Origin of the sequence: Sphingobacterium sp. UBA3519 (assembly GCF_002377215.1) — a bacterium.
GTDB lineage: Bacteria > Bacteroidota > Bacteroidia > Sphingobacteriales > Sphingobacteriaceae > Sphingobacterium > Sphingobacterium multivorum.
Genome location: NZ_DFPI01000006.1, coordinates 1 through 57,671, shown reverse-complemented (window position 1 = coordinate 57,671; position 57,671 = coordinate 1). Strand labels below are relative to the sequence as shown.

Annotated in this window: 50 protein-coding genes (1 of these 50 running past the window's edge); 25 read left to right on the top strand and 25 right to left on the bottom strand. The window is 39.2% G+C overall.

Going from position 1 to position 57,671, the window contains the following annotated elements; all coding sequences use genetic code 11:
* The 5 genes from B3297_RS02305 to B3297_RS02285 all read right to left on the bottom strand — a co-directional run.
* Positions 1 to 1,360, bottom strand: the 5' portion of a protein-coding gene (locus B3297_RS02305; RefSeq protein WP_201639512.1) for a RagB/SusD family nutrient uptake outer membrane protein. Its footprint begins 110 nt before the window's first position; only the first 1,360 of its 1,470 coding nucleotides appear in the window; the start codon lies at positions 1,358 to 1,360; its stop codon lies off the left edge, out of view.
* A 16-nt stretch (positions 1,361 to 1,376) separates the two neighbouring features.
* Entirely contained in the window at positions 1,377 to 2,438 is a 1,062-nt protein-coding gene (locus B3297_RS02300; protein ID WP_349678903.1) for a hypothetical protein, read from the bottom strand.
* Positions 2,439 to 2,633: 195 nt separating this feature from the next.
* Positions 2,634 to 4,583 carry a SusC/RagA family TonB-linked outer membrane protein gene (locus tag B3297_RS02295; RefSeq protein ID WP_286778372.1) on the bottom strand — a complete coding sequence of 650 codons (1,950 nt, stop codon included), beginning with the start codon at positions 4,581 to 4,583 and terminating at the stop codon, positions 2,634 to 2,636.
* 122 nt (positions 4,584 to 4,705) lie between these two features.
* Positions 4,706 to 5,761 (bottom strand): dipeptide epimerase, encoded by a 1,056-nt coding sequence (locus B3297_RS02290; protein ID WP_083296002.1) that lies wholly within the window; start codon positions 5,759 to 5,761, stop codon positions 4,706 to 4,708.
* 8 nt (positions 5,762 to 5,769) lie between these two features.
* Positions 5,770 to 6,996, bottom strand: a complete 1,227-nt coding sequence (locus B3297_RS02285; protein ID WP_070567230.1) for an NlpC/P60 family protein — start codon at positions 6,994 to 6,996, stop codon at positions 5,770 to 5,772.
* 420 nt (positions 6,997 to 7,416) lie between these two features.
* Between B3297_RS02285 and B3297_RS02280 the strand changes: the two genes are divergently transcribed.
* Entirely contained in the window at positions 7,417 to 8,448 is a 1,032-nt protein-coding gene (locus B3297_RS02280) for a N(4)-(beta-N-acetylglucosaminyl)-L-asparaginase (protein WP_070567228.1), read from the top strand.
* A gap of 151 nt (positions 8,449 to 8,599) precedes the next feature.
* Entirely contained in the window at positions 8,600 to 9,115 is a 516-nt protein-coding gene (msrA, locus tag B3297_RS02275; protein ID WP_070567226.1) for a peptide-methionine (S)-S-oxide reductase MsrA, read from the top strand.
* 96 nt (positions 9,116 to 9,211) lie between these two features.
* Here msrA and B3297_RS02270 read toward each other — a convergent pair whose 3' ends face one another.
* The 5 genes from B3297_RS02270 to B3297_RS02250 form a co-directional block, all read right to left on the bottom strand.
* The gene (locus tag B3297_RS02270) at positions 9,212 to 11,947 is read right to left on the bottom strand and encodes a DNA gyrase/topoisomerase IV subunit A (RefSeq protein WP_115047656.1); all 2,736 of its coding nucleotides are present in this window, start codon (positions 11,945 to 11,947) and stop codon (positions 9,212 to 9,214) included.
* Positions 11,948 to 12,090: 143 nt separating this feature from the next.
* The gene (locus B3297_RS02265) at positions 12,091 to 12,639 is read right to left on the bottom strand and encodes a GNAT family N-acetyltransferase (protein ID WP_112374220.1); all 549 of its coding nucleotides are present in this window, start codon (positions 12,637 to 12,639) and stop codon (positions 12,091 to 12,093) included.
* A 26-nt stretch (positions 12,640 to 12,665) separates the two neighbouring features.
* Positions 12,666 to 13,343 carry an ATP-binding cassette domain-containing protein gene (locus B3297_RS02260; protein ID WP_112374219.1) on the bottom strand — a complete coding sequence of 226 codons (678 nt, stop codon included), beginning with the start codon at positions 13,341 to 13,343 and terminating at the stop codon, positions 12,666 to 12,668.
* Positions 13,340 to 14,254, bottom strand: coding sequence for a hypothetical protein (locus B3297_RS02255; protein ID WP_112374218.1), 915 nt, complete (start codon positions 14,252 to 14,254; stop codon positions 13,340 to 13,342). Before B3297_RS02255 ends, B3297_RS02260 begins: the two co-directional genes overlap by 4 nt.
* A 108-nt stretch (positions 14,255 to 14,362) precedes the next feature.
* On the bottom strand, positions 14,363 to 15,538 hold the full coding sequence (locus tag B3297_RS02250) for an MFS transporter (protein WP_070567216.1): 1,176 nt from the start codon (positions 15,536 to 15,538) through the stop codon (positions 14,363 to 14,365).
* Between the two features lie 221 nt (positions 15,539 to 15,759).
* On the opposite strand from B3297_RS02250, the gene B3297_RS02245 reads away from it, so the two are divergent.
* On the top strand, positions 15,760 to 16,140 hold the full coding sequence (locus tag B3297_RS02245; protein ID WP_112374217.1) for a VOC family protein: 381 nt from the start codon (positions 15,760 to 15,762) through the stop codon (positions 16,138 to 16,140).
* Between the two features lie 25 nt (positions 16,141 to 16,165).
* Here B3297_RS02245 and B3297_RS02240 read toward each other — a convergent pair whose 3' ends face one another.
* Positions 16,166 to 16,915: a TrmH family RNA methyltransferase gene (locus B3297_RS02240; RefSeq protein ID WP_070567214.1), complete on the bottom strand. Its 750-nt coding sequence runs from the start codon at positions 16,913 to 16,915 to the stop codon at positions 16,166 to 16,168.
* A gap of 8 nt (positions 16,916 to 16,923) precedes the next feature.
* Between B3297_RS02240 and B3297_RS02235 the strand changes: the two genes are divergently transcribed.
* Complete coding sequence (locus tag B3297_RS02235) at positions 16,924 to 19,275, top strand: BamA/TamA family outer membrane protein (RefSeq protein ID WP_286778371.1); 2,352 nt, start codon at positions 16,924 to 16,926, stop codon at positions 19,273 to 19,275.
* Positions 19,276 to 19,344: 69 nt separating this feature from the next.
* Here the strand turns inward: B3297_RS02235 and B3297_RS02230 are convergent, their stop codons facing one another.
* A complete protein-coding gene (locus tag B3297_RS02230; RefSeq protein WP_075991705.1) occupies positions 19,345 to 19,872 on the bottom strand; it encodes a hypothetical protein in 528 nt (175 codons plus the stop codon).
* A 421-nt stretch (positions 19,873 to 20,293) separates the two neighbouring features.
* Positions 20,294 to 21,031 carry a hypothetical protein gene (locus B3297_RS02225; RefSeq protein WP_286778370.1) on the bottom strand — a complete coding sequence of 246 codons (738 nt, stop codon included), beginning with the start codon at positions 21,029 to 21,031 and terminating at the stop codon, positions 20,294 to 20,296.
* 134 nt (positions 21,032 to 21,165) lie between these two features.
* On the opposite strand from B3297_RS02225, the gene B3297_RS02220 reads away from it, so the two are divergent.
* Positions 21,166 to 22,529, top strand: a protein-coding gene (locus B3297_RS02220; protein ID WP_414711981.1) for an IS3 family transposase whose coding sequence is annotated in 2 segments (ribosomal slippage) — positions 21,166 to 21,487 and positions 21,487 to 22,529 — 1,365 coding nt in all. Because the reading frame shifts where the segments join, the coding sequence is not laid out codon by codon here.
* Between the two features lie 440 nt (positions 22,530 to 22,969).
* On the opposite strand, the gene B3297_RS02215 is transcribed toward B3297_RS02220, so the two are convergent.
* Together B3297_RS02215 and B3297_RS02210 are read right to left on the bottom strand one after the other, a co-directional pair.
* The gene (locus tag B3297_RS02215) at positions 22,970 to 23,530 is read right to left on the bottom strand and encodes a plasmid pRiA4b ORF-3 family protein (RefSeq protein ID WP_286778369.1); all 561 of its coding nucleotides are present in this window, start codon (positions 23,528 to 23,530) and stop codon (positions 22,970 to 22,972) included.
* A gap of 270 nt (positions 23,531 to 23,800) precedes the next feature.
* The gene (locus B3297_RS02210; RefSeq protein ID WP_286778368.1) at positions 23,801 to 24,346 is read right to left on the bottom strand and encodes a YcxB family protein; all 546 of its coding nucleotides are present in this window, start codon (positions 24,344 to 24,346) and stop codon (positions 23,801 to 23,803) included.
* Between the two features lie 86 nt (positions 24,347 to 24,432).
* Here B3297_RS02210 and B3297_RS02205 point away from each other — a divergent pair, with 86 nt between their 5' ends.
* Genes B3297_RS02205 through B3297_RS02195 form a run of 3 tightly spaced genes read left to right on the top strand, consistent with a single transcriptional unit; the run spans position 24,433 to position 26,396 of the window.
* On the top strand, positions 24,433 to 24,984 hold the full coding sequence (locus tag B3297_RS02205) for a DUF1016 N-terminal domain-containing protein (protein WP_286778367.1): 552 nt from the start codon (positions 24,433 to 24,435) through the stop codon (positions 24,982 to 24,984).
* A complete protein-coding gene (locus B3297_RS02200; RefSeq protein WP_286778366.1) occupies positions 24,959 to 25,471 on the top strand; it encodes a hypothetical protein in 513 nt (170 codons plus the stop codon). Before B3297_RS02205 ends, B3297_RS02200 begins: the two co-directional genes overlap by 26 nt.
* Positions 25,472 to 25,526: 55 nt before the next feature.
* Entirely contained in the window at positions 25,527 to 26,396 is an 870-nt protein-coding gene (locus tag B3297_RS02195) for a nucleotidyltransferase domain-containing protein (protein WP_286778365.1), read from the top strand.
* Here the strand turns inward: B3297_RS02195 and B3297_RS02190 are convergent, their stop codons facing one another.
* Positions 26,397 to 26,642 carry a helix-turn-helix domain-containing protein gene (locus B3297_RS02190; RefSeq protein ID WP_286778364.1) on the bottom strand — a complete coding sequence of 82 codons (246 nt, stop codon included), beginning with the start codon at positions 26,640 to 26,642 and terminating at the stop codon, positions 26,397 to 26,399. It abuts the gene before it with no gap.
* A 493-nt stretch (positions 26,643 to 27,135) separates the two neighbouring features.
* Between B3297_RS02190 and B3297_RS02185 the strand changes: the two genes are divergently transcribed.
* The 3 genes from B3297_RS02185 to B3297_RS02175 all read left to right on the top strand — a co-directional run bounded on the left by B3297_RS02185 (position 27,136) and on the right by B3297_RS02175 (position 33,461).
* Positions 27,136 to 28,806, top strand: coding sequence for a TlpA family protein disulfide reductase (locus B3297_RS02185; protein WP_286778363.1), 1,671 nt, complete (start codon positions 27,136 to 27,138; stop codon positions 28,804 to 28,806).
* Positions 28,807 to 28,879: 73 nt separating this feature from the next.
* A complete protein-coding gene (locus B3297_RS02180; RefSeq protein WP_286778362.1) occupies positions 28,880 to 32,098 on the top strand; it encodes a SusC/RagA family TonB-linked outer membrane protein in 3,219 nt (1,072 codons plus the stop codon).
* Positions 32,099 to 32,108: 10 nt separating this feature from the next.
* The gene (locus B3297_RS02175) at positions 32,109 to 33,461 is read left to right on the top strand and encodes a RagB/SusD family nutrient uptake outer membrane protein (protein ID WP_286778361.1); all 1,353 of its coding nucleotides are present in this window, start codon (positions 32,109 to 32,111) and stop codon (positions 33,459 to 33,461) included.
* 67 nt (positions 33,462 to 33,528) lie between these two features.
* On the opposite strand, the gene B3297_RS02170 is transcribed toward B3297_RS02175, so the two are convergent.
* Positions 33,529 to 33,900 carry a hypothetical protein gene (locus B3297_RS02170; protein ID WP_286778360.1) on the bottom strand — a complete coding sequence of 124 codons (372 nt, stop codon included), beginning with the start codon at positions 33,898 to 33,900 and terminating at the stop codon, positions 33,529 to 33,531.
* A gap of 154 nt (positions 33,901 to 34,054) precedes the next feature.
* Positions 34,055 to 34,648 (bottom strand): MauE/DoxX family redox-associated membrane protein, encoded by a 594-nt coding sequence (locus B3297_RS02165; RefSeq protein WP_286778359.1) that lies wholly within the window; start codon positions 34,646 to 34,648, stop codon positions 34,055 to 34,057.
* A gap of 258 nt (positions 34,649 to 34,906) precedes the next feature.
* Between B3297_RS02165 and B3297_RS02160 the strand changes: the two genes are divergently transcribed.
* The 4 genes from B3297_RS02160 to B3297_RS02145 all read left to right on the top strand — a co-directional run bounded on the left by B3297_RS02160 (position 34,907) and on the right by B3297_RS02145 (position 37,526).
* Positions 34,907 to 35,434 carry an RNA polymerase sigma factor gene (locus tag B3297_RS02160; protein WP_286778358.1) on the top strand — a complete coding sequence of 176 codons (528 nt, stop codon included), beginning with the start codon at positions 34,907 to 34,909 and terminating at the stop codon, positions 35,432 to 35,434.
* A 107-nt stretch (positions 35,435 to 35,541) separates the two neighbouring features.
* Positions 35,542 to 36,837 carry a FecR domain-containing protein gene (locus B3297_RS02155; RefSeq protein WP_286778357.1) on the top strand — a complete coding sequence of 432 codons (1,296 nt, stop codon included), beginning with the start codon at positions 35,542 to 35,544 and terminating at the stop codon, positions 36,835 to 36,837.
* A 37-nt stretch (positions 36,838 to 36,874) separates the two neighbouring features.
* Positions 36,875 to 37,183 carry a hypothetical protein gene (locus B3297_RS02150; RefSeq protein WP_286778356.1) on the top strand — a complete coding sequence of 103 codons (309 nt, stop codon included), beginning with the start codon at positions 36,875 to 36,877 and terminating at the stop codon, positions 37,181 to 37,183.
* Positions 37,184 to 37,265: 82 nt separating this feature from the next.
* Entirely contained in the window at positions 37,266 to 37,526 is a 261-nt protein-coding gene (locus B3297_RS02145; RefSeq protein WP_286778355.1) for a hypothetical protein, read from the top strand.
* A gap of 140 nt (positions 37,527 to 37,666) precedes the next feature.
* On the opposite strand, the gene B3297_RS02140 is transcribed toward B3297_RS02145, so the two are convergent.
* Entirely contained in the window at positions 37,667 to 38,080 is a 414-nt protein-coding gene (locus B3297_RS02140; RefSeq protein WP_286778354.1) for a hypothetical protein, read from the bottom strand.
* Positions 38,081 to 38,147: 67 nt separating this feature from the next.
* Positions 38,148 to 38,762 (bottom strand): sprT domain-containing protein, encoded by a 615-nt coding sequence (locus B3297_RS02135; RefSeq protein ID WP_286778353.1) that lies wholly within the window; start codon positions 38,760 to 38,762, stop codon positions 38,148 to 38,150.
* A 314-nt stretch (positions 38,763 to 39,076) separates the two neighbouring features.
* Here B3297_RS02135 and recN point away from each other — a divergent pair, with 314 nt between their 5' ends.
* Positions 39,077 to 40,738, top strand: a complete 1,662-nt coding sequence (recN, locus tag B3297_RS02130; RefSeq protein WP_286778352.1) for a DNA repair protein RecN — start codon at positions 39,077 to 39,079, stop codon at positions 40,736 to 40,738.
* A 190-nt stretch (positions 40,739 to 40,928) separates the two neighbouring features.
* On the opposite strand, the gene B3297_RS02125 is transcribed toward recN, so the two are convergent.
* The 3 genes from B3297_RS02125 to B3297_RS02115 form a co-directional block, all read right to left on the bottom strand.
* Complete coding sequence (locus B3297_RS02125; RefSeq protein ID WP_286778351.1) at positions 40,929 to 41,426, bottom strand: hypothetical protein; 498 nt, start codon at positions 41,424 to 41,426, stop codon at positions 40,929 to 40,931.
* Positions 41,427 to 41,445: 19 nt separating this feature from the next.
* Positions 41,446 to 41,895, bottom strand: a complete 450-nt coding sequence (locus tag B3297_RS02120) for a hypothetical protein (protein WP_286778350.1) — start codon at positions 41,893 to 41,895, stop codon at positions 41,446 to 41,448.
* 141 nt (positions 41,896 to 42,036) lie between these two features.
* On the bottom strand, positions 42,037 to 44,562 hold the full coding sequence (locus tag B3297_RS02115; protein WP_075991716.1) for an ATP-dependent Clp protease ATP-binding subunit: 2,526 nt from the start codon (positions 44,560 to 44,562) through the stop codon (positions 42,037 to 42,039).
* 185 nt (positions 44,563 to 44,747) lie between these two features.
* Between B3297_RS02115 and ettA the strand changes: the two genes are divergently transcribed.
* The 9 genes from ettA (at position 44,748) to uxuA (ending at position 55,553) form a co-directional block, all read left to right on the top strand.
* Entirely contained in the window at positions 44,748 to 46,430 is a 1,683-nt protein-coding gene (ettA, locus tag B3297_RS02110) for an energy-dependent translational throttle protein EttA (RefSeq protein WP_286778349.1), read from the top strand.
* Between the two features lie 9 nt (positions 46,431 to 46,439).
* Positions 46,440 to 47,624, top strand: coding sequence for a PAS domain-containing sensor histidine kinase (locus B3297_RS02105; RefSeq protein ID WP_088160732.1), 1,185 nt, complete (start codon positions 46,440 to 46,442; stop codon positions 47,622 to 47,624).
* Between the two features lie 42 nt (positions 47,625 to 47,666).
* Positions 47,667 to 48,734: a response regulator gene (locus tag B3297_RS02100; protein ID WP_088160733.1), complete on the top strand. Its 1,068-nt coding sequence runs from the start codon at positions 47,667 to 47,669 to the stop codon at positions 48,732 to 48,734.
* Between the two features lie 362 nt (positions 48,735 to 49,096).
* Positions 49,097 to 49,513, top strand: coding sequence for a lactate dehydrogenase (locus B3297_RS02095; protein ID WP_088160734.1), 417 nt, complete (start codon positions 49,097 to 49,099; stop codon positions 49,511 to 49,513).
* A gap of 1 nt (position 49,514) precedes the next feature.
* A complete protein-coding gene (hemN, locus tag B3297_RS02090; RefSeq protein ID WP_201303496.1) occupies positions 49,515 to 50,885 on the top strand; it encodes an oxygen-independent coproporphyrinogen III oxidase in 1,371 nt (456 codons plus the stop codon).
* A gap of 9 nt (positions 50,886 to 50,894) precedes the next feature.
* Complete coding sequence (locus tag B3297_RS02085) at positions 50,895 to 53,288, top strand: heavy metal translocating P-type ATPase (protein ID WP_286778348.1); 2,394 nt, start codon at positions 50,895 to 50,897, stop codon at positions 53,286 to 53,288.
* Positions 53,289 to 53,293: 5 nt separating this feature from the next.
* Entirely contained in the window at positions 53,294 to 53,482 is a 189-nt protein-coding gene (gene ccoS, locus B3297_RS02080) for a cbb3-type cytochrome oxidase assembly protein CcoS (protein ID WP_075991720.1), read from the top strand.
* Between the two features lie 79 nt (positions 53,483 to 53,561).
* Positions 53,562 to 54,380 carry an SDR family oxidoreductase gene (locus tag B3297_RS02075; protein WP_088160737.1) on the top strand — a complete coding sequence of 273 codons (819 nt, stop codon included), beginning with the start codon at positions 53,562 to 53,564 and terminating at the stop codon, positions 54,378 to 54,380.
* A 12-nt stretch (positions 54,381 to 54,392) separates the two neighbouring features.
* On the top strand, positions 54,393 to 55,553 hold the full coding sequence (gene uxuA, locus B3297_RS02070; RefSeq protein WP_286778347.1) for a mannonate dehydratase: 1,161 nt from the start codon (positions 54,393 to 54,395) through the stop codon (positions 55,551 to 55,553).
* A gap of 141 nt (positions 55,554 to 55,694) precedes the next feature.
* Here the strand turns inward: uxuA and B3297_RS02065 are convergent, their stop codons facing one another.
* Together B3297_RS02065 and B3297_RS02060 are read right to left on the bottom strand one after the other, a co-directional pair.
* Positions 55,695 to 56,717, bottom strand: a complete 1,023-nt coding sequence (locus B3297_RS02065) for a LacI family DNA-binding transcriptional regulator (RefSeq protein WP_286778346.1) — start codon at positions 56,715 to 56,717, stop codon at positions 55,695 to 55,697.
* A 715-nt stretch (positions 56,718 to 57,432) separates the two neighbouring features.
* Positions 57,433 to 57,671, bottom strand: a 239-nt coding sequence (locus B3297_RS02060; RefSeq protein ID WP_286778345.1) for a hypothetical protein, incomplete at its 5' end; no start/stop codon positions are given.

The window sequence follows — 57,671 nt, the reverse complement described above, 5'->3', positions numbered from 1 at the left end:
TTGTTGTGCTTATATTTCCTAAATCATCATCAAAAGTTATCGATTTGTTCCAGCGCATCATATCAAAGAAGCGATGACCTTCTCCAAGGAGCTCTTTGCTTCTCTCATCGGCAATCATATCTAAAGTAATCGTGCCTGAGGTCGCGACATCTAATTTTGGAGAACGTTGGCGTATTGCATTCAGGTAATTTGCTGCAAGGACCTTGTCAGGAGATGATTTTAGTAGAGCAGCTTCAGCAGCGATAAGATATACTTCGGACAAACGGATGACCTTAATATTGACAGCGGTACTATTTGCTGTTGAATTTTTATCACCGGCAAGCGTGGTGCTACCGCTATATTTATAAACCGCTCCTAAATGGGTGGTGCCGACTTCATCATACGCCATAACACCCCATCTGACATCTGTCTCGTCTTTCTTAAGTTTGGCCAAGAATGGATCTGCGGCTATAAAGTTTCCCAATATGGCTGTACTGCCATGTCCTTTTCTGCGGAACATCGCACCCAGTGAACTAGTCCCTGCATCAGCTTCATTCGGATAAACACCCAATTCTAGAATAGATTCAGTTCCAAACATACCTGTCCAGGATTTTACCCAATTTTCATTGCTATATAATGTGTAAACTTTGGAGTCTATTACTTCTTGAGCGGATTTTAGCGCGTTTTCATAATCGTTCATGTAAAGGTACACGCGAGCTTGAAGCGCTTTATTGGCGAAAAAGTTAAAATATCCATCCGATTTAGATTTTGGCAAAATGTTTTCCGCATCCTTTAGATCCTGTACAATTTGTTTGTAGTTTTCTTCGACAGAAATGCGTTTTTCCTGCGTACTATATTCGAGGACTTTTGTCACATTAGGAATACCAAGGGAAGATTTATCCATATTGTAGGGTTTTCCATATAGCCTCACAAGATCAAAATTGATGAGGGCTCTTGCGGTCAATGCTTGTCCTTTGTAGGTATTAAAATTTTCGGTTGAACCGGCAGCGACTAGTTTATCGATATTCGTCAAAAGATTATTAATCTGCACAAGTGCATGAAATCCTTGTGTCCAGATACCTGAGTAAGGATTAGAAGAGGCTGAATGATTAAAAACATAAAGATAATCATAACCGCGACCCTGAGATGCTATCGTAAAGTCTCCTCCTTTAGCATCAGCATAGAGTGGGAAATTTCGTCCGTAGTAGGCGACGTTTGCCATTTTACTCATTAACCCATTGATGATAACTTTTGCGTCGGCAGCAGTTTGGATAGAGGAATTAGAGTCACCCATATTAGTCGGTGTGACATCCAGAAAGTTGCTACAAGAGCTGATTGCTAATGATATTGTTATGCACGAGGCAATAAAAAGCTTTTTCATAATACTGTTTTTTTTATTAAAAACTAAATTCGACACCAAAAGTGTATGTTTTTGCCAATGGTGTTTCCCAACCGCGCGTACCAAACTGGTTGACTTCCGGATCCATATACTTATATTTCGAAACAGTCAACAAATTGCTTCCATTGAAAAATACTCTTGCATTGGAAATGCCGGCCCGCTTTAAAAACTCATTTGGTAATCTATAGCTCAAAGAAATGTTTTTTAATCTAAGATAGGATGCGTCAAATAGCTGCCTGCTACTGATTTGGTTAACATCTTCCAGATCTCTTCCCGTTACCATTGGGTAAGATCCTCCGGTATTTGATGGTGACCAGCTGTTTTCCGTAAAATAAGCCGCATGAATTCGCTCCCAATAATAGCCATCGTCGGCAACATCTTTGGATGTAGCGTCATAAAGTTTACCGCCTATTTTATAAGCGAAATTAAATCCTAGTGAAAAGTTTTTATAGTCAACATCAGAGTTTATACCTCCGTATAACTTAGGATTTGCATTTCCGATGATGGTTTGTTTCGCTTTTTTGTAGTCATAACTTGCCGCCTTTCCATTAAATATAAAGTCGCCATTAGTGCCATCATTTGTATACCAGACATTTTTACCATTGGTTTGATCGGTACCTGCCCATTCCAAGCCAAAGAATGATAAGGATGACTCTCCTTCACGGTAAATAAATCGGGCTCTATCGTCTCCCCCTGTGGGATCGAACCAAACGATATCCCGTCCACCATATAATTTTGTAATTTTGGATCCGATGATTGCGGCATTTGCGCTTAATGTCCATTTCCAATTTTCGTTTTTAACGATATCTGAACCTAATTCAATCTCGATCCCTTTATTGTTCATTTCACCAACATTTCGCAGTATGGAGCCGAAACCAGTTATTGTGGAGATTGGAACGTTCTGTAGTAGGTCCTTCGAGTCTCTGTTAAAATATTCAATAGTACCAAATAGTTTGTTGCGGAACAGGCCAAATTCTAATGCGACGTTTGTGGAGTAATTTTTCTCCCAAGCGACGTCCGGATTGCCTAGATTATTTAGACCACCTCCTGGCTGCGTCATGTATTTGTTGGAATAGCTTGTCAGATTTCTCCAGGCAAAAAGGTCGGTAGGTAATGTTCCATTTACGCCATATGAACCTTTGATTCTGAGGTTGTTGATTTCCTCAATCCCTTTAATAAAAGATTCTTTTGCCAGATTCCAGGAGCCGGCTAAAGACCAAAAATTACCCCAACGAGGACCTGGTGCTAAGCGTGATTAACCGTCCCTTCTAAAGGATGCTGATGCAAAATAGCGTTCATCATAATTGTACTCGGCCCGCGATAGTACAGACATCATATTATTGCCCCAAGAATAAGCCGATGCATCCAATATACCTGCAGTGGCGACCGTATGAAGGGAAGAGGATGGTAGATCTTTCCCCGTGGCACGGATAAAATCCGTTGTATTTTTTTCAGCCTCGAAGCCTGCTAACAACCCGATATGATGTAAGCCGAAGCTTTTGTTGTAATTGGCGGTTGTGGATGATACCAATTTCTCAATGGACGTAGAAACCTCGGTAACACGGCCATTATCTGCCATTCCGTTATAATGTTTCGCACTATAGTAAATATGATCTTTGACCTCTGTTCTGTCATAGGAGAAAATAGTCTTCAAGGTAAGTTCAGGCAATAACTTCAATGATAGAGATTCTATAGCTGATAATTTGCTCGTTTTCGAAGAGTTTTCCCATTCTTTATTATAGTATAAAGGATTGTATGCAAGACTACCGTAGCGAGCCGTATATTCCTTACCAGTTTTATAATCCGTTGGCCAATACATCTGCCATAATAAATTACTGGTTTGATACAGGTAATTTGTTCCTGTATTTCGGGTGTCATTCATTCCAATAAGCTTGTTGTTGGCGTAGTTGACATTTGATCCAAATTCAAGATATTTTCCAATTGTTTGCGTCAAATTAATCCGCCCATTAATTCTGTCAAAATTATTCTCGATCACCCTACTTTTGTCCTGCGTATAGCCTAAGGAAGCATAATAATTGGTTTTTTCAGTTGCTCCACTTACCGAAATATCGTTACTGTTGAATATTCCCGTTCTGAATAAAGCATTGTTCCAGTCATAATATTGACCATCTCTATTCACGACACCATCAGTTTTTCCTGAGATATGTACATTTTCCCATTGTGAGGTTCCATCTGTGCTGAATTGATAGCCATGAATACCAAAACCATAAGAAGAAGTTGGTTTACCGTAATTTGCCGAATTTGGATTCCAGTCCAAAGAATTTAAGCGGAATAAAGTATTTTTATTCGCCTGTTCAGCGGTTTGACCAGCTGCTATTCTAGAATCATATAAAACGCTATAAAGCATGTTGATTTGATCCTGTACGGAAGCAGGTTCATTATTTTTTGTTGCCCAGGAAGGGCTAATGCCAATAGAAGACTTGACATTGATCTTTGGATCTCCATTTTTACCCCTTTTGGTGGTGATGATGATGACGCCATTTGCGGCTCGGGATCCATAAAGAGAAGAGGCAGCGGCGTCCTTAAGCACAGAGATTGATTCTATATCACTCGGATTTAATGTGCTCATGACGTTGTTTGTATTAACAATGTAATCTCCCATTTGTCCGACACTTCCCGAAATAACTGGAACACCGTCAATAACATATAATGGCTCATTCGATGCGTTCATGGAGCCTATGCCTCGAATACGAATCGCCGAAGTAGCCCCCGCTTGCCCCGATCCATTTGACATTTGTAGACCCGCGACACGACCGGTAAGTGCTTTTTCAAAAGAGGTGACAGGTTGTTTATCAATAGCATCTGATTTTATTTGTGCCGCCGAACCGGTATAGGTGCTTTTTTTAGCCGTTCCATAAGCAATGACAATGACTTCGTCCAAAGCTTTTTCATCACTGTTAAGTGAAATACCGATAGTTTTGCGGCCATTGACCTGTACTTCTTGTGAGCTATAACCTACGGCAGATATACTCAATGTTGCATTGGCGTTTGCGTTTAGGGTAAACAGGCCATTTTCGTTTGTGGATGTCCCTTGATTAGCGCCTTTTACATTAATCGTAACTCCGCTAATTGGTTTTCCGTTGCTGTCTGTTATTTTACCAGCAATTTGGATCTGTTGTGCATATAAAGACTGCATCGAACTACAGGCTATGAGACACAACGTTGTGAGCACATGTTGTTTCATAAAAGTGTGAATTGATTAATTTAGTTGTTAATATTTTGGTGCTGTCGAGTGTTGGTCAAACTTGCGATAGCAATTCAGTGCAATCTTTTCTTTAAGAAAAAAACATTGCACTGAATATAGGGTTATTTTCTTACAATTCCAATTCCCGGACGGTCGGGGAGAAGGCAATTGCCATTTACCACGGTCATGCCGTCGTATATATCATTTGCAATTAATAAAGCACCGTCTAGATCTGCCCAGTCTGTTAATGGTGCAAGTTGTGCCGCTGCACTGATGGCGCAAGAAGTTTCTGTCATACAGCCGATCATAACTTTCATTTCCAAAGAACGAGCAAGTTCTGCCATTCGCTTCGCTTCGCGCATGCCCGTGCATTTCATCAGTTTAATGTTAATACCCGAATAAACCCCCTTTAAACCCGGCACATCGACCAATCGTTGGCATCCTTCGTCGGCGATTGTGGGAATTGGGCTATGTTCTGTCAACCAAGCATTATCATCGATCTGCTCTTTAGGCATAGGCTGTTCTAAGAAAGAAACATTTCTTTCTGCAAGCCAATGCGCCATCTCCAAGGCTTCTTCACGTGTTTTCCAACCCTGGTTCACATCGGCGCATAATGGTCGATCCGTAACCTGACGGATGGTATCAATAATCATTTTGTCGGTGTCGAGCCCCAGCTTCACCTTTAAAATTTTAAACTGATCAGCCTCGGCAACTTTTTGGCGGATCATTTCTTCTGTATCGATTCCGATGGTGTAGGACGTCGGTGGGATAAGGTCAGGATTTAACCCCCAGATTTTATAATAGGGCTGGTTCATAATTTTACCAAGGATATCATGTAGGGCAATATCAATGGACGCTTTTGCAGCCGTGTTTTTCGAAGCAAGCTGATCAATATAATGCAGAATCTCTTCGGTTTGAAAAGGTGAGTTAAAACCTGTGAGATCAATTTGATTCAAAAACGAAATCACGCTATCTTGCGACTCGCCAAGATAGGGTGGCATACTCGCTTCGCCATAACCGATAACGCCATCATACTCTAATTCGGTCAATACAACCGGTGTTGTGCTTCGGCTAAAGGAAGCTACTGTAAAGACATGGCGCAAAGTTAGCGTGTAAGGCCGAAACCTTAATTTAAAGGCCCCAAAATCTTTACTAATCCATTCAGATTGATTGCTCATCGCTATGTTTATTTATTGTTGTAGTAATTGTTTTCAACGACTTTCTGTATTGCGCTATCGTGAACTCCGAGGTAACGGCGTGCAGCAACCACAGTTCGGGTTTGAAAATCATCATAGTTAGCCGCATCCTTTAGCATGCTGTTGATCCGTACCAAGCCTGCAGCATGAATAAAGGTTCCGTTGCCGATATAGAGTGCAACGTGTGTTACACGCGCATTAGGATTGCTATTTTTGCCTGCCGCAAAGAATAATAAGTCTGCCGGTTTCAGATTTTTAAATGCTTTCTCAGGGTCGAAATGCCCTTCTTGATCTAAAATGTCGATTTTTTCACCTGCAAGTACTTGTTGCGATGCATCTCGCGGAATTACGAAGCCGTTCATAAAGAAACTTGTTTTAGTAAAACCGCTGCAATCTACGCCTTTTACTGATGTCCCACCCCATAAATAGGGTAGACCCAACATTGTTTTTGCACTGGCAATAATATTTTCCGCCGTAGGTTGGCGTGTTTCAAACCAATTTTTTAAGGTTAGACTTTCTGATTTTTTAATATAACCTAAACGTCCATCCGGATAGGCAATTTCATAAAAATTGCCTTTCTGTCCTTTCAATTGAAGGATGTCACCATAAACGAGATCAGATACCCGCTGGCTTTTTTCATTGGGTTCAGAATATGATTTTCCAAATTCAGCTGTATAAATCACTTTTTCCGCTTGTCGCCAATTGGCCAGCATGGTTTTGTCCATGGCTTCAATAGACGAACTAGGAACCCATGCGATATAGCCGTCGGGTGTACGGACACGGTAGTCACCGCTCTTTTTTTGAAGAAGGTCAACTTGCGTTCCTAATAAAACCTGGCTAGTCAGCTCGGCAGCATTATCTGGAAATGTGCGCATATTTGCGACGGAGAGCCTGATTACTCCAGTCGTTTTTTCGCCTACACTTGCATCGGGCAAGAGCTGTACTTGAATATTGGCTGATATATCTTTTGCCTTTTGCTCTAAAACGAATTTAGCATCTTTTTCAGTTGTTTCGAGCACATATTGGTTCTGTGCTATATCCGCTTTCTGGATGGCCACGATCTTGGTTCTTTTATCGGGAGCAAATTCACGTTTTACGTTTTCTTGCAACTCTTTGATCGTGAAATAAGTCGTGGAATCTAGCTGCTGCGCCTGACTGCTTTCAACCCCTATAAGGCTTGCATAAGCTAAAATAGCGAATTTAAGAGTGTTTTTCATGCGAATTAGTTTGTTTCTAAAGATAGGATTAATTCATAATATAAGTCAATTTTTATTGTCGATTTTTAAGTGATTTTGATGTTATGTTGCTAAAAAACGAATTTTTAGGTTTAATTTTAATTAAATCATCTATTTGCTAAAACCATTTTGTAATATTGCTTATTGATTGTGACGGCAACATTCTTCTTCCGTTTACGGCGAAGCTGTAAAAATGTAGCATAACATTTTACAGCGGATATTGACGAAGTAGGTTTGGGGGATATCTGATGCAAGATAGTGTAATATGCTAGAAAAGAAAGTGATGCTCTTGTACAGTCAATGATGAAAATTTCTTGTATTCGGTAGACTGAAAGCAGTTTTAATGATTGTTTTTTGCCGGATTAATAAATAGCGATAGTTTTATAAAGTAGTAATAAGGAAATGAGTTCAAGACGTGATTTTATTCGGCAAGGTTTGATTGCTGCGACGACAATGGGGACATTAACCGCATTTGATGCGAAAGGATTGACGATTGCAGCAAAAGGCAGTGTTAAAAAATACCCTATTGTAATTTCAACTTGGGACTTTGGGATCGCAGCAAATAAAGCCGCTTGGGAAATATTGTCCAAAGGAGGCAAGGCATTGGATGCGGTAGAACAAGGTGTGCGTGTACCCGAGGCTGATCTCAAGAATATGACAGTGGGTAAAGGTGGTTATCCCGATCGCGACGGTCACGTCACACTTGATGCTTGTATCATGGATGCGGATGGTAACTGCGGTGCTGTTGCCGGAATGGAAAAAATTGGACATCCAATATCTGTAGCACGGCTGGTTATGGAAAAAACACCCCATGTCATGCTAGTAGGCGAAGGCGCATTGCAATTTGCGTTAGAAAATGGTTTTAAGGAAGAAAATCTACTGACCCCGGAAGGTGAAAAGGCCTGGAAGGAATGGTTGAAAGAGAAAAAATACAAACCTGTAGCCAATATTGAAAACCAATCTTTTGCCGCAGAACGTTTGCCGGGAAATCAATACAACCACGATACGATCGGTATGTTGGCGTTGGATGCCAATGGAAATATTTCTGGAGCCTGCACCACGAGTGGTATGGCTTTCAAGATGCATGGTCGGGTAGGAGATAGCCCTATTATTGGAGCCGGACTTTATGTCGATAATGAAGTTGGGGGTGCTACTTCGACCGGAGTTGGTGAAGAAGTTATCCGAAATGTAGGTAGTTTTTTGGTAGTCGAATTGATGCGTCAGGGTTATTCTCCCGAAGATGCCTGTAAGGAAGCTGTTATGCGTATCGTTAAGAAGAAGCCTGCAATTGCAAAGGAAATCCAAGTTGGATTCTTAGCAATTAATAAAAAAGGGGAATATGGTGCCTATGCGCTACAACAAGGTTTTTCCTATGCGGTTTGTGACAGTAAACAACAAGATTTATTGATTAAAGGAAAGCACTACTATAAATAGTAAAAATAGGGGCTTACGGGTTCGAGGAGCGATGATAGCAAGGTATATCATTGCCGATTAATCATTATATTTGTCTAAACTTATAGCCGCAGCTGATGCATCGGCTATAGGTTTATAAAAGTAAGAGTAAAATACGCAAGGTTATAAAAGTATGAAAGCAACATTTGGAGGAGGATGTTTTTGGTGTACAGAAGTTATTTTCCAAAACACTGAAGGGGTAACATCGGTATTACCTGGTTATATGGGGGGACATGTAGATAAGCCGACTTATGAGCAGGTCTGTACGGGGACAACTGATCATGTTGAGGTTGTCGAGTTAGAATATGACGAAGAGCTGGTGAATTACGAAGATCTCTTGAAAATCTTCTTTAAGACCCATAACCCGACAACATTAAACCGTCAAGGTAACGATGTGGGTACGCAGTATCGATCAGTTGTTTTTTATCATAATGAAGAACAGGAGATCTTAGCACAGAATTTTATCGATGAATTGGAAAATGAGGATGTTTACGAGGACCCTATTGTCACAGCGGTAGAACCTGCGTCTACATTTTGGTTGGCAGAAGATTATCATCATAATTATTTCAATGATCATCCTGAAAATCCATTTTGTTCAGTAGTCATTGCTCCAAAACTTCAAAAATTCCTAAAAGAATTTAAAGCTTAAAAAGACAATATTTTTAAAAAGACAATATTTAAGGTGTTGTATCCCAAAAAAAAGCTCGAATATTTATTCGAGCTTTTTTTGTGTATTTAATATGAGTTAGAACATTTCCATCTGTCCTTTATCATCGATTTGAATATCATTTGGATTGGTGATCTCCAATTTGATGTCGTCATTTTTTTCGGTTGACTCGACCTCTTTTTCGTTCACGGAACTGTCAACTTCTGTCGTCGTACTATCAACTGTTGGTTCTGTGGTATCAGTACTTGATTCGGCTGCCTTTTCTTTACTTTTTTGACTTAAATCTTCATCCGCTGTCAATAGTGTAACCGATTTTACGGTATGGAAAGATAGGCGGTTTCCTTGCGCTTTTATTCCTTTTACGTCAATAATTTCAGTCAAAGGTTGATCAAGGGTTTCTTCGGTTTGGGATTTGCCTTTTAAAATCTCCAATTTGACCATCGGTTCAGCTGCATTACTCATCAGGATCAGTTTGGATCCTGCATCTTCATTGATAAAGGAAATACGTTTTCCAATAGGCTGATCGTCAAATTTAAAACGTTTGACAAAGTACGTTCCGCTCTTGCCGTCCTTATGCACGACTGTATAGATATGGTCTGGATAATATTTTTCGATCCGGATCATTTTCTCGTCGAAGTGGTTGCTTAGATCAAAGTTTGCTAATTCGTAGCTACCATCCGAAAGGACTACTAATATCTTGTCGTCGCCGTCAAACTCGCCAAGGTATTGTCCACGCTCATCTGCGTTTAGACGTTTCATGATGGTATCGTACCATATTTTTCGTCCTGCTAGTGTGGAGACTCCAGAGCTTTTAAAGCTGATTTTTTTGACAGGATATTTTGATACAATGTTTCCTTGTGAAGCACGGCCCTTGATTGCAATCTCGGCAAAGTCCATGTCAAAATTCAACTTACGCAATTTTGTGTGCGGCTTAAGCTGTATATTAACGACTTCCGCTTCACCATTGGGATTGGCTGTGAAATACAGGATTTTTGAGCCCTTGGATCCCTTGGACACATCATATTCCTTATCTCGCGTAACTCCTACTACCGAGAAACGTTTGATAAAACTGGTTCCAGTTTCACCTTCTTTATAGATGGCGTTATAGATTGTCCGTTCATCACCTTTTTTGAAAACAGCAACGTGGATAATTCCTTTTCCAACAAATACTTTATCCTGAATTTTACTGACAACATATTTGCCATCTTCGCGGAATACAATAATATCGTCGATATCCGAACAGTCGCATACAAACTCATCTTTCTTCATTCCCGAACCAATAAATCCTTCTTCGCGATTGACATATAGTTTGGTATTTGCTAGCGCAACTTGGGTCGCTTCTACTTTGTCGAATACCCGCAGTTCAGTTTTACGCTCGCGGTCTTTACTATATTTATCACGCAATTTCTCAAACCATGCAATGGCATATTCCGTCAATTGACGTAGATGACGCTTGACTTCTTTGATCTCATTTTCGAGTGTTTTCATCATTTCGTCCGCTTTTTTAACGTCGAAACGTGTAATGCTACTCATTGGTTTATCGATCAATTTTTTGTAATCTTCTGGACGAATCTCGCGGTAAAATTGATCGAAGAAAGGCTCAAATAAGCGATTCAGAACTTGCACAACAACCTCAAAGTCACCTGCATTTTCATAATCCGGATGCTTGTACATCCCCTCTTGAATAAATATTTTTAATAAACTACTGAAGAAGATTTTTTCTTGAAGATCGTTTAAACGAATCTCCAATTCTCGTTTCAATAAATTTTTGGTGTTTATTGTGTTTTCAGTCAGAATGTCGTTGACACTCATAAAGTGAGGTTTCTCATCCTTGATAACACAGGTGTTAGGAGAGATAGAGACTTCACAGGCGGTAAAGGCATATAATGCATCGATCGTTACATCGGGAGAAATTCCAGGAGCCAAATGTACAATGATCTCTACATTTCCCGCTGTATTGTCCTCGATTTTTTTGATCTTAATTTTTCCCTTATCGTTTGCGGTAACCACGCTTTCAATCAGACCGCCGGTTGTCGTTCCAAATGGAATTTCTGTAATTGCGAGCGTCTTTTTGTCGCGTTCTTCAATTTTTGCACGTACACGGATTTTACCACCACGTTGCCCCTCATTATAATTTGAAACGTCGGCCATACCACCCGTAGGGAAGTCTGGGAAGATATTCGGACGTTCACCGTGTAATACCTGAATTGATCCGTCAATTAGCTCAATGAAATTGTGGGGCATAATCTTGGTCGCTAAACCAACAGCAATCCCTTCGGCACCTTGAGCCAATAATAACGGGAATTTTACAGGAAGGGTGACAGGTTCGCGATTCCGTCCATCGTAACTTAATTGCCACTCAGTCGTTTCGGGATTGAAGACAACGTCATTTGCAAATTTGGATAATCTTCCCTCGATGTACCGTGGAGCAGCAGCAGAGTCACCCGTAATTGGGAAACCCCAGTTACCTTGACAGTCAATCAAGAGATCTTTTTGTCCCAATTGTACCATGGCATCACCGATAGAAGCATCACCATGTGGGTGATATTTCATCGTGTTACCAATGACGTTGGCAGCTTTATTATATCTTCCATCATCCATTTCCTTTAAGGAATGGAGGATACGACGTTGTACGGGTTTCAAACCGTCATTGATATGTGGTACGGCTCTGTCCAAGATAACATAGGATGCATAGTCCAAAAACCAGTTTTCGTATAGTCCTGATAAAGGTATCGTCTGACTTCCGCTCTCTGTTTTTCCTGATCCCAGTTCTTCTTGATTATCTTCCGTTGGGAAGTTCGTTTCGTCACTCATTTACTCAGCAATAGATTAAATTGTACAATACAGAAATGTTCGAAATAGTATTTTATTCGAACGTGTAAAAATACAAAACCATTTTGTTTTATCCCAGCGAAACTATGAAAAGTTAAAAAAATTAGTTTTTAAAACTAATATAATTAGCTTGTTTCGTTGTCAGTGGCCAAATCATACCAATAACAGGGAATATCCCATAGATCGAAATGAAATTCTTCAGTCACCTGAAATCCTACTTTTTCCAAGACATGTCTTGAACCCAGATTTCCCGTATGTGTGATGGCATGTACTTCAAAATGGATCAGCTGTTCTCTATAATATTGCATGCAGGCTTGTGAAGCTTCTGTCGCATAGCCTTTTCCCCAAGATTCCGTTCTGAAACGGTAACCAAGGTCTAAAAAACCGATACGTCCGTTCTCCAATTCGTCAATATATTTAAATCCCGTCCAGCCTATCCATTGATTGCTTGATTTCTCAACGACCCCTAGACGGCCTATACCGTATTTTTCATATTGTTGTTGAATAGGCGCGATGGCTTTTTTCATTTCTTCAATGGATTGAACAGGCTCCTTATTCAGAAAGGTATGAACCTCCGGCTGTGAATCCATCGCGAAAAAATAAGCGGCATCATCCATCTCTATTGGACGGATAATTAAACGTTCAGTTTCCAGTATAGGTAAGTGTTTTTCCATATTGTTTATCTCAAGTGTTAGGCATGCTAAAGCCACAATTTGTCGATATCTTTTTGTAGTATTTTTTCTTTCATTTCCTCCTCAAAGTCTCCGAACAGTTCTTTGTTAACAGATTTACTGATTCTGCCATTTTCGAGTACCAAGATTTCATCGCAGGTATCTTTTAGTGTGGAAAAGATATGCGACGAAATTAGGATCGTTTTACCCATCGCTTTTAAGCGTAATATAATCTCCGTAAGAATAATGCTGCTTTGTAGATCAATGCCATTAAAAGGTTCGTCAAGGATATAATAATTATTGTCCTGAAGTAAAGTAGCTGTCAGGGCTAGTTTTTTTTTCATACCCGTGGAATAGTCGCTCGCATACTCTTTTAAGGGCAACTCGAAAATATTTCTTTCACTGAGGTTTTTGATCTGTTTACCACGCGCATCTGTCAGCAGATAAATATACTCTTCACCTGTGAGCTTAGAGAGGAAATATGGATCGGAGGTCAGGTAACCTAAATTGTTTTTGAGCGGCGCCAAATCAGATTTTATACTTCCCGAGGCGGTTTCCAGTCCAGCAATACATCGAAACAGCGTTGTCTTTCCGGCGCCATTTTCACCGACGATACCATATACTTTTCCGCTTTCAAAAGTGTAAGTAATCTCGTGGAGCACTTGATGCCGTCCAAAGGACTTGCTGATATTCGTAAGCTCGATCATAAGTGGTTTTTTAGATTGTTGATTGCTTTGATATAATAGAAGGGCAAGAGCGCGAGGATCAAGGGGTAAAAGCTAAAACAAAGTGCCAATGCAAAACCTTCGGGGAAATTGATCTCCCGTGGATAAGCGACGTATTTTAAGGTGATTGCAAAAGGAAGCAAAAGTAATATTCCGCCCAATACAATACAGACATTAAATAAATCCGATGGAAAGATTATAACATACAGAAAAAGAAGGGGCAGTACCAAGAGTAGACATTGTAAAATTCCTCTTTTAAACTTTCGCATCAGATAGACTGTTGGTGTATAATGGTTATTCCAAAGGTAAAAAATAGGTTCCGGTAATTGATAATAGAAAACACAGGCGAGCGCAATGCAAACCACACAAAATAAAACAAGATTGGAATTGGCCACATAAAAGCCGATTCCGGCCAAGAGATACAATACAAGCAAGAGCAGGTAGCTCCGTCGGAATCCGATGATAAATTCAAAAGGTTTTTTTGCGAAAGGTGTCGGAATAGATTTTCCGAAAGCCTTAAATGTCAAAAATGCAAAGATAATAGCCAAAATAGCTAATAACACTGCATAGCCCCATTGGTTGTGGAGGAAAAGAATGATGAAGGACGGCAGCGTTAACAAGCCATTTTCCAATATTCTGATTTTGTGGAAATCGTATTTACTGTATGTATTTTTGAGAAAGTCATTTCTGTTTTTTTCTGTGAGCAGAAACAGTGCTTGGAAATTGCCAAGCAGTAGGGCATAACAACCAAAAAGCGGATATTGAACCAATGCATAATAAGCAAAATAACATAATCCAAACAACAGGAGAAAGGCGAGCCAAACCGGCAGTCCTGTAGCGCGAATATGCCGAGACAGTAAAGTATATTGAAGCTTTAAATAATTGCTAACCATGATACGATCAAAAGTAAAAAATCGAAGTTAAAAACAAGGGACTGTTCCCTTATTTTTATTTCGGCCTTGCAACGATCGATTGTTGGTCGTTTTGACGCTTGAATTTCTTTATTTTACGGCCCTGTGTCTTTTCTGCCAGCTCAGCATATAGGTCAGAGCAAGTAGCAAAACTACTGCATTGGCATACATAATGACTGGAATTCGTAGGATAACATCACTATAGTACAATCCAGCAAGCAGTGCGCCAAGTCCTATTCCGGCTTCAAGGGAGATATACATGGTTGCAACCGCCTTGCCGCGATGTTCGGGTAAACTAAGGTCAATCGTCCAGGCATTCACAGCAGGGGAGAGTATACCCGTGCCTACACCATAGATGCTTGCGCCGATCATCATGCCAATGAAACTATTTCCAATGCCAATAGCAACGAGTGCAATCGCGATAATAACTATTCCGACAACAATAACCTTAGGTCTTCCATAACGGTCCGAAACTTTGCCGGAAACAAAACGTATCAATACTGACGCAATGGTGAAGGCTAGGAAAAATAGCCCTTTATTTTTGAGTCCAAGGTATTCACTCCAGTCGGGAATTAGGGTTAAAATGACTCCATAAGCGGTGTAAGATAAAAACGTGACGATTCCCGCAGGTAGTGCACGCCATTCAATGATATCTTTTCGGTTTATTTTGAGCATGGAGAGATTGAATTTCTCTTTTTTCGCCAGTGTTTCCTTCATGTTAATGACGATAAGGATGGAGAGAAGTGCCATGAAAGAAGAGCAATAAAACATCACATTGATACCAAAGGCCTCGAAAATAGCGCTGCCAATTGCTGGGCCGACAGCTGTACCGACGCTAAAGGCCAATCCATGCATCCCAAGCGCCTCACCCCATCTTTTTTGTGGAACCAGATCGGCGACATAAGCAGAAGTTGAGGTAGGTTTAAAACCAGTGGAAAAACCATGTATCAATCGTAAGAATAGAAAGCCCGCGACTGATGTTAAAATGGGATAAAGAAAACCACAGATGAAACAGACAATGGATCCAATGGCCATGACTGGTACACGTCCCCAGCGATCGGTCAATTTACCACTAAAAGGCCGCGAAATTCCGGCAGTCAATGTAAACAGCGCTATGATCAACCCTTTGTATTCTGCTCCGCCCAAACTGCTCAGATAATTGGGTAGTTCGGGGATGATCATATTGAAGCTAGAAGAAAATAGGAGTGAGCTTAAGCAAAGTAAAATAAATTGAAGCGTATAGATGGATTTCTGTTCAGCTGGCATGGCGCTATTTTTATCGTGTGTGAGTATTCAAAAAAGAATAATGGATTGTGGCGATTATCCATCCTTCTAGGGAATGGAGCAAATGTACAGTTTTTGGAACGATTAAGCGGTTTCTTTTGGTGGAAAAATAATAGAATTCTTTATATAAGATAGAAAATACGAAGGCGAGGACGTTAGTGCCTAAAAAAAGATTATTTTTGGGAAGACCCTTTATTTAGAACATGCAAGAACTTAGAAATCCTGGTGTTTATTTTGAAATTCCGGTATCGGATTTGAATCGCGCAATCGCGTTTTATAGCCAGTTATTCAATTTTACCTTTGAACAGGAAGATTTTGACGATAACCACATGGCTTACTTTCCATTTCAAGAAACCTTATCTGGGATTACTGGCGCCCTGGCGAAAGGCGAAATTTATAAACCTACACGCGAGGGAGTACTCCTTTATTTACATGTAGAAAACATATCTACTACGTTGGAAAGGGCCATGAGCTTGGGTGGAAAAGAGCTATATCCCGCCACTTTTCATGCCGATCTGGGATTTGCTGTTGCGGAGATTGAAGATTCTGAAGGAAATAGGATCGGGCTACATCAAAAGTTATAAGCGGCAATTCAGATCATATAGCTTACTAGATCAACTGTTGCCGGACTATTTCGCTGCAGAAGATGGTCGTTGCAACGGCTACGTTGAGTGATTCGGCTTGGCCTATGCGCGGAATAGTGATAGCTTGATCGATCAACGCTATTATTTCATCACTGATGCCATTTCCCTCGTTCCCCATAACAATTAGCCCCTCATTAGCCCACACAGTCTGATAAATGGATTGACCATTAAGTAGGGCGCCATACACTTTTAATCCAGTAGCCGGAATAAAATCCGTTAAATCAGTATAGTGGATTTGCAGTCTAGCCAGTGAGCCCATGGTTGCTTGCACTACTTTAGGGTTGTAGGCGTCTACAGTTCCAATGGAACAGATAATATGTTCGATTCCAAACCACTCCGCCGTGCGGATAATTGTACCCAGATTGCCTGGATCCTGCACATCATCGAGTACAAGGCTAAACTTGTTTTTTAAATTACTTGGTACAATTTTCTGCTGTAAAGGAAGTTTGACCAAAGCGAGGATACCTTGTGGCGATTTCAGTGTACTAATCTTTTGGAATTCAGTATCCGTTAGTTCATAGGATTTTATATTATGCGAGATTTTACCCACTTTTGTGTTTGCGTCGCCCGTGTAGAAAATAGACTCAACCTCATAGCTTGATGAAATAAATTCCATCACGGATTTTATACCCTCAACGATAAACAGGCCGTGTTGTTTTCTATACTTTTTATTTTGTAGAGACGTTATTAGACTGATTTGCGCTTTTGACAACATTTTTATTGATGATTAAGTATCCTCGTTTTATCGGATTTGCAAGTATAACGCTTTTAGTGTTATTTTTTGCATCATGCCGTTCTTCAAAATATCTTGACGATGACCAAGCTCTGGTTACAAAAGTACAGATTTCTGGTGTCACCCCTGCATTGAAAGAATCATCCGAAACGTATATTTCCAATCAAATAAGACCTAATTCAAGGGTAAATCTATTTATTTACAATACGTTCAATACTAAAAACGGGCGTTATAAAACCAAGAAAATTCGGAATGTTGGCGAACCACCTCATTTGTTGGATTCGGCAATGGTCGATTTATCCGCCAATCAAATCCGACGCTTTCTATTTTCAAAAGGTTATTTCAAAGCTAAGGTCGAACCAACAATTTCAGTTTCCAAAAAGCGAGCACATATCGATTTTAAAGTGGATGAAGGTGTCCCTTATCAAGTTAGAAATATAGATCGAAAATTTGAGGATGAAGATATAAAGGCAATATTTGAACGGGAGGTACTTCCTAAAACTTCCGTAAAATCCAATACCCAGTACGATGCCGCAAAGTTGCTTGATGAGCGGGAGAAACTTTATGTTTCGATGCGAAACAATGGGTATTACGATTATGTAAGGCAATATATGCGTGCTGGGGTCGATTCAACTCTCGATGGACCTTTGATCGACTTGAAAATTAATGTCGAAAATCCATCTGACTCTACGATACATAAAAAGTATCAAATAGACAGTGTTTATATGACGATAAGGAATTATGGAACAATGTCGAAGAAGGAGCCACGTCGTATCCTAGATTCTGCAAAACGCCTTTTATTTGTTGATGAAACGAATAGTTTCAGGTGGAAACCTTTGGAACGTTATATGTATTTACGCTCAGGTCAGTACTATTCCTTGCGGGAGGAAAATAAATCCTATGACCGATTGTACGAGATGAATGGTTTTCGTTCTGTCAAAATGCAGTTTGTCAAAAAAGATTCCAATAAACTCGATGTGCACTATGATTTCGTTCCAAGACCTCGTATGGGAAACCAGATAGAGGGGGAGTATACTTTTAGATCAGGTATGAGCGGATTCAATATTGGAAATACATTCTCACAACGCAATATCTTTGGTGGTTCGGAGCAATTGGAAGTGAAATTACGTTATGGTGTATTGTTTGATCCGCGCCTCGCAGGTGGGCTTTCCAGCAAAATATTCAATAACGATTTTCAAGCGGGCGTAAATTTGGTTATTCCTCGTCTGATGGTTCCCTTTCATATTAATCCAGGGGGGAAGTTTGGTTTGCCCAAAACGACCTACTCGATGACATTGCAGTTGTTCGATCAAGATAAAACCTATTCAAACCGCTATTTTATCACATCGCTGAATTACTCTTGGTATGAAACAGAAAATAAGTACCATAGTTTTACGCCTATCGTTTTGGAGTATCGGGATGGACGCTTGGATTCCAATTTTCGGAACAAGCTTGTACAGGAAGGCTACCAGTTGTATGTACGTAGCAACGATCGCCAGTATTTTGGTTTAGGAACACAATATACCTTTATCCTGAATGGCAAGAAATTGAATAGCAAGGAGGATTTTCAATATTTCAGAGGAACATTGGACGTGAGTGGAAACGTGCTGGACCTTATTAGCTCCTTAGCAAAATTGCCCAAGAATGCTGACGGTGAGAAAAAAATATTTGGTGTGCCCTTTCTTCAATACGCCAAGACAGAATTCGATTATCGTTTATACCGAAATCTTGGTGGAAATAGGCAGTTTGTCTTCCGTTTTAATCCAGGGATAGCGATTCCTTATGGTAATAACTCTAAACTGTTGATTTTTGAAAAGAGCTTTTATAGTGGGGGGATGAATGGTATACGCGCTTGGCAGGCGCGTACCTTGGGACCTGGTGCCTATAACCGGCAGAGTCTTAGTGAGGATTTGCGTTTAAACCTGCGTAATTTGGATCAGTTGGGGGAGATTAAGCTGGAAGCGAATGCGGAGTATCGATTCAGATTACTTAATAACTTCCTGGGCGCAAAGATGAATGGAGCGACATTTGTGGATATGGGAAATGTTTGGCGACTGAAGAAGGATGAAGAACTAAATCCGGGTGGAGAGTTTAAATTCAATAAATTCCTTGGGCAAGTCGCCATCGGTACCGGTTTCGGACTTCGTTTCGATTCGGACTATTTTGTGATTCGCTTAGATGCCGGGCTGAAACTAAAAGATCCACAATTCTCAGGTGCTGATCAATGGGTTATCAAGCACTTCTTTGATTCCAAGGAATTTAAGACACAATATTATGAAACCCATAGACCCGACAGATACAATTTTATTCAATACAATTTTGGAATCGGTATGCCGTTCTAATGTACAATCGTTTTGTTATGATTTACTTTGATCACATCAATTAATGTGATTTCCCGAGAGATCGTGTTGTCAACCGATGAGATTTTTGAGGCTTGAAAATATAGATTCGAAAATTTTACTCAAGTCTAAACCCTGTGAATGGTTGAATAAAAAGAAAACTATAGCCAGTGCGATCGCTGTCATAATCACTTTTTTAAACATGTAGGCTATTCCTAATACAATGGCCGGGATAATCAAAAACATCAATCCGCTAATGGCAAAAGGAGAGAGTCCGCTATCGCTCTTATAGATATAAAATAAGCGACCTTTGGAAGTTTGTTGATTCTTATGGCTAAAGAATACAAATGTTGATGACTCAATTTTCTGATTAGGGACAGCGACACCCTCATGAAATTGTAGTGCTTGCGAGAAACCATTGATTGTAAATAGATAATTGCCATGGATGTTTTCATTGGTGTTTCCAAGTGAATCCAATGCAACTACAGCCAATTTTCCATTTTTGGAAAGGTTTTCTTTTACGATAAAGTTTTGGATATTTTGCTCTTGAGCAGCCGCCCAAAAAGGTATCAGTAATAGAAAAAATATAATCTTTTTCATCGTTTTATTTTTATTCAACTCGCTTATTTCCCTTTTTAGGGCCTATTTCCGTAGCGTCAATATCGTTTGGAAGATCAGTAGCATTAATATACTGAATCCGATTTCCTTGAAATGAGACTGCAATTTTAGGGATTTTAATTTTCTTTTGAAAATCTTTAACTATACGAATATTGAAACCTTTGTAAATAGGCTCGAGGGTTTTTCATTATTCATCCGAAGAAGGTACGATCTCCTGCTTCAGTTAATCCTCCTTTTATTTTATTCTATGGGTAAATTGTAAGTGTTATCCTCGTTGGGCAAAGCATGCGAATTGCTTTTATCTGTGTCTTTTGCTAGTTCATCTATAATTCAATCGATAATATTTTGGTCCATCGTAACGTTGGATTATTCACTTATAAAATAGGCTAATTTCCAGAAAAATTTAGTTCTTTGAAAGTTCTTGGATCAATTGCAATTTCACTGCGTCATTTAGAATACCTTTTGGATCATCAATAGTTATTTTTCCAAGGATATCTTTCTTGACGGAAGCCCGATTTCCTTTATTGTCACTCGCATCATAATTTCCTAAAATATCCTTTCTAACTGAAACTCGATTTCCGCTATTGTCTTCAATCGTTTTACCACCTAGAATATCAGTTCTCACTGTGGTACGTTGACCATTACTATTTTCTATAGTGAGATTATCAAGAATATCTTTTGTTATCCGGCTTGAATTACCTTTGTTTTCTCGAATTTCCAGATTGCCGAAGATATCTTTGGATATCGTTGAGCTATTGCCTTGATTATCTCGGATGTCGAGACCTCCAGAAATATTTTTTGATACAGTTTTTACATTTCCTTTTTCATCACGTATTTCTAAATTACCGTGTATATTTTTTAAAACTGTAGATGAACTTCTGTCTAGATCGGGGATATCAAAATCGCCGCTGCTATTTTTTCTGATAGTAGTTTTATCTCCATCCTCATCTTTTACGACAATATTTCCTGAAAAATCTTCTTTTATGGTCAGTTTAATACCACTCTTATTGACAGTTGTATATTCACCCAGACTACCTCGTTTAAATTTAATGGTTCTCCAGGTATCTGAAAGAATAACATCTCCCCAAGTATCGGTTTCTATTTTTATAGCGTTTTTATCTAACCCATCTGAAATAGCCATTTTAATCATATACTTTTTTATATTGTCAGAAGGAGGATCGGACGATATTTGGGTATGCTTGTAAATCGTCAGCATAATTTGGACACGATTGTTTAAAAACTAAGAGAGTGTTTTCCTAAAAAGATTTAACTTTAATGATCATGGGAAGACCAAAAAAAACAACCCCCGAAAACTTCATCAAGAATGTACGTCGCAGTACCCGAAGAATCTTCACCGCAGAGCAGAAAATTCTGATCGTGATGGAAGCTTTACGCGCAGAAAACTCTATTGCCGAGATCTGTCGTAATCACAGCATTAACGAGTCTCAGTTCTACAAATGGAACAAGGAGTTTTTAGAGGCGGGAAAAAAGCGACTTGAAGGCGATGTTACCCGTGAGGCAACATCAGATGAGGTGGCCGAACTCCGAAAAGAAAATGCCCGGCTCAAAGAAATGGTTGCCGATCTGGTACTACGTTACGATATCGTAAAAAAAAGCTTGGATCTGCTGGATTAACGGATAAATACAAAAAGCATATGCGATTATCAGCAGGAGAAAAAATGGAGATTATTCAGACGGTTACCCGATCGGAGATTGGTGTGAAGCGTACTTTAAATGAATTCGGGATTCCTAAAAGTACATTTTACAGCTGGTATGATCGGTACCTAACAGACGGTTATGAGGGGTTAGAGCTGAAAAACAGAGACTCCAGACAACAGTGGAACAGTATTCCAGATCAGGTTAAAGAATTTGTTGTCGAGGTTGCCCTGGATAAGGTCGATCTGTCAGCACGCGAGCTAGCACATCACATTACAGATGAGCACCAGATTTTTAATTCAGAATCTTCAGTCTATCGAATCCTTAAAAACAAGGGACTGATCAGTGCGCCAAGCCATATTTTGATCAGTGCATCCGATGAGTTCAAGGATAAGACCAGTTTTGTGCATGAAATGTGGCAGACAGATTTTACCTATTTCAGGATAAAAGGTTGGGGAGATTATTATTTGAGCACCATATTGGACGACTACAGCCGATACATTGTCCATTGGGAGCTTTGCACATCTATGAAGCATGAAGATGTGATACGTAATGTGGATAAGGCGATAGAAAAGGCTAAGTTAAAAACGAAGGCTAAACCTAAGTTACTGTCCGACAATGGATCATGTTATATCTCTAAGGAACTCGGGAAATACCTGACCGAAGAACTGGAAATGAAACAGGTGCATGGCAGACCGGCACATCCACAGACCCAGGGAAAAATCGAAAGATATCACAGGACAATGAAAAATGTGGTCAAATTGAACAATTATTATTCACCAGAAGAGCTAAAAGAATCGCTAGAAGAGTTTGTAAATAAATATAATAACGAACGCTATCATGAGTCTTTAAAAAACCTGACACCAGCTGATGTATATTATGGTCGTGGAGAACTCATATTAAAACAAAGAGAAAGCCTAAAAAAACTGGCCATTAATAACAGAAAAACAGAATATTTAAAACAAAAATTAATAGCTTTATAATCAGAAAACACTCCTTAGACATTTGTCCAAATTAGTTTGAAGACATACAGGTATGCTCTTTGGCTGTTGAAAGTTTGGCTTCTGACGTTAACGTAACGAATAGCAGTGAAAAACCGAATAGATAATATATGCGTTTCATTTGACTGTGATTTAATGTTAATATACGATTTTTTGTGCTACTTTCATTATATTTAAACATTAAGTGAATTAATTGATAATACTTTAGATAGAACGTTTAAGCACTTAAAATACATAGACGGTAATTAGTAATCTGGTTGTCAATTTTTATTGGTTATACGTTCGGTCAATATAGTCAGCTTAGTAGGTATGCTCAATTGCGAACGCAAGGCGTTCGCAATTGAAGTGGACACAATATCGGTTATTGATGGGTAGCACCGTGAATTTTATATTGATAAATAAAGAGCTACGGAACTTTGTCACTATACAGCTGATACTCTCCTTTTTGCAGCTTGGAGATCAAAGTAGTTTGGATCCCATTTTTCACCCTCTTCTACACCAAGCCAGGTTCGCATTTCGCTATGTTCTTCATGATGTATATCCTTCATGACATCCTTTACATTTTGATACCCCCAGGTACTCCCGCAATCTTCCGGTGGACAAGCACCTTTTCCCTCCAGTAACTCCGCTTTTAATACATGCTTGTCTATGATGTCTTCAATGACAATGTGGTGCGTCCAGCTATCACCAAAATCGTAGATGTAGGTAAACTTTAGCCCTGTCTGATTTAAAATGTCTTTCAATATTAACATTTCAGCATCTTCGGTATTTCCTTCGTCCCAATCTTCGTCGATTATGGCAATCTCAGGATATGATCCAAAACCTTTCGGAGAAAATTGATAAAGGTGATAATTTTGCCAGCCAAAAGCTTCTTGTATCACGTGATGTAAGCGATCAAATGTGAAGTAATCAGTAACCAATAACTTTCGCCAAACTGGTGGTTTTGTTATCCCTTTAATCTGTATTTTTAATTGTAATAGCATATGTATTTATTTTATTTTTCTTTTCTTCACTAATAAAAGAACTCATAATAGCTGTAATTCTTGTAATCCCACGCTCTCAGATACCTAGTCTAATAATATAGTTATTCCAATGTATTTAGCTTATCTCCCTGATTTGGGATATTCTAATATCGCTTCCTATTCCATTGTGTGTCAAAATATACATATAAGGCAATTGTGCATATGCAGATGAAATGGTTTTTCATATTAGTAAGGCTATTTGTCAGAAAATTAGAAGTATTTTGATCCGGTTTATTTCCATTGCCAATTTTCATCGCGAATATACCTGATCTCCGCGGAAGAAGTAACTTCTTTTAATTGTTTTATAAGAGCAGGAATGTTCTCTATTCTTTCTTTTGGAAGAATAATAGATTGTGCTTTATTTAATCTTATAAATATGTGAGAGGGTATTTCGTATATCTCTTCAATCTTTTTGATCATTATTCTACCCTCACTGCCTTCATCTTTAAATACGATATACTCATTGTTTAATTCAATTGTAGCTCTTTTCCCTTCTATGCCAATATAATTCTCATTAATGAAGGCTTTGTAATGATTAATGTAATGCCTTCTTTCCCATACGGGATACAAGAAGAACCATAATATCCCAGTAATGGCAAGAATTGATGCAACAGCATATTGTGTTTTCATTGCCCATAAAAAGGATAATAAAAGAAAGAGGATAAGAAAAATTGTTTTACTTCGTTGACGTTTTTTTTTAACTCGTTCAGATTTCGAAGCCAAAAAAAGTTGATGAATTAGGTAATCATTTTTATCGATAGGATATTCTAATCTCATTGTCTGTTCAATATTATGGCCAATAGTATCTAAAAATAATACATTAATTTCATTTAAAAAAAACTTCGAATTAAATATAGCGCAGATTGGATGAAAATATCCCTGATAAAACAATTATGTTGTCCGATCAAACTTTAGTATCCGATATAAAGGCAATTATTGCACAGTCCAAAGATAATGCGATTCGTGCTGTCGATCATCAGCGCACATTGATGTATTGGCATATTGGCCAACGTATTTTCGAACAGGAGCAGGAAGGCAAGGATCGAGCTGATTATGGAAAATATATCATAAAATATCTTTCAGCGGAATTACAGCCTGAGTTTGGTAGTGGTTTTTCGTATAGGCAACTGAATTGGTACCGCCAGTTTTATCGCACTTTTCCAATTGTGTCTACACTGTGGACGCAATTGAGTTGGAGTCAATATAAGCTACTTTTAAGTCTTAATAGCGAGGAACAACGGGAGTTTTATATTGCCGAGACAATAAAGAATAATTGGACAGTCCGACAGCTTGAACGACAGATTAACACGAATCTATACGAACGCCTGCTTCTTAGTAACGATAAGGAAAGTGGATTGGCTGTAGCAAAAAAGGAAAAGCAGCCTTCGGATGCGAAGGAGATTATTGCGTTATGAGTTTAATAGCTATAAAATATTAGATCAGGATGAGTCAGCATTGCGCGCAAACGACAATCCGTTTTCAGTGGTTGTGTTGACGGCATTATTGGCGATTCTGAACAAAGATTTGACAGACCAGCAGCTTAGGAATATGAAACATGACCTCTATCAGGAAATGCTGCATTGCAAGATGGATAAGGAAACGCGACAGGGATTGTATGATTTTTTAGCCTACTATGTAAGCTTTGATAATCAGGATAGTTTGGTTATATTTGAACAGGAATTAAAAGAAAAATTAGGAAGGAGTGATATCATGGGTACTCAAGAATATTTATTGGATAAGGCAGAGCGGAAGGGGATTGAAAAAGGTATGCGAGAAGAGCGGGCTAAAGGAGATGCTGAGAAAAAAGCGTCGGCGATAAAGATGTTACAAAGTGGCTTTGATGCTAAGATGATAGCAGATATTTTGAACCTTTCTGTTGAAGAAATCGAAAAGCTGAAATAGTAGCTTTCCTTTTAATATGCTTGCCCCAAATCCCTAAAATCTGTACCTTTATCCTATGAATACCCAATTACCTTCATCATTACCAAAGCATAAATTAAAGGAGATCGAGGCGATCAAACAAGTTATTGCCGAGTTTGTGGATCCGGATATGATCATTTTGTACGGAAGTTATGCTCGTGGTGAGTATAAAGATCAGGTATACTTGAAAGATGGTATACGTTACTTTTACATTAGCGATTATGACTTGATTATTGTTACAAATAAAACCAATATAAAGGAGTACGAATTGGCTAATGAGCTGGAAAATAGAATCTCTGCGAGACCTGATATCAACTTCTTTATGTATGATATTGACTATGTGAATAAGGAATTGGTAACGGGTAATTTCTTTTTTGTTCCTGTGTATTTCGAAGGAGTGATATTATATAATAATGGCAATAGTATCTTAAAAAAGCCTAAGCCTCTATCCATCGAACAGATCAAAAAGAATATCAGTAGCTATTACGATTTTTGGATAGGTAATACTAATGAGTTTTACGAAACTGCACTTGAAAAGTTAGAAAAGACAATTAATGGTAAAACTAGATCTGGATTAACACTTTGGTTTTTATTCCAGACTTTAGAATCTATTTATAGCGCACTTCTATTGGTTTTTATGGGCATTAAACCCAAGCTTCATAATTTGTATAAATATCGGAGGTCTGTCAATATGATTTCAGCTGAACTTAATGCAATTTTCCCCGAAGTGAAAGATAGTAATGAAAGAAGGCTTTTTGATGTATTAAATAGAGCTTATATAAGCGGGAAATATAAAATGGATTTTGAGGTGTCACTTGAGGACCTGAAAGAAATCAGCTCAAGATTAGCGAGAATGATTAAAATCACAGATCGTCTTTGTATGGAACGAATTGAGAGCTTTCAATAATTAATTTTCGAAGTTTACTAGATCAAACAAACTAATTTCTAAAGCTAAAGCCAAAGATTTTAATGTTATTAAAGAGGGGGAGGATTCTCCTTTTTCTATTTTATGAATATGACTATGATCTATACCTGAGATTTGATCAAGCCTCCGAAGACTGATTTTTTTGCCAATCCTTATCTTTTTACCTTCCCTTATGTCTTTAAGGTGCTGGCCAAAATCTTTCGAAAATTGTATTTTATCAAACATCATTTCTCAAAAGACAATAAAATATAAAAACATTTTGTAGTGTTATTTGAATACTTAAATGTATTCTGTATATTTGTGGCAGCAATTATAAATATTAAACTCTTCCTCATTCTGAAGCCTGAAAAACAAAATGAATAGAGGAAAGCATGGATATTAAAACCTTAAAACTTCGTAAGAAATTCATAAAATCTGATGCCAGTTTTTCAGTGCTCAGAATTGAGTTAAAAGCAACTCTAATTTCTAGAGATCGCTTTATGTCTATCCAATCTTTTTTGGGTTGGATAGACTTTTTCCGGCGGAAAATGAAACCTCCAGAGTAGGAGGTATTATTAAACACTCTTTTTTACCTCCGATACAGAATTAATCAATTATTTACAATAATTATACTGCCGCAATGTTGCGGTATATACGCCATTTTACTAATTCACAGAGGGTAGCGAGATAGCTGTTAACGATACGGCTCTCAGCAATCCTCTGTCTCAAATATAACCTTAAAATGAAACAATTTTTTAAGAGTGGGAGGGAATTGTTCCTTGTAAAACATTCTTTCCATCAAGAACAAAATAAATTAGAAATCCAAAACCGGTTGTCTATTAAATTATCGTATCTTTTTAACCTGGTTGTAGTAGGCTTTCAGTATGGATATCATATACTTAAGATATTAAAAAGAAGCCATTTAAACTCTCTCTATTTGATCTCAAAAAATGGACAAAACTTTTCTTCGGACTTTCATCTGAACAGTATTGTAAATTCACTGTCAACGAGCAGTTTTAATCTTAAAAGAATATTATTTATAGCGATTTATTTATTATCTATTTATGCTGTAAGTGGGCAATCCATGACACAGTTACCAAGTGGACGAAACAAACCTAATGAAATTGTTGCTATAAAAGCACTTAAAGTAGGAGATACTGTCCCAGATCGTTTACTTAAAGCAAGTTTAAGCATATTTGATAAGACGGGGGCTGAAAGTAATATTACACTCGATGATTTTAAAGAAAAGGTAATTGTAATAGATCTTTGGGGGACATGGTGTACTTATTGTATAAATAGTTTCCCTCATCTATTTCATCTACAGAATAGATTTCAAGGTAAGATTAAGGTCTTACCAGTAGTCAATCAATCAAGAGCGCGCGTATTGACAACTCTTAATAAAAGTCCTATAAAGAATATTACCGGTTTTGTAACGGCGATTGATAGTACTTTCGGAGATTATTTTCCGACTATGGGCTTTCCTCATGTGATTGTTATAGCAAATACAAGAGTTGTTTCAATCACTCTCCCAGAATATCTCACTGAGGAGGCAATTGAAATGCTTATTGTTCATAATAACCCCTACATGCCAATTAAGAAGGACGATGCTATTATGAATAGTTCTACTGTATTGTCGTCTTCATTCAAAGATGTGCGACAGTATCAACCATTGGCATATCGTACTATTCTAGGTTTTCAAGATGGATTGATCAGTAATGTTCTTTTAAAAAGGGATACGAATATGACGAGATGGTTGATACCCAATATGGATATGATGTCTTTATTTGAAATAGCCTATTTTGATTATAATAAGGAAAGAAGTGATTTTGTTGGGCTGGCAAACTTTCCTAATAGACGTATCATACTAACACCGGAGTTGATAACTCAACTATTGCCCAGACCCTTGGGAACTTATTCCAGAGATGTTAGGTTGGATGTACAACGTAAATACTATTATACGTATGAAAATTTGGCAGCACATAATGTTTCTGATAAGCAACTAAAAATTCAATTGGCTGAGGATCTTGATAATTTTCTTAATGTTAAATCAAGACTTTTGATGATGCCAATGGAGTGTTATATGATTGCGGGAAAGCCTAATCTTACTTCGAATATGGACGAACCCGTCGATAAAAATACATTTCTTCGTTATCTCAATCATCCATCGTTTAAACTGCCACCTGTACTCATAGAGAAAGGCTTGTACAAGTTGCCGAAAATTAGTTTGGAAGATCGTCCTTATAGTTTAGACGAAATAAAAAAGATATGCGAAATGCATGGACTTAAAGTGTATGCACAAATTTGTAGAATTCCAATGCTTATGTTCTATAAAGGAGCTTTTCCCGATGTAAGTAAGCTTGGGAAACTTGAGCTTGATACTTATGGGTATATACCTGCTGTTGAAAAGCAATAGCACAGATTGGCTTATAGAAAACAAATCAAATATATAATCAATTGTTTAAAATCATAAGAAAATAATTTTATACATGAAAAATATGCTGTTTTTCCCCATGTTACTATTATTGATAACATGGAATCTTCAGGTACGTGCCCAACACGGGGCCGAATGGCTTTATCAAGGGGTGATACGAGATTCAACTGGAAATGGTATTGCTGATGTGAACATTAAAATAGCTGCAGACGGGCGGATTATTAAAACGGATGATAACGGTAATTACAAGATAAATTCTAATCTCGACAAAATACGGGTAGAAATCTCCCATGTTAATTACAAGAGTCTTATAACAGAATTATCTAGCAAAGATGTGAAGAAAATACTGATTTTGTCTTCAAATACTGCTTTGATAGATGAAGTGCTTGTTTCTGGTTATCATTCACTTCATAAAACTAGAAGTGTAGGTAGCTATGAAACAGTTAATAAGGTGCTGCTGGATAGGACTGCTAGCTTTGATGTGCTGTCAAAGTTAGAATACCTAACCACAGGAACCTTTTTTGATCGTTCAGAATATTCGTTTAATGATAATGGTAAACCTATTGAACCTAAGATATTTATGCATGGTGTCAGTACCTTGCGGAAGGCCGGCCTTGGAGGTAGTAAACCATTGGTAATTGTCGACAATTTTCCTTATGAAGGAGATATCAATCTTTTAAGTCCAAATGATATCGAGAGTGTGACTCTCCTGAAAGATGGTGCGGCTTCTGCGATATGGGGAGCAAGAGCTGGTAATGGCGTTATTGTATTAACCACAAAAAAAGGTCGATTTGAAACGCCTTTGCAACAAGAATTTAAAGCGTCAATACGAATGGATACGAAACCTGACTTGTATAGTCATCGGGTTATTTCTAGTGGCGATCTGGTTTCCGTGGAGCGTTTTCTGTTTGAGAAAGGATATTTTAATGGAAAACTAACTAGTAATAGTCGACCTGTTATATCGCCAGTGGTTGAACTATTAGAAGCTAACCGTAAAAGGGTTTTAGATGATGAAGCGCTAGCTGCAGGAATTAAGCCTTATCAACATACAGATGTGCGTGACGACATGCTTAAATATATGTATAGAGGTGCTGCTTTACAACAATATAATTATTTAGTTAGGGGAGGAGCGGACAAACTAAATGGCATGGCACAAATAGGATACGATCGGTCTCTAGCAAGTTTACGCAGCGATAAAACCAATCGGATTAGCAGCCAATTAAGTATCGAAGCCAAGCTTAATCAAGTTGTGAATCTTTCCGGTAGACTGATGTACAATGAACTGAAAAATACTAGTGCGCTAGCTACGGATTTCTATTCTGATAATGGATATCCATTTCCTTATTTAAAATTGAAAGAGGGAGGAGAAAATCTCGCTGTTCCCTATAAATATCGACTTTCATATATAGATACTGTTGGTGCTGGAAATCTGTTAGATTGGAAATACCGCCCGCTTGATTATATTGATGAACCACCTCTCGTAACAACCAGTAGAAACCTGCTCGCTGATCTTGGTCTTCAACTATTTCTATTGAAGGGACTTACGGCTGATCTAAAATATAGATTCAATTCTTATGATAGGAAAAAAGAGGAACGCTATTTTATAAATACCTTTTATGCCCGCGATCTAATAAATAGAGGAACACAGATCAGTAATGGGAGTTTAATTTACAATTTTCCTTACGGAGGTGTACTCAGGCAACAGGATGGCTTTTCTAAAGAACGAAATTTCCGGATACAGCTAAACTATAAAACGGATTTTAAGGGGCACAGTGTATCTGCTGTAACGGGGGCGGAATGGCGGAACAAAGATGATGGTTCTATGGGTAATATACTCTATGGTTATAACCCTGAAAATCTTTCTTTTGTTTCGAATATAGATTTCAGTAAACAGTATCCAACTTTTGGCGGACTTGGTGGCAACAATACAATTCCCTTTAACATTTATCCCAACACCGATATTACCACAAACTTTGTCTCGCTGTACGGGATCATGGATTACGCATTCCAAAACAGATATTTATTGTCAGGAAGCGTACGCAGGGATGCATCAAACTTATTTGGTGTAGAGACGAACAATAAATGGACACCTTTGTGGTCGATAGGTTTTGGCTGGAATCTGCATAATGAAAAATTCTTCAAAAGCTCTGTGATTAATTTTCTAAAGTTACGAGGATCGTTGGGTTATAGCGGAAATGTGGATAACAGTATGAGTGCCCTGACTACTATACAATATTTTGGTTATAATAATTGGAGTGTGCCTTATCCTATGGCGAGGATAGTTAATTTACCCAATAAGGAACTTAGATGGGAGAAGTTGCGAAATGTCAATGTTGGAATCGAATTTAGCGCATGGAATAATTCGTTTTCCGGAAGTATTGATTACTATAATAAGTGTACTTTTGATCTTTTCGATACTAAGCCATTGGATCCAACTTCGGGTGTAAGTTCCATGGTTCTGAATGCTGCCAACACTAAATCGAGGGGGTTCGATGCAAATTTGACACTCAAAAAGAATTGGAGGGATCTAAACTGGGTAGGCAATCTATTATTTTCTTATAATAACAATTGGATTGTCAAAACATTAACGGATCAGCAATCGCCCACCTCTTATGTGCTTAGCGGTGGGATCTCAAATCTGCCGGGAGACATGGTATATAGTCTTTACGCTTATAAGTGGGAAGGTTTGAATAGTGAAGGTAAGCCGCAAGGATTACTAAATGGTGACAAAAGTACCGCATATTGGGATATAATGGGTAGCAAGACATTGGATGTGCTCCAAAAAATGGGCTCTGCACGTCCCCTCTATTTTGGGAGTTTTAGAAATACGTTCAGCTATAAACAATTCAATCTTTCTGCAACAATAAGCTATCGCTTAAAATACTATTTTAAAAGAAGGAGCATAAGTTATCAGTCTCTTTTTGGGAAATATGATGGTCATGTAGATTTTTATGATCGATGGAAACAGCCTGGAGATGAATTGTTAACAGACGTACCTGCGATGGTTTATCCACTGGATGATGGAGCGGATTTATTTTATAAGGATGCTTCCGTTTTGGTCGAACGTGGAGATCATATTAAGTTACAAGATCTCCGATTTCAGTATAATATGACATTGCCTAGTAGATCCAAAATTAAATCGTTTGTCTTATTTATTGTGGGGGAGAAATTAGGTTTGCTCTGGAAGGCTACTAAAAAAGATATAAACCCAGAATATTTCGGAAATATCCCAGCTCCAAGATCTATTAGTATGGGAGCGACACTAACATTTTAATAGAAGAATTATGAAAAATATACTATCAACAAAAATGGTAATTGGTATTGTTATGATGTTGATGTTGGGATGTAACCAATTTCTAGAGGAAAAATCTGATATGTCATTGGCTACGATTAGCTCAAAATCTGATCTCTATGCCCTCATGGACTATACTGTTGTAATGAATCAAAGCTATGTAGCAGCGGTCGGCGATATTGCTTCGGATGATTTTTTTATATTGGATAAACAATATATGGGAATAAGTCAGCTGTCTGACAGGGCCATTTATATATGGGATAGAAAGCCTTTGGCCGATTGGTATTGGGTGTCCTATAGTCGTATTCTTAATGTTAATACCGTACTTGAACACCTTGATAAGATTCAGCTTGATCAAAAGGATCGACGAAATTTGGAGGGAATGGCTTTGTTTTTTAGAGCGTATAGCTATTTTGATTTAGCGCAGATATATGCACCGGCCTATAACCAAAAGACAGCCGAATTAGTCTTGGGACCACCAATGAAAATGAGTACTGATGTAAATGATAAGCCCATAAGATTATCTCTAAAAGAAACAATGAATCTTATCATTGCCGATCTAAAATTAGCATCTGATTATTTGACTGATCAGAATGTGACGTATCCAACTCGACCTAATAGAAATGCAGCATTGGGCTTACTTTCAAGGGTATACCTTGCGATGGGGGATTACGAACAGGCATTAGCCACTTCAAACCGAGCTTTAGAATCTTATGATCAACTTATGGACTATAACCAGATCGATCGTGATAAAAAATATCCATTTGAGAGATTTAATCCCGAAGTATTGTTCTTTTCTATTCATGCGGCCGAAAATCTTTCAAGAGAGTCAGTTCTCCGAATTGATACGGTGCTGTATGATAGTTATACAGATAGTGATTTACGTAAAACGCGATTCTTCTCGAAACAGGCTGACGGCTATTTCGCATTTACTGGAGATTATTCGGGAAACTCAAATGCACAAAAATTTAATGGGATAACAACAGCAGAATTGTGGTTGACAAAAGCTGAATGTGAGGCCAGACTAGGGCAATTGACGCTTGCTAGTAAAACCATAAAATTTTTAACGGACAAACGATATAGTAGTACGGTGGCTATCGAGCCTTTTCCAGCAGCACAAGATGAGCTTCTCAAATTCATCTATGCAGAACGAAGAAAGGAACTTCTGCTACGCGGAATAAGATGGATGGATCTGAGAAGACTTGAAGATAAGTACATTGGGAAAAAGGAGATTCGGAGAATAATTGAGGGAAAAATATATAGTATTGATTTAAATGAGGTTAAAAATTTCACCTTTCTTTTTCCGCAAAAAGTGATAGAGATGTCTGATATGGAACAGAATTAATGAGCGTTTAGCAAAATAAATGCCCCTAGACAGCGAGAGGCTAAGGGGCATTTACTGACTGTATAAATTAGTCATTAGGTTTTTTAGAAATAGCTGGATTACTGCTTGAAGGATTTAACATATCTGCTTTTAATGAATTTAAAGTGGAAGCTGACACATGTCCTGATCCGTCGGGCTCAGCTTTTACCGCACATACCTTCGGTGTACTTGAACATTGTGACGGATTTGTGGCAGAGCCTGTATTTGTATAATTGCTTGGTGTGGTTATCGCAGTGTCGTAACCAGAATCACCTGGATTCAAGGAACTATTGAACTCAAACCATACTTCGTCGGCCGGATATATGATTTTCTCTGCCAACTTAAACGAACTAAAACCAATAATTGCAGCGCCGGCTACCATAGCCATTGCATTATTTTTGATGAAAGATATTGCTTTCATACCGAGGCCTTTTTTATAGTAGCAAAAAAAGTTTACCTCCACAAAAAACTCTATGTTAATTTATTTTGACCGACACTTTGCTTTAACGAGGTGCATCAGTCTGTCCTATGCCTCGGGATCTGTTTTTACGGGCTGTGCCTTCACGTATCATAATTTATAGCTCTACCGGCCCGGCCGGGAAGAGAGCAAACCGCATTTTGTATTTCTTGACGCGCAGCAGTATAACAGCATAGATCGGTACGTTAATCAATAAGCGCCTGGTATAGAATAAAATGACCTGTTTTTTAGATCGCTTACACCCAGCCATGGGGGTAGTTGGGCCAGTCAAGTACCACCCCAATATGGACAGCAGCAATAACAGCAGGTTGACAACAAGGTGTCCGCCCCAGGATAGCCCGCTCAGTACAGAAGCACAGCCGCAGGGCTTTTGAGCGTATAAACCGGCGACGCCAAGAACGATGTAGACAGTAAAAACCGTTAATAGCAATGCAGACAGCGCGAAAGGATCAAAAAATAGATGTTTTTTCTTTCTGAAAGAGTGGATAGAAAACAGTAGCACTATAGCCAGCTCCATCAATGGTAGAAGCCAAAACAAAATCCCTGCCCACCAGTCTGGAAATGGTTGTTTTATCAGTGCCTGATGGAAGCCCGGCAGATCCCATAGCTTATCAAGCGCAACCCATGCCCAAAAGAGGATCATAAAGGCGCGGATACTGGTAGCGGTGATATGTGAAGCTCTTGTTTTCATTTTTTAAACAGTATAATTTCAGGTCGTATATTGAATGCAACTATTTATAAATCAGATATTTAAATTTGTTTATTCGGTTTTGTGTTTGTATCTTAGTGTTACCAAAATCAATTATTTCATTCCTGTTTATATATAGCTACCATAAGGATGCAATATGTACCCACTATAAATGGTTTTATTTTATAACTGTCTGTTTGTGAGTATTTTATTTTTGTTGTCGAGCTGTATGAAGCCTTTGTTGTACTTAAATGATGAGATATGGGAGAAGATCCTTTTGAAATTTTAGTAAATGAGCCTGACCGTGGTTTGAGGCTTATCATGGCTAAACATGGTAGTCAGCTAAAACAGCGAATTAAAATTTTTATTCGCAATGATGATGAACTCGTCAAGGACGTGATTTCAGAAACCTTGATGACCTTGTTTGTGGAAAGGGAAAAGATTGCTGTACGTAAAGATCCTTTCGTATGGATGATGGTCATCGCAAAAAATATTGCACTCAAAATGCTTCGGCAGGAAAGGACCGATCGAAAAATACCTATAGATGAACTGCGGAATGAACCGAATAGTGAAGATAGTGACGCTGAACTACATTATCGGGAAATGCTGGAGATAGTCTTATCAAAAGCAGAACAGCTTAGTCCCATGGAAAAGAAAATATTGATTGATGCCAAAGTGCATGGCCTACACAATAAGGAGTTGGAGATCCGGCATGATCTACGTCCACAGCGGGTTCGAAATCTATTGAGTAGGGCACTCGCCAAAATCCGACGGCTCCTGAGAAGATAATTATACGGGGTATAATTGAATATAAATTATAATTTAAGAAAAGATAAGTTATGCTTATCTAATAGTGAGTTCTAGTATTAATTGAACATAGATTAGAATTGAAGAAAATGGAACGCGATACTACAAAAATTCGAGAGCTGATCGAAAAACAGCTGCTGGAAATAATAACAGAAAAAGAAGAGGTAGAATTGGCGGAGAGAAAGGTACATTATTCGGAGGACGAATATGACTGTATGCTCATCGAAGTACTAGGGCAGCTTGAAAGTCGGTTGCCTAAAGATTCGTTGGGAGATTGGACACCTGATTATGAGGAAATAAAAAGAAGAGGAGAAGACATCAGGCGACAAAGGAAAAGAAAACAATACAGTATGCTAGGCTATGCGGCGGCATTGGTGCTGTTTATGGGAGCTGCGGTTCTGTACTTATTTTCTTCAAGGCAAAAAAAGGATGTGATGTTACATTTGGATAGTAAATGTCTCAACGTGGGCGATAATGAAGAAATCCCGCTCGCAGAGTCCTCTTGTCTAGTCCTATCTGCTGACTCTTCTTGGATCAGGGTAGAACAGGATACATTCGGTGAAATAATGCAGCTTGGAAATGTGGTGATCAACCGTACTACAGAAGGCCTGCTACGTGTCCAAAGAAAATACGGAGCCAATGATGTAGCCGATGGACGGACAAGTCTGGATATTTATACGGGTCCGCGGCAGCAATGTGTAGTCGAGCTGGAAGATGGGACACAGATACGCTTAAATGCACAGTCCAGATTGAGCTATCCGATCGTAAAACGAGACTCGACTATAGTGTACATACATGGGGAGGCCTATGTGAATGCTAAAAGCCGGAGCAAAAATGCTCCTTTGATTATAGGTACGGAAAAAGGTGAATTAATTGCCCGTCACGCTGACTTTTTAGTTAGATCCGATACAAGCATGATGAAGACAATTTTAAATGATGGGACGTTGCAGGTCTACGCTTACCACCTGAAAAAAGGGCGGTCAATAATCTGTCCTGGAGACTTTGTTTTTGTTGGAGCTAAAAATGTAGGCAAAAATCAGCATGTGCAAGATACCATGGACTATGTGGCAAATCTGGATTTTGAAGATGCCCGGATGTGGACCCGAAAAATTCGTATCTATAAAGATATACCCTTGTATGTCTTCGTTGATGAAATGAGCCGCTGGGAAGGATTTGTAATAAAAAAATGGGATTGTATTCCGAAGAACAAACATATTTCGGTATCCATTTGCTATCAGAGTGGTAGGGAAGACGTATATGCTGCGATTCGCCAAGCAGGGATACTGCTTCATGAAAAGGAAGGAATGATAAGCTTCTGCCCAGAAGACAAACATGAACGGGTAGCCATGAGGCAATTAAATGGAGGCAATAGGAAAATAAAATAAGAAAGGAACACGTAGCATGAGCAGCAAAAAGCAATTTATGGATGAAGTATTTAGATCTGTCGAAATCAATAGCTTGATCGAACGTCGAAAATGCCGTGCTACCGGTAAAGTGCGTTTTAATAGCAAGGGCGAAGCAGGTTTCTTTATACAGTGGTTAAAATGGCGCTATAAGAAGTGGCTACGGGGAAAAAATCGAAGGAAGCACCGATATGGTAGTGGGGAAGGAAAGCCAAAGCAACGCTATGCGTATGGTTGCATCCACTGTGGTGGCTTTCATATTACGAAAGAGCATCCACATGAGTACAGTCGAAAAAAAGAAAAATATGAACAGAAATATCCAGAATAATTGATGATCACTGGTTTTTTCATTTTTATTTTTCTAACATAGATTATTTTGTACATTTGTATCGAATAAAATCGAAATTGAAATGGCAGAAACTGTACAACCAAGAGGTCCAAAGACAACTGATAATAATGCGAATCAAACTCATTACTACAAAACATTGGTAGTAGCGATCGCTTTAGGTTTAATAGGTACATTTATCCGTTTTGTACCGGATGTATGTACGACAATGGGCCAACAAACTTTTTTGTTTTCCGCAATAGCTAACATCTCCATGATTGTAGGTGCACTTATCGCATTCAAAACCGTTTTCGGAATTTTGGGATTTGGAAAAAACCGTGACTAATTAACAGTCAACTAAGATATTTGAAAGCTGCAGTATACTGCAGCTTTTTTTATGGGATAAAATCTGGAATCTCAGTCTCTACTAGATACAAAAAAAGCCTCACAATTTGCAGTGAGGCCCTTTTTGTAGATTATCTTAGACTATGCGAAGAGTGACCAAGTAGACCAAGGAATACGAGCAAGCATCAAGATCAAACCGATAATGTAGAAAATAATAACTGTTTGATTTGCTTTTTTGGCATTTTCAATCTTTTTAGCTTTCGAGTAACCAATTGTGATCAATACAATAGCAATGATCATGGTCAAAGGGTGTTCGATGATTTTAAAACGTAATGCCGGATCTTTCATTACGGTACCAGATATCATCGATGGATACTTCAAATAAAAGAATAAAATCAATCCCACCAATAATTGAATATGCGATGCGATAAAACCCAATAAAGCAATTTTACGGTTGTACGGTTTGTTGCCAAGGTAGTTTGATAGGGTGATCACGATCGATATCACCAGGGCTAGCAATAATACAATTGCTATAGTCGAGTGTAAGTGTAACATAAAAGCTCTCTTTATTTATTTCCTAAGTTAGCAAAGATAAAAATATAATGAATGTATTTATCAAAAATCATTGTTCCAACAGAAATACCTCCGCGATTGGATTGAATAGGTACATACGTTTGCTGCTCAATTCCATGCACTTATAGCGTTTTCTTATCTTCTCAATACGTTGAAATGAACGCCCGTTTTTGAGTTTAAAGAAATGACCATCCTCCAGGGATTCTACCGTAAGGGCACTGGTTTTGACGGTATCATATGATTTTAAGGTGCGAAATAGGTGGAGGTCGGTGCAGCTGGAAGCCGCAGGATTTTCCATATAGCGATGAATGGCGCTACTGATATCAGCCGGGAAGATATTCAATTTTAGAAAAGGATCCATAAGCTCTTTAAAGTTGCTCTTCCATTCCGAACCATGTGGTTTGACACGATGCTGATGTTTATTCCAAGTTTGTAAATGTGCGAATTCATGGATAGTCGTAATCAAAAACGAATATGAATTTAAATCATGGTTGACCGAGATGCGATGTGGACTTCCTTTAAAAGGTGCACGGTAATCTCCTAGCTTCGTACTTCTTGAACGAGAGATTTTAAATAGGCAGCGGGTGTGGTTAATCCAGTTGGATATAATCGGTGCTGCTTCTTCGGGCATGTATTTTTTTAGGGTAGCACTATAATCTTGCATGCCATAAAAATAGGAATTAATTTATGTCAATGGAGCTGAAAGAGAACATTCTTTCGTCAAAAATAGAATGATATTACTAAAAATAATAGTTTAATTTGTCGTTTTTGTTTGGATAATTGATATTATTTTTAGTATTTAGTATCTGTAAATATCAAAAACGAAAAAGTCAGTCAAGAAGATTTCTATTTTTTTAAGGCAAAACGTATTGAAATCGCCTGATTTTTAGGTAAATTACCTTCAGAAAGTTCATAAAATATGGGATCCGATTGAGGAACGGTTTTTCCTCCAAATTGTAAAAATAGACCTGCAAGAATATGCTAGATACCTTACATATTAGAAATTATGCGCTCATCAACGAATTGGAAATCCAGTTTGACAAAGGTTTAAATATGATTACCGGCGAGACCGGTGCAGGTAAATCTATTATTATGGGTGCGTTGTCACTGATTTTGGGAAATAGGGCGGAGGGAAAGCATTTTTTCGATCCGTCCAAAAAATGCGTGATTGAAGGGGAGTTTAACATAGGTTCCTATCAATTGCTTAGCTTTTTTGAGGAAAATGATCTCGAATATGCAGACCATACCATTATTCGAAGAGAAATCTCTCCTGATGGTAAATCCCGTGCATTTATTAATGATTCGCCAGTCACGCTAACTATACTCAAAGCTTTAGGAGAACAGTTGATTGATGTACATTCTCAACATGCAACATTACAGATTAATACAGAAGATTTTCAGTTCCTTGTAGTCGATAGTGTTGCAGGTTCATTTGGCCTCAAGCAAAATTATCGAGCGAGCTTTTTCGCTTACAAGAAGGCGAAAAAAGAACTCGAAGAGTTTAAGGAAATGGTCAAGAAAGCCGCTATTGAGCAGGACTATTTTCAGTTTCAGTTTGATGAACTTGATGCAGCCCGATTGGTAGAAGACGAGCAGGTACAGCTTGAAATACAGCAACGGCAGCTGGAAAACGCAGAGGACATCAAGCGTGGGCTGGTAGGGGCATCACATCTTTTGGAAAACGATGATACAGCAGTTTTAAGCCGATTGAAAGAGGCGATGACCCAAGTGGAAGGAATTGCTTCATTTTTGCCTGAGGCAGCAGATTTGGCTGCGCGATTAAAGAGTACATGGATTGAGCTGAAAGACGTTGCCGCGGAGCTGAGCTCCCTTGAGGAAGATACGCAAATAGACGAGGGTACTCTGCTGGATATCAATGAACGCCTAAGCCTATTGTATTCCTTACAGAAAAAACACCATGTGGACTCCGTCGAAGAGTTGATTCAATTGCGTGACGATCTTGAATCCAAGCTGTTTGCCATAAATTCTTCGGATGAGCAATTGGAACGACTGGAGAAAGAGGTTGTAGCTAAACTAGCCACTGCCCGGAAAAATGCAGAAGAACTTTCGGTAGCAAGAAAAAAGGTGTTAGCGTTGATTGCAAAGGATGTGCAGGCTACCTTGACAAATGTAGGGATGCCCAATGCTCTGCTGCAAATTAGTCTTGAACCATTAAAGGACGGAGATATGCGGGAATCAGGGATTGATGCAATTCAGTTTTTGTTCTCTGCCAATAAAGGACAGGCTTTGCAATCCATTCATCGGGTTGCCTCTGGCGGAGAGCTCTCCAGGGTGATGTTGGCGATTAAGTCATTGGTTGCTAAGACCTCTGCATTGCCGACCATTATTTTTGATGAAATAGATACCGGGATCTCTGGTGAGGTCGCGTTGCGTGTCGGGGAGGTGATGGAAAAGTTAGCGGAGAACATGCAGGTCATCGCTATTTCTCATTTGCCCCAGATTGCAGCGAAGGGAGCAGCGCATTATAAAGTGTACAAGGAAGATAATGCCAATCGGACAATCTCTAACATTGTTCGATTAGATCAGGAAGGGAGAGTGAGGGAAATTGCTCAGATGCTCAGTGGGACCAATCCAACGGATGCAGCACTGGAGCATGCGGAATTATTGCTGAAAGGATAATATTTATTAGAATCGTAATTCATTAAGGTAAAAAGAATATACTTAATTTCTACACTGAAATATATTGTTTATTGGTTACAGGATTAAAGTTACTCAACCAAATAGCAAAACTGCGAGTAAAAAAAGAGACACCATCTCATAATTGATAGTGAAATGGTGTCTCCATGTAATCTTTGCCAGCTAAAATAATTTATCGACCAATATTACCCCAGTTTATTTGTTCGTAATTTGGTTTAGCAACCAGAGTTATATTCCAGTTGGAAATTTGATTATCATCTGAGGCAGTAAAATAAGATAAAGGGAAAGAAATAGAGCTTTTACCAGACATATTTATCACATTACTCCCAGTTGCAGTGCCATTTCCTTTCTTATAACTGTATTCAACATATAATGTGAAACCCGCAGGTGCTATTGTTTTACTATAACCACTATTATCCTCGTAGAGGTAAAACCTTACTTCTGGGGCAGTGATAGCTTTACCATCATAAGGATACCTATCCCCTTTATTTACTAAGGGTTGCATATAAACATATATTAAATTACCAGAAATTGGTTGTACATCACTAGTAATGTTTTTAATAGGTTCTTTTTTTACGGCAAGCTTTTTATTGGATGAAAATCCGCAGACCGGATTCCCTATTAAACCTATAACTATAAATAAAATAGAATAAATTGAATATGTTTTCATGATTGAATTTATTTATGAATTAATTTCCACCGTTATCGGCGTCTGTCAATGTTACTTTTGCATACATATTTGGAGGTGGAGGAGGAGTTCCGTTAACAGGAGGAGTTCCAACATAAGATGCATAAATGATTACATAGCCAACTTCATAGTCCACAGTATAACTGTAGTTTCCGATATATTCAGCTGGAATATTTGTGTATGATGTTGCGTGTCCTTGGCTGGCATCATAGTTGAAGGTTATTGCTACTCCCACATGACCATAGTCAAAATACTTAGCATCCAATTCATCAAATTTTAATGTATGAACAAAATTAAATGAATTATTTTTGTCTCTTTCCCACCCACTCGAAGGAACTGGTGTCACATAGGTAACGCCAGGAAGATAGTTCGTAACATACTCTTTCTTACAAGAAGAAAATGAAACCAAGGCTGCGGTTCCAATTAATGCTGCTAATAAAAGTCTTTTCATATTGTTCGTGTTATTTGTGACAATTTTTTTTTATTATAGGACGATAAAATGATATGAAAGTTTAACGTCACCTTTCATTACAACAAAAAATGCACCATAAAGGTGCATTTTGTTGAAATTATTTTTGGATACAGCTTAGCTTTACTTCTCAGCTGTGTCTTTTGAAGACTTAGAGTCTGAGCTAGAAACCTCAATATCTTTTGTTTCAGGATTGATGCTAACGGTCAATACTGAACCGGTTTGTACATTTCCTTTAAGGATTTCTTCCGCAATTGGATCTTCCAAATACTTTTGTATTGCCCGTTTTAGTGGACGTGCACCAAAATTACTGTCATAACCTTTGTCTGCGATGAAATCTTTTGCCTCATCCGTTAAATTGATGGTATAACCCAAATCAGCGATACGTTTGAACAACGACCTTAATTCAATATCAATGATTTTAAAGATATTCTCTTTTGTCAATGAGTTGAACACAATGACATCATCGATACGGTTCAAAAATTCAGGAGCGAAAGCTCTTTTCAAAGCGGTTTCAATAACTCCACGTGAATGCGCATCAGATTGTTGTGATTTTGCTGCAGTGGTGAAACCAACACCCTGACCAAATTCCTTCAATTGGCGTGCCCCAATATTTGAAGTCATAATGATTATGGTATTTCTGAAATCTACTTTACGGCCCAAACTATCTGTCAATTGGCCTTCGTCCAACACCTGTAACATGAGATTAAATACATCCGGGTGAGCTTTCTCAATCTCATCCAATAAGACAACCGCATAAGGTTTACGACGTACTTTTTCAGTCAATTGACCACCTTCTTCATAACCAACATATCCTGGAGGCGCTCCAACAAGGCGAGATACCGCAAATTTCTCCATGTATTCGCTCATGTCAATTTGGATCAGTGCATCTTCTGTATCAAACATAAATCGAGCTAATTCTTTAGCCAACTCTGTTTTACCGACCCCAGTAGGACCTAAGAAGATAAATGACCCGATTGGTTTTTTAGGATCCTTCAAGCCCGCACGGGTACGTTGAATAGCTTTCACCAATTTACCGACAGCGTCATCTTGACCAATGATTCTTCCCTTCATCAACTCAGCCATATTCAACAGCTTTTGACTGTCTGTCTGACTAACACGTTGTACTGGAATACCTGTCATCATGGCCACTACTTCAGCAACATTTTCTTCTGAAACAGTATAGCGTTTAGACTTCGTCTCTTCTTCCCAAGCGATTTTTTCTTTCTCGAGCTCCTCGATCAATTTTTTCTCCGTATCACGCAATTTGGCAGCCTCTTCGTATTTTTGACTACGAACGACTTTGTTCTTTTCCAATTTGACCTCTTCAATTTTATTCTCAATGTCAATAATGGACTGCGGTACATGAATATTGTTTAAGTGCACGCGAGAGCCTGCCTCATCCAAAGCATCAATAGCCTTATCTGGTAAGAACCTGTCTGTAATGTAACGTGTTGTTAACGACACACAGGCTTCAATCGCTTCTGGAGTGTAGGTCACGTTGTGGTGATCCTCATATTTCTCTTTGATACGATTCAATATTTCAACTGTTTCGTCATGTGTAGCCGGTTCAATCGTTACACGTTGGAAACGACGGTCCAAAGCACCATCTTTTTCAATGTATTGACGATATTCGTCCAATGTTGTTGCACCAATACATTGGATTTCTCCTCTTGCCAAGGCTGGTTTGAACATATTGGAAGCATCTAACGATCCTGAAGCGCCACCTGCACCAACGATGGTGTGAATCTCATCGATAAATAAGATGACATCCGGTGATTTCTCCAGTTCATTCATAACCGCTTTCATACGTTCTTCAAATTGACCGCGATATTTCGTCCCGGCAACCAATGAAGCTAGATCCAATGTAACTACACGCTTATTGAAGAGTACACGCGATACCTTGCGTTGGACAATGCGAAGCGCAAGTCCCTCCGCAATAGCTGATTTACCAACTCCCGGTTCACCGATTAACAACGGATTGTTCTTCTTGCGTCGGGATAAAATTTGAGATACACGCTCAATCTCTTTTTCGCGACCCACAATAGGATCCAATTTACCCTCTTCGGCAGCTTTGGTCAAATCACGGCCAAAGTTGTCCAATACTGGAGTTTTGGATTTAATATCCGAAACTTTTTTAGGTTGGATATATTGATCATCCTCTGCAAAATCATCATCGCCGGTAGGAGAGCCCGGAGCTTCGTCCTTGATCGTCGTTCTATTTTGCTCAACTTCAGATTTGAAGATGTCGTAAGTCACATTGTATTGTTGTAAAATCTGAGAAGCAATATTATCTTCATCTCGTAAGATAGCCAATAATAGATGCTCCGTTCCGATGATGTCCGATTTGAATATTTTAGCTTCCAAATAAGTGATCTTCAAAACTTTTTCAGCCTGTTTTGTTAATGGCATATTGCCAATAGGAGCGCGTGAAACCGATGCCCCCTTCACTGCGTCCTCCACAGATTGACGTAGTGCTGTCGTGTCAATGCCTATGTTTTTAAGGATCTTTATCGCCATACCATCGCCTTCACGAATCAATCCGAGCAATAAATGCTCCGTTCCTATATAATCGTGACGCAATCTCAAAGCTTCCTCTCTACTGTACGATATGACATCCTTTACGCGCGGTGAAAATTTTGCTTCCATTGAATACCTTTCTGTTTTATATTAAGGATATATAAATGTAGTAAATTCTGCATTTCAAACCTTAAAATTATTTTAAATAATGTCATCAACAATTAAGCCATGACCGTTACACGTCCAAAATGTCAGTATAAAAGATTACATTTGTATGTTAATATAATAAGAGTTTTCGAATTTTTTTAAATTTTATGTCAGACGAGAAGATCATTTTTTCGATGGCGGGTGTCAACAAAATCTATCCGCCTCAAAAACAAGTGTTAAAAAATATCTATTTATCTTTTTTCTATGGCGCGAAGATCGGTGTGATCGGTTTAAACGGATCAGGTAAATCTTCCCTATTAAAAATTATCGCTGGATTGGATAAGTCCTACCAAGGCGAGGTGGTGTTCTCCCCAGGTTACTCTGTGGGTTATTTAGCACAAGAACCTCAATTGGATCTTGAAAAGACTGTTCTTGAAGTCGTTCAGGAAGGTGTCGCTGAAATTACAGCCATCTTACAGGAATACGAAGAAATCAACGAAAAATTTGGCTTGCCAGAGGTGTATGAAAATGCCGATGAGATGGACAAATTGTTGGCAAGACAAGGGGAACTTCAGGATATCATTGATGCCACTAACGCTTGGGAAATCGATTCGAAATTGGAAAGAGCAATGGATGCTTTACGTTGCCCCGAACCAGATGCGAAGATTGTCAATTTGTCAGGTGGCGAGCGCAGACGTGTAGCATTATGTCGCTTATTGTTGCAGGAACCTGATGTATTACTCCTGGATGAGCCGACCAACCACTTGGACGCCGAGTCGATTGATTGGTTAGAACAACATTTAAAACAATATAAAGGAACGGTCATTGCCGTTACCCACGACCGTTATTTCTTGGATAATGTAGCCGGATGGATTCTTGAATTGGATCGCGGTGAGGGTATTCCTTGGAAAGGAAATTATTCTTCTTGGTTAGATCAAAAAGCAAAACGCTTGGCACAGGAAGAAAAACAGGAAACCAAACGTCAAAAAACCTTGGAACGTGAGCTGGAATGGGTGCGTATGGCACCGAAAGCACGCCACGCCAAATCGAAAGCTCGTTTGCATAACTATGAAAAATTAGCTTCTGAGGAAACGAAAGAACGCGAAGAAAAATTGGAATTGTTTATTCCACCGGGACCACGTTTAGGTAATTCGGTCATTGAGGCAACTAATATTTCCAAAGCGTATGGCGATCGTATCTTGTTTGAAAATTTGAGTTTCATGTTGCCGCCTGCGGGTATCGTAGGGATTATTGGACCCAACGGTGCGGGTAAAACAACCTTATTCCGTCTGATTACAGGTCAGGAAACACCTGACACGGGGTCGTTCAAGGTCGGAGAAACAGTAAAATTGGGTTACGTAGACCAAATGCACCATGACCTCGATCCTGAAAAATCGGTTTGGGAAAATATTACGGGTGGCAGCGACAATATGATGCTGGGTAACCGCTCGGTAAACTCAAGAGCTTACGTTTCCAAATTTAATTTTAACGGTGCTGATCAACAAAAGAAAGTAGGTGTACTTTCCGGTGGAGAACGTAACCGTGTTCACTTGGCTATTACACTCAAAGAAGGCTCAAATGTGCTCTTACTCGATGAGCCGACCAATGATATTGATATAAATACCTTACGGGCACTGGAAGAAGGCTTGGAGAATTTCGGTGGTTGTGCCGTTGTGATCTCCCACGATAGATGGTTCCTGGATCGTATCTGTACCCATATCCTTGCTTTTGAAGGGGATTCACAGGTTTATTTCTTTGAAGGTAACTACACTGAATATGAAGAAAACCGTAAAAAACGCGTTGGTGACGTAACACCGCACCGTATTAAATACAAGAAACTGGTAAAATAAGCAACGATCATGGACGGTGGAAGGCTTTTAGCTGCTATAATAGATCACGCTATTGATGGAATAATTACCATAGACAACAGGGGGAATGTGGAAAGCATTAACCCTGCTGCCTTGGAATTGTTCGGTTATCAGGCTGAAGAAGTGATCGGACACAATATCTCCATGTTAATGCCTGAACCTGATCGTGGTAATCACGATGGTTATCTGCATAATTACCAAACCACAGGCCACAAGAAAATTATCGGAATCGGCCGTGAAGTGATGGGCTTAAAGAAAAATGGAGAAACATTTCCATTCCGCTTGGCAGTCAGTGAGGTTTGGTTAAAAGATAAGAATATCTTTACCGGCTTTATTCACGATTTATCGCGTGAGAAAGCTGCCGAGGATATGCTCAAGCAACATTCAGCCGAACTTGAACATAAAGTAAGTGAGCGTACACGCGACCTGATCTCGCTGGTATCTGAACTTGAAAAAGCGAAAGCAGAAGTCTCAAAGTCTTTGGAAAAAGAAATTGAACTTAACCAGCTGAAATCACGGTTTGTGTCCATGGCCTCGCATGAGTTCCGGACACCTTTAAGCTCGGTTCAGCTTTCGGCTTCTCTGATTGAAAAGTATTCCGAACGACCGGATGATAAGGCTAATATCATTAAACACACCAATAAAATTAAAAGTGCAGTTCAATTGCTCACAAGTATCCTGAACGACTTTCTGTCACTTGAAAAATTAGAAGCGGGTATTGTTGTGATGAATAAGCAATACATCAATCTCGTTGAGCTGGCAGAAGAGATCACCGAAGAAATGCAATTGATCTGTAAGAAAAATCAGCATATTGTATACCAACATACCGGAGAAATTGGGCATTTCACCCTAGATCCAAATTTGTTGAAAAATGCTTTGGTCAACTTAATCTCCAACGCGATCAAATATTCCGGAGAAGATACCTTGATCGAATTCACAACCTGTATCGACGACGAAGGCTGCTTAATATCCGTGAAAGACAATGGTATTGGTATACCCGAGGAAGATCAGGTACATTTGTTTGAGCCTTTTTTTAGAGCACATAATACAGGTAATATCCCTGGTACAGGATTAGGTTTGAATATTGTAAAACGATACATCGAATTGATGGCGGGGCAGATGGAATTTGAATCGGAAGTACACAAAGGAACTTCATTCAGAGTAAGCTTTAAATAAAGGTGAACTTGCAGATTCGCATAACTGAATAAATAATTGCAGATGAGAAATAAAAAGACAATTCTAATTATTGAAGATAATATCGATATCCGAGAAGGGACTACCGAAATATTGGAGTTGACAGGAAGGTATGATGTCATTACAGCCGAAAATGGGCGCGTTGGCGTCGACCTGGCGACAAGACATATTCCTGATTTGATTCTCTGTGATATCATGATGCCTGAATTGGATGGTTACGGGGTCTTATTTATGTTGAGCAAAATTGAAAGTACAACCAAAATTCCGTTCATTTTTCTGACTGCCAAAGCGGAACGCGCAGATATGCGCAAAGCGATGGAAATGGGGGCGGATGATTATTTGACGAAACCTTTTGATGATGTCGAATTGATGAATGCAATAGATGTTCGCCTCAAAAGACATGAGCAGCTTGCAGCAGATATTCCTCAGGAAGAAGATTTGAGTTTGAGCGCCGAAGAGCAGGTATTGTTGCTAAAAGAGCTAATTGCCAATTCACGGGTGAAAACAGTGAAGAAAAAACAGTCTATTTATGAAAAAGATGATTCGCCAACGTACGTCTATTTTGTGAAATCTGGTCAGGTGCGCAGCTTTAAGTCCTATAAAGATGGACGTGAGCTGTCTACAGGTATTTTTATTGAAGGCAATTACTTTGGTTATGCTTCGATTTTGTTGAATGATAATTATGAAGACTACGCCGAAGCTGTTGAACAAAGTGAAATTGTGTTGATTCCAAAGGACAGTTTTTTGGAGCTGTTATGGAAAAAACCTGCAATAGCCAGTAAATTTATTAAGCTCCTTTCTGTCGACTTACGTGAAAAAGAAGAGCAATTGCTGGGTTTTGCCTATCATTCTGTCCGTAAGCGTGTCGCCAATGCCTTGATTAGCGTTGCTGAAAAAAGTGGAGTCAATATCAATGAGGCTGATGCATGCTCAATTGATGTGACACGAGACGGCCTAGCTTCAATTGCAGGTACAGCCAATGAAACTGTTTCCCGTATGCTCTCCGACTTTAAAGAAGAAAAACTGATTTCGAAAGAAAAAGGAAAAATATACATCAATTCTATCAAGAACCTGCGGGATGTGAAGCAGTAGTGATCAGCAGCGAAGATTTAAAAATCAACATAAAAAAAGGCGTGTTCAGTTTTTCTGAACACGCCTTTTTTCTGATAGTCTATGTTTACTGATTTGTGTCTTTTCATTAAAGTAACAATGCGAGCTCGCTTTGACGTTTTATTGAACTAGTTTGGTTTCACTGACCGTGTTGTACGCGATTACTGGCCAGATAATAGCTTTCGGTTGACTTTTACAGCTGTTGGTGTTAGCGAAATCATGCAAGTTTTTGTGAATTGTGATAAATATCATTTTAAGGTGTGGTGCTATATCATCTTTTTGCCCATATGCATGATTTACTTTTGTTCTTAGGATAAACCTTAATTGGTGATTGTAGAATCAGAATGAAAGTAGTAGTATATAATGTAAGGTCATTTGAAAAAGAGTTTTGGGCATTGGCAAATGCCAAACAACATGATTTGACTTTGATTTCAAATGGATTAAATGCGGAGACACAGAATTATGCGCGTGGAAAAGATGCGGTAGTTATTTCCGTGAGCGATATTTTGGACGAGAGCATGCTACTTAATTTAAAAGGGTTAGGGATCAATAAGATTATGACCCGCAGTAAGGATACTGCTCATATCGATCTGGTAAAGGCTGGAGATCTGAATATTCAGATTGCCAATGCACCATTTGAAGATCAGAGTCCAAAAGGACTGGCAGAGCAGACCGTCCGGAATCTCAACTTATGGGGATTAGAAAAATGTGTTGGTAAAGCCTGTTGTTGTCTAAACGACTGTGCTAAAAAAATAAAATAAAATGATTACATCGCAGGTTACAATGGAAGAATTGGTGCAAAAATATAATGTTGCCGCACCGCGCTATACAAGCTATCCTACTGTTCCCTTTTGGGATAATGAAGCATTTTCTCGGGCGGCTTGGACTAATCAAGTCTACCAAACTTTCCAGCAGTCGAAAGAAAAAGGTATCAGCTTATATATACACCTTCCTTTTTGTGAAAGCCTCTGTACGTATTGTGGCTGCAATACGCGCATTACAAAAAACCATCGCGTTGAAGAACCTTATATTGCCTCTCTTTTGAAAGAATGGGAAATGTATGTCGCTTTATTTAAGGGAGAAAGACCGTTATTGGCAGAAATACATTTGGGTGGTGGTACTCCGACCTTTTTCCATCCGGATAATTTGAAAGTACTGATTGAGGGGATCCTTAAACACGCAGACCTGGCTCCTGATCGTTCATTCTCTTTCGAAGCTCATCCTGCTAATACAACCGTCACACATTTAGAAACCTTATTTGACTTGGGATTTCGGCGCTTGAGCCTGGGAATACAGGATTTTGATCCACTTGTGCAGTTCGTGATCAATAGGCATCAAACTTTGGAGGAAGTGGAGGAGGTTATGCTGAATGCGCGGAAAATTGGATTTGAGTCGATCAACTTCGATTTGATCTATGGATTGCCTAAGCAAACATTGGCTACGGTGGAAGATACGATCCAAAAAGCGATGCTGCTCGGTCCAGACCGGATCTCTTTCTATAGCTATGCACACGTGCCTTGGATAAAACCCGGTCAACGGCATTATACTGAAGCAGATCTACCTCATGGCGCAGCCAAACTCGCCTTATATAACCTTGGGAAAAAAATGATTTTGGCCCATGGCTATGAAGATGTCGGTATGGATCATTTTGCGAAAAGAGAGGACGAGTTATTTGTGGCTTTTCAACAAGAAAGATTACATCGCAATTTTATGGGGTATGCCGATCGATTTAGTCCCTTGTTAATCGGTATCGGAGTCTCTTCGATCAGCGATGCCTGGGGGGCTTTTGCTCAAAATGTGAAGACCGTAGAAGAATACCATAAACTTATTGATGCAGGGGTATTGCCCGTTGTAAAAGGACATATACTCAACGAGGAGGATCTTCTTGTAAGGCGTTATATCCTCGATATGATGTGTAAAGGCAAAGTGCAGTTGCCGACAGGTGCGCCGCTGAATGAGCAGATTATCGACGAATTGTCTGAACTTGTTGCAGATGGTTTAGTCTCCATATCCGGCGATCTAATTCAATGTACTGCTATTGGACGCTCCTTTTTAAGAAATATCTGTATGGCCTTTGATCAGCGATTATTGCGTTCAAAAGCACAAAATCAATTATTTAGTCAGGCAATTTAGAACGAAGGTATGGCAGAGCTAAGGGATGAAATACAACTCGCAGAAAAATGTTTCCATTGCGGCGATAAAATTGAGGAAACGGGTTATCAGCTCGATCATCACGATTTTTGCTGTCTAGGCTGTCAGACCGTTTACCAAGTACTGAACGATAGTGGTATGCAGCAATATTATCGCTATAATCAGCACCCGGGTAAATCAAATAAATCCAAGCAAGAAGATTTTTCTTATCTGGATGAACCACAGATTGCCGATAAATTAGTGGATTATAAAGATGATAAGATGACCATCATCACCTTTTATATTCCGGCTATTCACTGTAGCTCTTGTATCTGGTTGCTGGAAAATTTATATAAACTCAATCCCAATGTACTGCAGTCGCGCGTGGACTTTATGAAGAAACAGGCGAGCATTACATTCAATCACAATGAGCTGCCATTGAAAGACCTGGTTTATCTTTTGGTCCATATCGGTTATGACCCTAAAATCACTTTGCAGGATGTTGTAAAGGAAGGGAATAGAAATAATCTGAATCCTTTGGTCGCAAAAATTGCTGTTGCCGGTTTCTGTTTTGGAAATTCTATGTTATTCAGTTTCCCTGATTATTTTGGAATGGGGAGTTTTGAAAAGGAATATGCCAATTTCTTTGGTTATATAAACCTTGCCTTTGGTCTCCCTGTTTTATTGTATTGTGCGTCGGATTATTTCAAATCGGCTTATTGGAGTCTGAAACAAAAGCGGTTGAATCTGGATGTGCCATTAGCCCTGGGAATCCTCGTGTTATTTTTGCGTTCCGCGTTTGAGGTGATCACACAGACAGGAGCTGGTTTTACGGATACACTCTGTAGTCTTGTATTTTTTATATTGATCGGAAAATGGGTACAACAACGTACCTATTATCACATCTCATTTGAACGGGATTACCGGAGTTATTTTCCGGTGGCTGTAACAGTATTGACCGAATCGGGGGATAAACCTGTACAATTAGCTGACGTTCATATAGGTGACCGTATCTTGGTTCGGAACAATGAAATTATACCGGCCGATGCTATGCTTTTAAAAGGTGATGCTGCGATAGATTTTAGCTTTGTAACGGGTGAATCAAGTCCGGTCAGTAAGACCTTAGGCGAAATTATCTATGCCGGCGGACGCCAGACGGGGGAAGCGATAGAACTTGAAGTGGTCAAACCGATTTCACAGTCCTATTTGACCAAATTATGGAATAATGAGAATTATAAAGATTATGACAAACATTTTCAGACTTTTGTCAACTTTATAAGTAAATATTTTACTGTTGTTTTATTGGCTATTGCACTATTGGCTGCCTTATTTTGGGCCGTTGATGGAAGTGCAAGCCGGGCTTGGGGAGCTTTTACGGCGGTATTAATTATTGCATGTCCATGTGCGTTGGCGTTAAGCTCTCCATTTACCCTTTCTGCAGCGCTAAGTATTTTTGATCGAAATAAGTTCTATGTGAAAAATACGGCTGCTATTGAGCAGATGGCGAGGATTGATACCCTGGTGTTCGATAAAACTGGCACAATATCGTCGCCTAAAGCAACCTCAATTTATTTTGAAGGTAGCCTTTCGGCAGTTGACAAAAAACTACTGAATGCGGTATGTAGAAACTCTAGCCATCCGTTGAGCCGTGAAATCGTCAAGTGGCTGAATGTCTCTTCTGCTATTTCGATACAGGATTTTAAGGAATTTCCGGGAAAGGGGATGCAGGCTAATGTAAGTGGCAAGGAAATTAAAATCGGTAGTGCTAACTTTTTGAATATCGGTAATATTAAAACAGATGGTTCTGTGGTTTTTATTCGTATAGGTGAGGAGTTAAAAGGATATTTTACCATGGAGCAATCCTGGCGGGATGGCCTTTCGGCTTTGATTGAAGATTTTAAAGTCGAATACGACCTTCATTTAATCTCAGGGGATAACGATAGACGTCTGGATGCACTCCAGTTAATTTTTCCCTCGAATGCAAGTTTGCTTTTTAATCAATCACCAATGGAAAAACTGGAAACCATTCAAAATTTTCAGGTAGCAGGAAAGCATGTCTGCATGATTGGTGATGGTCTTAATGATGCGGGGGCATTGCGTAAAGCAGATCTGGGCATCGCCGTGAGTGATGATATCAATAACTTCTCTCCCGGCTGCGATGCGATACTGGATGGGGAGTCATTTTCAAAAATGCCGGATTTCTTTGCTTTTAGCAAAGATGCGGTGAAAGTAATACACATGAGCTTTGGTATCTCTCTTTTATATAATGTAATTGGATTGAGCTTTGCCGTGCAAGGTATTATGTCGCCGTTATTTGCCGCGATTCTAATGCCAATAAGTACGGTAACGATCATCTCTTTTACAAGTCTCATGACGAGGTGGTATGCCAAACGTCGTAAACTCTAGTTGTTATGGAAATAATGTATATTTTGATCGGTTGTAGTGTTTTGTTGGCTTTGGTTTTTCTATGTGCTTTTTTCTGGGCAAATAAAACCGGTCAACATAATGATACCTATACACCTTCTATACGGATTCTGTTTGATGATGAAACGACAGAAGGGGAAGATAAAGAAGGTGACGTAACTAAAACGTTATCGTAATTAAATCAATTACTTTTTTTTGTAATTAAGGTTATTATCAATAAAATTGGGGGTAAATACCAATTTGAAATAAAAATACATGCATAATAATCCATTTTCATTAAAAGATAAGGTAGTTGTAATTACGGGAGGTACAGGGATTTTAGGCGAAGCATTTGTTGAGGCTTTGGCCGAGGCAGAAGCCAAAGTCGCAGTACTTGGACGTAATGGACAAATCGGAGCGGAGCGTGTTCAGCAGGTAGAGTCTGTTGGTGGCGAAGCTATATTTGTTGAAGTTGACATCATGAACGAACAGGATGTCACTCGGGCGAAAGATGAAGTTTTGCAAAAGTGGGGTAGGATAGACGCTTTAGTAAACGCCGTTGGAGGCAACATTCCAGGTGCAACAATTGGTGCCGATCAAGATTTATTTGCGAGCAATATTCAGGATACCATTAAAGCAATAGAGCTTAATTTGTATGGTACAATGATTCCTACGCATATTATTGGTCGTGTGATTGCTGAAAGCGGAAAAGGCGTCATCATCAATATATCTTCTCTTACAGCCAGTCGTCCTTTTACACGTGTTTTGGGCTATACTGTTGCAAAACACGGTATCGATGGGTATACAAAATGGATGGCCACCGAGCTCGCTCAGCGTTATGGCGATCAAGTTCGTGTCAATGCAATCGCTCCCGGCGTATTCTTAACCAAGCAGAACAAAAACTTATTGATCAATCCAGACGGTACGTATAGCGACCGTACCAAACGTATTCTTAACGGAACTCCCTATAACCGTTTGGGCGACCCGCGTGAGTTAAAAGGAACTTTAATCTATCTATTGAGTGATGCATCGGCCTTTGTGACAGGGGAGACGGTTTTTGTCGATGGTGGTTTTAATGCATGGTGTGGCGTTTAATTAAACTTTAAGATGAGAAAATTAGAACAAACCTGGCGTTGGTATGGCCCCAATGACCCGGTATCTTTACAAGATATCAAACAGGCTGGAGCTACTGGTATTGTTACGGCATTACATCATATTCTACACGGTGAGGTATGGCCACTTGCCGATATTCAAGAAAGAAAACGCATTATAGAAGATGCTGGTCTTACCTGGTCTGTTGTGGAAAGTGTGACAGTACACGAGGAGATTAAGACAAAAGGTGCTAGGGTCGATGAATACCTCCAGAAATATAATGAGACTTTAACCAATCTCGCACAATGCGGCATCAAAACAATTTGTTATAATTTTATGCCGGTGCTGGACTGGACACGTACACAATTGGATTTAACCATGGCGGATGGTTCAAAAGCATTGTATTTTGACTGGATTGATCTGGCACTTTTTGATATTTTTATATTGAAACGTGATGAAGCACAGACAGCGTATCCAGAGGATGTTGTTAAACGGGCGACTTTACGATTTGATGAAATTTCCGAACAGCAAAAAGAAGAATTGGCAAATGTTGTCTTAATGGGGATCCCCGGAGAGAAGAATGTGGAATTGGAAGCGTTAAAAGCGAGCATTGATACCTATAAACATATTGGGAAAGATGGTTTACGCGGTAATTTGGTTTATTTCCTTCAGGGAATTGCGGCAACTTGTGAGGATAACGGTATATGTATGACTATTCATCCCGATGATCCACCGTATCCTATTTTAGGTTTGCCCCGCATCGCCAGTAATGGTGCGGATTTCGATTATTTTTTAAATGCGGTTCCACAACGATTTAATGGTGTCTGCTTTTGTACAGGATCCTTGGGGGCCAGTCAGACAAACGATCTGCCGGCTATCTTAGAAAATATTAAAGGGCGGGTAAACTTTGTTCACTTACGGAATGTGAGGAAAGATGCGATCGGAAGCTTTTATGAGGCAGACCATTTGGATGGGGATGTCAATATGTATAAAATCATGAAAATCCTGGTTGCTGAAAATCAATTGAGATCTACAGCGATCCCATTCAGACCAGATCACGGCCATCAGATGCTGGATGATCTGAATAAAGTAACAAATCCAGGGTATTCTGCCATTGGAAGATTGAGAGGGCTTGCGGAATTACGGGGCCTAGAGTATGGTATTGTTGGTGAATGATACCAATCATTCAAGCGAAGATTAGAGATTATGACCTGTAATAGTGGTCTAGCATAAAGACAGTCGGGAAATAAGAGCGCTAACGTCTTATTTCCCGACTGTTTTGTTTTAAGTATGTCGGCGAGACTATAATCAAAAGAATTATAAGGAAGATTTGCGAATGATGAGCTGTGTTGGAAGCTCAATCGTTTCAAATTCATGTATTGGTCTTGTTTGGTTAATGGTGGCGATTAATTTATTTGTTGCTAATTCTCCAATTTCTGTTGCAGGCTGTACAACGGTGGATAGCGCTGGATTTAACGAAGCAGCAATTTGTGTGTTTGAAAAACCGATAACGGCAACTTCGGAAGGAACCTGAATCTGAAGCTCAGCCAAAATACCCAATGTTCGGGTTGTAATAATATCTGTTGCTCCAAAAATTGCATCTATATTTTTATGCTCAAGATATTCTTTGCGCAAAATCTCCCCAATTGTTTCGTCTATATCGGTGGTATTATTAAAACTACATTCGATATAATGTCTAGTATCAAAAGGAATCCCCGCATCTGATAAAGCAGATTTAAAGCCATTTAATCGTTCGGCTGCCACACCTAAGTTCTTTCCGGTGATATGCAAAATATTCTTTTTACCTTTTTCGATGAGATGCTTTGTGGCATTATATGAACCCTGGAAATTATTGACACCAACCTTGAATGTGTCGAGCTGGTGATTGATACGATCAAAAATAACGACGGGGATCTGCGATTTTATCAATGCTTTTAGCTCTTCAATATTTGAATCGGAAGAAACCGGAGATATCATTAAGCCATCAATACCGCGCATGCGTAAGACGTCAATACAATTTTTTTCGATCCGTTCGTCTTCCCGGCTTTGCATGAAAATAACGTCATAGACCGTCTGTTGAGAGGCTATTTGAATTCCATCGAGGATTTGTGAAACGAATGTATTGCTAATGTTGGATACAATAACCCCTATTGTATTGGATTTTCCTATTTTTAAGCTCCGTGCCAACTTATTTGGGTGGAAATTATGCTTTTTGGCATATTCCTGAACCATCTTTTTAGTCGCTTCACTTATTTCGTAGCTGTCTGATAATGCTTTGGAAACCGTCGAAACAGAAATATTGAGTGCCAACGCTATATCTTTCAGGGTAGTTCTGCTCATCGCTCTGGTGGTTATTTTAAGAAGATAAATCTACATAAAAAAATGTATAAATGCGTTTTTATCTTCATAATTAGCCATTATCTATGGTCGGTTGGGATTTAGTCAATGGATTTGATTGGCAGGATTTCCTTTTTCTAATCCCTCTTCAAAATTAAAAAGAAGTTCAACATACTCGAAGCTAACCAAGGGCTTTTTGGCCCATGTAACCTATGCGAGTCCGAGTGTTTGGTGTTTTTTGGGCTATTTTTCGGTATTTCTAGGTAAGATGTCGCGCTGCGGTTCGTTTCGTTTTCGATCTTGAACCAGTCCAAAATCTATCCTGAATGGGCCTAGCGAGGGTTTAGCTAGGGCTTAGTTTCGCTCTGCGGGCAGGGTGCGGCTACCTTGAAAGTAACCTGAATCCATGCCAGACTCGGACTCAACACGGACAGAACACGGTTGCAGGGCAAACCTGCCCCGAGCATGGCACGAAGCAGGTGGAGAGGGGTGCCGAAGGTTCCCGCAAGGCCTGCGTAGCAGCCGGAGCCCAGTCCACGGGGCGGAACACTAGTTAGCCCTAAATGAGCCATGCTTCCCCAGTAAATAAAGAAAAGTTGAGGGTTTCTTATTCCTTAGGTTAGCTTTTGTTTATATTTAGCTTAGCAATAAGTTAGATTTTGTTTAGCTCTAACCTATACTATACCTAAACAAAACCTAACTAAAACCTAAACTAAACCTAAGTAAACAGGTAGGAAAGTATAGCTGCAAAAGAAGGTATTCCGGAGCGCTGAGTTCTGCGATCTTTTACGCTTGTTCCCGTCCATCTGCTGCGCCTGTGCGCACCGTCTTCAATTGGGCATTGAGGCGAGCGGGCTACCATAGTGATCCCGAGCTTAAGCAGATCGAGCAATACAATGTCCATCCATGTTTCCGCTGCGGAGCCTGTACCGAAGCCCGGTTCCGCGGATGTCCGTG

Excerpts from the sequence above, each read along its gene's own strand:
- B3297_RS02145 (WP_286778355.1), top strand. The coding sequence starts at position 37,266 with ATGGCAGAAACTGTACAACCAAGAGGTCCAAAGACAACTGATAATAAT.
- B3297_RS02195 (WP_286778365.1), top strand. The coding sequence starts at position 25,527 with ATGAATACCCAATTACCTTCATCATTACCAAAGCATAAATTAAAGGAG.
- B3297_RS02165 (WP_286778359.1), bottom strand. The coding sequence starts at position 34,648 with ATGAAAACAAGAGCTTCACATATCACCGCTACCAGTATCCGCGCCTTT.
- B3297_RS02280 (WP_070567228.1), top strand. The coding sequence starts at position 7,417 with ATGAGTTCAAGACGTGATTTTATTCGGCAAGGTTTGATTGCTGCGACG.
- msrA (WP_070567226.1), top strand. The coding sequence starts at position 8,600 with ATGAAAGCAACATTTGGAGGAGGATGTTTTTGGTGTACAGAAGTTATT.
- B3297_RS02235 (WP_286778371.1), top strand. The coding sequence starts at position 16,924 with ATGATTAAGTATCCTCGTTTTATCGGATTTGCAAGTATAACGCTTTTA.
- B3297_RS02180 (WP_286778362.1), top strand. The coding sequence starts at position 28,880 with ATGAAAAATATGCTGTTTTTCCCCATGTTACTATTATTGATAACATGG.
- B3297_RS02265 (WP_112374220.1), bottom strand. The coding sequence starts at position 12,639 with ATGGAAAAACACTTACCTATACTGGAAACTGAACGTTTAATTATCCGT.
- B3297_RS02150 (WP_286778356.1), top strand. The coding sequence starts at position 36,875 with ATGGATGAAGTATTTAGATCTGTCGAAATCAATAGCTTGATCGAACGT.
- B3297_RS02200 (WP_286778366.1), top strand. The coding sequence starts at position 24,959 with ATGCGAAGGAGATTATTGCGTTATGAGTTTAATAGCTATAAAATATTA.
- B3297_RS02105 (WP_088160732.1), top strand. The coding sequence starts at position 46,440 with ATGGACGGTGGAAGGCTTTTAGCTGCTATAATAGATCACGCTATTGAT.
- B3297_RS02100 (WP_088160733.1), top strand. The coding sequence starts at position 47,667 with ATGAGAAATAAAAAGACAATTCTAATTATTGAAGATAATATCGATATC.
- B3297_RS02215 (WP_286778369.1), bottom strand. The coding sequence starts at position 23,530 with ATGCTATTACAATTAAAAATACAGATTAAAGGGATAACAAAACCACCA.
- B3297_RS02245 (WP_112374217.1), top strand. The coding sequence starts at position 15,760 with ATGCAAGAACTTAGAAATCCTGGTGTTTATTTTGAAATTCCGGTATCG.
- B3297_RS02250 (WP_070567216.1), bottom strand. The coding sequence starts at position 15,538 with ATGCCAGCTGAACAGAAATCCATCTATACGCTTCAATTTATTTTACTT.
- B3297_RS02075 (WP_088160737.1), top strand. The coding sequence starts at position 53,562 with ATGCATAATAATCCATTTTCATTAAAAGATAAGGTAGTTGTAATTACG.
- B3297_RS02290 (WP_083296002.1), bottom strand. The coding sequence starts at position 5,761 with ATGAGCAATCAATCTGAATGGATTAGTAAAGATTTTGGGGCCTTTAAA.
- B3297_RS02125 (WP_286778351.1), bottom strand. The coding sequence starts at position 41,426 with ATGAAAACATATTCAATTTATTCTATTTTATTTATAGTTATAGGTTTA.
- B3297_RS02295 (WP_286778372.1), bottom strand. The coding sequence starts at position 4,583 with ATGAAACAACATGTGCTCACAACGTTGTGTCTCATAGCCTGTAGTTCG.
- B3297_RS02065 (WP_286778346.1), bottom strand. The coding sequence starts at position 56,717 with ATGAGCAGAACTACCCTGAAAGATATAGCGTTGGCACTCAATATTTCT.
- B3297_RS02120 (WP_286778350.1), bottom strand. The coding sequence starts at position 41,895 with ATGAAAAGACTTTTATTAGCAGCATTAATTGGAACCGCAGCCTTGGTT.
- B3297_RS02225 (WP_286778370.1), bottom strand. The coding sequence starts at position 21,031 with ATGGCTATTTCAGATGGGTTAGATAAAAACGCTATAAAAATAGAAACC.
- B3297_RS02085 (WP_286778348.1), top strand. The coding sequence starts at position 50,895 with ATGGCAGAGCTAAGGGATGAAATACAACTCGCAGAAAAATGTTTCCAT.
- B3297_RS02300 (WP_349678903.1), bottom strand. The coding sequence starts at position 2,438 with ATGACGCAGCCAGGAGGTGGTCTAAATAATCTAGGCAATCCGGACGTC.
- B3297_RS02230 (WP_075991705.1), bottom strand. The coding sequence starts at position 19,872 with ATGAAAAAGATTATATTTTTTCTATTACTGATACCTTTTTGGGCGGCT.
- B3297_RS02115 (WP_075991716.1), bottom strand. The coding sequence starts at position 44,562 with ATGGAAGCAAAATTTTCACCGCGCGTAAAGGATGTCATATCGTACAGT.
- B3297_RS02190 (WP_286778364.1), bottom strand. The coding sequence starts at position 26,642 with ATGATGTTTGATAAAATACAATTTTCGAAAGATTTTGGCCAGCACCTT.
- B3297_RS02255 (WP_112374218.1), bottom strand. The coding sequence starts at position 14,254 with ATGGTTAGCAATTATTTAAAGCTTCAATATACTTTACTGTCTCGGCAT.
- B3297_RS02135 (WP_286778353.1), bottom strand. The coding sequence starts at position 38,762 with ATGCAAGATTATAGTGCTACCCTAAAAAAATACATGCCCGAAGAAGCA.
- B3297_RS02260 (WP_112374219.1), bottom strand. The coding sequence starts at position 13,343 with ATGATCGAGCTTACGAATATCAGCAAGTCCTTTGGACGGCATCAAGTG.
- ccoS (WP_075991720.1), top strand. The coding sequence starts at position 53,294 with ATGGAAATAATGTATATTTTGATCGGTTGTAGTGTTTTGTTGGCTTTG.
- B3297_RS02140 (WP_286778354.1), bottom strand. The coding sequence starts at position 38,080 with ATGTTACACTTACACTCGACTATAGCAATTGTATTATTGCTAGCCCTG.
- ettA (WP_286778349.1), top strand. The coding sequence starts at position 44,748 with ATGTCAGACGAGAAGATCATTTTTTCGATGGCGGGTGTCAACAAAATC.
- uxuA (WP_286778347.1), top strand. The coding sequence starts at position 54,393 with ATGAGAAAATTAGAACAAACCTGGCGTTGGTATGGCCCCAATGACCCG.
- B3297_RS02285 (WP_070567230.1), bottom strand. The coding sequence starts at position 6,996 with ATGAAAAACACTCTTAAATTCGCTATTTTAGCTTATGCAAGCCTTATA.
- B3297_RS02170 (WP_286778360.1), bottom strand. The coding sequence starts at position 33,900 with ATGAAAGCAATATCTTTCATCAAAAATAATGCAATGGCTATGGTAGCC.
- B3297_RS02270 (WP_115047656.1), bottom strand. The coding sequence starts at position 11,947 with ATGAGTGACGAAACGAACTTCCCAACGGAAGATAATCAAGAAGAACTG.
- B3297_RS02210 (WP_286778368.1), bottom strand. The coding sequence starts at position 24,346 with ATGAGATTAGAATATCCTATCGATAAAAATGATTACCTAATTCATCAA.
- B3297_RS02185 (WP_286778363.1), top strand. The coding sequence starts at position 27,136 with ATGAAACAATTTTTTAAGAGTGGGAGGGAATTGTTCCTTGTAAAACAT.
- recN (WP_286778352.1), top strand. The coding sequence starts at position 39,077 with ATGCTAGATACCTTACATATTAGAAATTATGCGCTCATCAACGAATTG.
- B3297_RS02155 (WP_286778357.1), top strand. The coding sequence starts at position 35,542 with ATGGAACGCGATACTACAAAAATTCGAGAGCTGATCGAAAAACAGCTG.
- B3297_RS02095 (WP_088160734.1), top strand. The coding sequence starts at position 49,097 with ATGAAAGTAGTAGTATATAATGTAAGGTCATTTGAAAAAGAGTTTTGG.
- B3297_RS02160 (WP_286778358.1), top strand. The coding sequence starts at position 34,907 with ATGGGAGAAGATCCTTTTGAAATTTTAGTAAATGAGCCTGACCGTGGT.
- B3297_RS02240 (WP_070567214.1), bottom strand. The coding sequence starts at position 16,915 with ATGTTGTCAAAAGCGCAAATCAGTCTAATAACGTCTCTACAAAATAAA.
- B3297_RS02175 (WP_286778361.1), top strand. The coding sequence starts at position 32,109 with ATGAAAAATATACTATCAACAAAAATGGTAATTGGTATTGTTATGATG.
- hemN (WP_201303496.1), top strand. The coding sequence starts at position 49,515 with ATGATTACATCGCAGGTTACAATGGAAGAATTGGTGCAAAAATATAAT.